Below are 56,629 nucleotides of genomic sequence, written 5' to 3'. Positions count from 1 at the left end.
CCGACGTCACAGCCGACACTGCGGACTCCGGAAGCTCCTCGGAGCGATCGAGCACCCAGTTCGCGAGAACGCCGGTGTTCTCGACGCGCGATCGAGCGTACAGGAAGTACCAGAGTGCGGCGAAGCCGACGAACGCGACCGAGAGACCGATGACGAGAGGCTCGATATACGCGATCAGCGCGAACGACGTTACGGCGCCGATGATGGGGACGAACGGATAGAACGGGACCTCGAACTCCGGATCGTACCCGTCCGGTTCCGCTTCCCGCATTACGATCAGTGCAACGTTCAGCAGTCCGTAGACGATGAGGTGAAGTACCGAGCCCGCCGTCGCCAGCAGCTCGAGGTTGCCAACCAGCAAGAAGAGGACGATGAGAGCGCCGGTGATGGCGATCGATTTGTACGGCGTTCCAAACCGGGGGTGAATCTCGTTGAGCGACGGCGTGACGATCTTCTCGCGTCCCATCGCGAAGTTGATTCGGGACGACGAGAGGATCGAAGCGTTCGCGCTCGAGGCCGTCGCCAGCAGTCCGCCGAACAGCAACAGCGCCCAGCCGACGGCACCCATCTCGATCCCGAAGAGGCTGTACTGACCGAACAGCAGCTGGGCCGCGTCGACGACGGCGGTGTCGTTGCCGGCGACGAGTTCCGTCGGAACCGCCGCGAGCAACACGACGAGAAACAGCGCGTACACGGCCGTGACGATCAGAACCGAGCCGATGACCGCACGCGGAAGATTCTTGCCCGGATTCTTGATCTCCTCGGCGACAGACGTGATCTGGACGAACCCGAGGTAGGAGACGAAGATGATAGCGGTCACCGGCAGGATCTCCCCCGTCGTCCCCGACGGCGCAATCGGGGTGAGTGTCCCGAAGTCGGCGTTCAGCAAGCCGATGACGGTAAAGATCGTAAGGATGCCCATCAGCAGGAGTACGATGACGATCTGCAGCCCGCCGGTTTCCTTGGCGCCGAAGTAGTTGACGCCGATGAACAGTAGCGCACCTCCCAACCCGATGAGTTGGGCGGCTTCCAGCGTGAGCGGACCGAGCGCGATCGCGGACATACCGATAAACGTGTTGACGTACTCGCCGAGTCCGTACATGTAGAACGCGGAGGCGAACGCGAGTCCCATCCAGTTGGCCCACCCGCTGATCGAGCCGAACAACGGCCCGAGCGCGTGGTTGATATAGAAGTACGCGCCACCGGATTTCGGCATCGCCGTCCCGAGTTCCGACGCCGAAAGCGCGGTGAACAGCGCGATGACGCCGCCGAGAACGAACGTAAGCGCCGCGAGCGGTCCCGCTCGCATCACCGCAGTTCCGGGGAGCACGAAGATTCCTGCGCCGACCATCGTGCCGATTCCGATCGTCAGGGCGGCGAGCGGTCCGAGGTCTTTTGCGAGTTCTTCGTTATCGCTCATGGCCGCTCACCGCTCGTTGAGTGTTTCGTATCATTTTAAGGGGGCGTATCGTCGCGAAAGCTCTCGAATATAACTGAGAGGGTTCGTAGTTACGGATCACATCGACGTAGCCGAGACGGCGCCGTGCGTATGGACGTTGCGTTCGTACTCTCTCGTCGGGAGGGATAAGTGCAGTTGATTCGGAATACGTTCGAGGACGGCTTCCACCGAGCGATTCGGCTCGGGAGGCGTCGTGAGCGACCGGTCGAATTGGGGAAACAGGGCGACGGCGTGAACGCCACAGCTCGAGCCAGGAGAACCAAAGATGGGGTTCGGAGTGGAGAACGGGCGGTGACTCGAGGAACGGTGACCGGACGGCAATCGGTACGCGAACGACGGTCTACAGCATCTCGAGGACCCGATCGAGAACCGTCGCGTCGACGAAGAGGACGACGTGATCCCCGGGTTCGACGACGGTCGTTCCTCGGGGCGTGATCAGGTCGCCCCGTCTGGAGATCGCGCCGATCACGACGCCGTCGGGGAACTCGGCGGCCGCCTCGGCGATCGGGCGTCCGGTAAGTGCGCTGTCTTCACTGACTTCGATCTCGATGACTTCGGCGCGGTCGTGCTCGACCATCGCGATCTTCTCGGTGTGAGCCGTGTGTGTGAATCGAATGATCTCCTCGGCGGTCTCCTCGCGGGGGTTGATCGCGACGTCGACGCCGACCTGCTCGAACAGTTCGGCGTACTGGAGGTTCTCGATGACCGCGATCGTTCGATCGACCCCCAGACGTTTGGCCAACAGCGAGACGAGCAGGTTCTTCTCGTCGCCGTCGAGCGCGGCGATAACGATGTCGGCCTCGTCGACGTGCTCCCGGACAAGAAAGTCCGTGTCGGTCGCGTCGCTTTCCATCACCATCGTGTTCGGCAAGGCTTCGGCGACCTCTCGAGCGCGATCGTGGTCTTGCTCGATCAGACGGGGTTCGTAGCCGTGGTCCTCGAACTCGCGGGCGGTCTGGAAGCCGATCTCGCTGGCGCCGATGATGACGATTTCCCTGTTCTCGCTGTGATCGGGCGTCGTGATATCCGAGGCGAATCCCTTCACCGAGTCCGGGCTTCCGATAACGACGACCCGATCGCCGGAGCGGATGACCGACTCCCCGCTCGCGACGGTCATCTCCCCTTCACGGAAGATCGCGGCAAACGTCATCGAGTCGTAACAGTCCGCCTCCTGGATGGAAAGGTCAGCGACGGGGCTGTCCGGACCGATCTCGAACTCCGCCATGCGGACGAGCCCGCCCGCGAACATGTTGACGTCCTGGGCCGCCGGCAGCCCGGAGATCCGGAAGATCGTCTGGGCCGCGAGCAGGTCCGTACAGACCATGAAGTCGACGCCGAACGCTCCCTGGGTTCCCTGCCAGGTCTCGAGTAGCGTCCGGCGTCGCACGCGGGCGATGGTGAACGCATCGCTTTCGGTCTTGGCGGCGCCACAGATCACGACGTTCGACTCGTCGTTGTCGGTGGAGGCGATCACGAGATCGGCCTCGTCGAGACCCGCCTCTCGAAGCGTCGAGATGTCGGTTCCGTTCCCCCGGATCGCGAGGACGTCCATCGAGTAGGTGAGGTCCTCGACGATCTCCTCGTCCCGGTCGACGACGACGACGTCGTGGGTTTCCTGAAGGTTTTCGGCGATCGACTGACCGACTTCGCCGGCCCCGACGATAATCACGTGCACGGCGACCACCTCGTACTCGTGCTGACGATCGAGTTCGGGAGATCGGGGATCTCGAGGCGAGACGACGATCGACAGGGCGGAGATCTGGCAGACGTCATGCGTAACAAGGTAAGGGATCGCCGCTCCGAAGCGGCGAACGGTCGGACCCGTAGACCGGAGCGATCCGATTCCGTCTGTACCGTGTCCTCTATTTTCGGCCGCGATAAATCCAGCGACTGAACGAATCGAACGGCTTTCGATCGCTCCCGTCGGTCAGAACTCGGCGACAGGTTCTATACCCGATAGCTCCTCTCCTCTCGTATGCCAGAGGAAGTGCTGTTCAAGTTCGAACGGTCGATGGAACGCAACGAGATCGCCGACTACCTTCGATCGGTCGCCGACTCGATCGACGGCGGCGACATCTCACTCGAGGCCGGCGGCGAGTCGGTCACGATGTCCCCGCCGGCTCGCCCGACCTTCGAGATCAAGGCCGAACGCGAGACCTCGAGTTCGGGCGGTCCCGCCGAACTCAGCGTCGAGTTCGAACTCGAATGGGACGAGGGAAGCGAGGGCGAGGACGGCTCGGGCGGCGAGCTCCGAATCGAATAATCAGACGGTCCGCTGTACCGGTTTGCTGGCGTAACCGCGAGACGGCTCGGGCTTGCGCCGAAACTGACTTCCAGTAGTCCGTATCAGAGATCGACGACCCAGACCCGAAACTCCTCGGGGAGCCCGTAGACGCGGGCGAAGACGGCGTCGACGAACTGTCCGATCCGGTTCGGATCGGCCTTCGCGCTGATTCGAACGTTGACGCCCTCGACCTCCTCGGAGCGGTGGATCTCGTCGATCTTGAACACCGGAAACTCCGAGAGCAGGCCCTTGAGCGACTCGAGTTCCTCGTCGGTGCAGTCGACGTTGATCGTCCCGTCGGCGAACTGGACCCACGGCGTTCCCAGTTCGGGGTCGAGGTCCTCGGCCGCCGAGACGGAGTCGGCATCGACCTCGAACGTGACGAACCCGTCCCCTCGCTCGCGGTGTGCCTGGATTCCGTCGGCGTACAGCTTCCGTCGCTCGGCCGGCTCGCTGGCGTCGAATCGAGTCATACCCGTACCGACGTGCCCGATTCTTTAAGCCTTTATGTGACGGTGCTGAACGAGGGAACATGGCACAGCCACACATCCTGATCCTGGGCGCACCCGGGGCGGGAAAAGGGACACAGAGCGCAAACATCGCCGAAGAGTTCGACGTCGAACACGTCACGACCGGCGACGCGCTCCGCTCGAACAAGGAGATGGACATCTCCGACATGGACACGGAGTACGATACGCCGGCGGAGTACATGGACCAGGGCGAGCTCGTCCCCGACGAGGTCGTCAACGCCATCGTCGACGAGGCGCTCTCCCAGGCCGACGGCTACGTGCTCGACGGCTACCCGCGGAACTTGGAGCAGGCCGAGGAGCTCGCGGAGATGACCGACCTCGACGTCGTGCTCTACCTCGACGTCGACGAGGAGGAGCTGGTTCACCGGCTGACGGGTCGTCGGATGGATCCCGAAACCGGCGAGATTTACCACGTCGAGTACAACCCGCCGGAGGACCCCGAGATCGAGGGGCGCCTCGAGCAGCGCGAGGACGACACCGAGGAAACCGTCAAGGAACGGCTGCGAGTCTACCGGGAGAACACGGAGCCGGTCGTCGAACACTACGAGGAGGAGGGCGTTCTCGAGCGCGTCGACGGCAACCAGGCGCCCGACGAGGTCTGGGGGGACGTGAAGGCGACGATCGAAGACGCGGCGTGAACCGCCTCGGCCTGCTTTTTTTGTAGAACGACGTCCCAAACGTGACGTCCGGTAAGATCGACTCCGAACACTCGAGGCTCCTCGAGGCGGTTCGAACCGCATCTACGGCCGGGGAGCGCCGTGAAGCGGTACGGGATCTCGCCCGGTACAACCGGGATCGGAACAGGGAGACGGACGACCAGCTCGAACGAGAGTACCGTCTCGAGTGCAGTGTTTCCGCTCTGTTGGCCGTGTTCCACCGGAGTAGTTCGAAAGGGCGACGATCGAGGACGCCGCCTGGGCCAACCGACCGAGACTCGAGTCCGGTCGGGGCTCGGGCACGCGAAGAAAAACACTTGTATATCGGACGTACCCTAGCCTCTGGCAGATGACGCGTACAGCCGAGAAGATCAACGCCCTCGTCCGCGAGGATTCCTCGATAACGGAGGCCCTGGAGGCGGTCCGCGAGGAAGCCGACAGGAACGGCGGCGAGGTTCAGTGGGGAGACGTCAACGACGATCTGACCAGCGGACAGTGGGGCCGACTGATCGAGAAAGGGGTGCTGGTCGACGGCGACGAGGGGTTCGAAATCGCCGACCGCGAGGCCTACGACGAGGCCCTCGACGGCGACGGCGACGTCGGCGGCGGGGTGCCGGACGTCGACATCGACGAGGATGCCGCGAGCTGGTCGCAGTGGGACAAGCTGGCCGCCGTCGGCTCCGTCCTGTTGATGATCGGTTACTGGCTCGACTCCGTCCGGAACACCGTCGGCGGCACGATCGATCTCGTGTTCGGCCCGCTCGACGCGGCGCTGCCGTTCTACGCGGTGATCCTCTCGGTCGCGCTGCTGACGGGACTGTACTCGACGCTCCTGCAGGCGAACCTGATGAACCCCGAACGGATCGGCAAGTACCAGGAACGGATGAAGGCGATGCAGGAGAAACAGAAGGACGTCCGCGAGCGCAAGAAGGAAGCCGAGGAACGGGACGCGAGCGAAGCCGAGATCGAGCGCCTCGAGAACGAGATGGAGGATGTTCGTGAGGAACAGATGGAGGCGATGGCCGACAACCTCGGGATGTTCAAAGAGCAGTTCCGGCCGATGGTCTGGATCATGCTGTTTACCATCCCGCTGTTCCTCTGGATGTACTGGAAGATCCTCGGCGGCCACATCACCGAGGCTGACCGAATGATGATCATGCCGATCGTCGGCGAGGTCGCCCTCGACGAGGGGCTGCTCGGTCCGATGTGGGCCTGGATCGTCTGGTACTTCCTGTGCTCGATGGGGTTCACCCAGCTGCTTCGCAAGGCGTTGAACATCGACATGACGCCCTCGAGCACGTAAAGCGCGGACACACTCTCCGCGCGACCGAGTTCGAGGCGTCGGCCGATTCAAAACCCATTTTACCCGCCCCGCCGCAGTTCGAATATGTTACTTACCGTCTCCGGCCCGCCGGGAAGCGGGAAGAGTACGACCGCTGAGTTACTCGCCGACGCCTTCGATCTCGACCACGTCAGCGGCGGGGATATCTTCCGCGAACTGGCCGACGAGCGGGGGTATACACCGCTCGAGTTCAACAAGCTGGCCGAGGAAAACGACGAGATCGATCGGGATCTCGACCGTCGGCTCCGCGAGATCGCCACCGAGGATGACGATCTGGTTCTCGAGTCCAGGCTGGCGGGCTGGCTCGCCGGCGACCACGCCGACTTTCGGTTCTGGCTCGACGCGCCAGCGTCGGTCCGCGGCGAGCGAATCGCCGAACGCGAGGAGAAGGATCCACGGCGGGCGACCGAAGAGACCGAGGCACGGGAGGCGAGCGAGGCCCAGCGTTACCAGGAGTACTACGGGATCGACATCCGGGATCTGACGATCTACGACCTCTCGGTGAACACCGCTCGCTGGGATCCGGACGCCGTCCTCGACATGCTCGTCACCGCCGTCGACGAGTATGAGGCCCACGGCGACGAGGGGAAAGCACCCGTCACCGCAGACTACGAGTTCTGATGGCGTTGCGTGGCCCACCCGAGGAACGCTCGCCCGCCGAACTGCTGCAGTTTGGCGTCGTCAACCTCGACAAACCGCCCGGCCCCTCCTCCCACCAGGTCAGCGGCTGGCTCCGCGACGAAGTCGCCGACGCTCTCACCGAACGCGACGCGGAACCGATCGACCAGGCGGCCCACGCCGGCACACTCGATCCGAAGGTAACGGGCTGTCTGCCGGTTATGCTCGGCGAGGCGACCCGACTCGCCCAGACGTTTCTCGAGGGCGAAAAGGAGTACGTCGCCGTCCTCGAGTGTCACGGCTCGGTGCCGGGAGACGCCGAATCGATCGCCAGCGAGTTCGAGGGGCCGATCTACCAGAAACCACCCCGGAAGAGCGCCGTCTCGCGTCGGCTCCGGGTACGCGAGATCTACGACCTCGACGTCCTCGAGGTCGAGGACCGACGACTGCTCGTACGGATCGGCTGCGAGAGCGGGACCTACGTTCGCAAGCTCTGTCACGATCTGGGGCTCGCACTCGGCACCGGCGGCCACATGGGTCACCTCCGCCGGACGGCGACGACGCCGTTCGACGACTCGACGCTGCATACGGCACAGGCGTTCTACGACGCGCTCGCGTTCTGGCTCGAGGACGACGACCCCGAGCCTCTGTACGACGTGGTCGAGCCCGCCGAGCGGATCCTCGAGCACATTCCTCGAGTGGTGATCGCCGACAGTGCGGCCGAGCAGGTCGCGACCGGCGCGCCCGTCTACGCGCCCGGCGTGCTCGAGGCCGACGACGCCGAGCGGGGATCGCTGGTGGCCTGTTTCACGTCCGACGGCGCCGCCGTCTGTCTGGGCACACTGGTCGGGGATTCCGACGCGGAGTCGGGAACCGTCGTCGACCTCGAGCGAGTGCTGGTCTGAGTTCGGACGGCAGTCTCGAGGCGAAACGACACGCTTAAACGGCAGACGGCCATCGGTCAAGGTACGGGACCGTGGGGTAGTGGTATCCTCTGCGGATGGGGTCCGTAGGACCCGAGTTCAATTCTCGGCGGTCCCACTTTTCGCGACGCAACGAGCGAGGGAGCAGAGCGACCGTTGTGACGTGAGGAGTGGAAATGGGAGCAGGGAGCAGCTTTGCTGCGACCGAGGTCCCACTGTTTTCGGAGAAAACGGAGGACTAAGGAACAGCTTCGCTGGACCGTCTCGAAATTTATTACGTCTTCCAGGTAGCAAAGCGAATAGTGTTTTGACCGTTGAGCGCCGAGAGTCGGGTAATGTCACGCGGAATCGGCGAGTTTGACCCGATTCAGGGAACGATTCCCGAATGGATGGCCGTCGTCGTCGCCCTGCTCACCCAGTTCGGCGACATCTGGTTTCTGGCGCTCGTCCTCGCGACGTTCTACTGGATCGGCTCGCCGAACCGGGACGACGTCGCGACCGTCGCCGGCGTCTGGCTCGCCGGAATGGGGCTGTACAAGGGTCTGAAGGAAATATTTGAGTTTCCCAGGCCGGACGAACCGCTGCTCGAGCCGGAGCTGCTCCCGATCGTCGTCCAGCAACTGTACGAGGCGACGGCCTTCGCGACCGGCTACGGGTTCCCGAGCGGGCACGCGGTCAACACGACGATCGTCTACCTCGGATTGGCCCACGTTCTCACCGTGAGCACGCGCCGACGGCGGTTCGGGGTCGCGGCGGGATTGATCGCGACCGTCAGCGTCTCTCGGGTCGCGCTGGGGGTTCACTATTTGGTCGACGTCGTCGTCGGCGTCGGGGTCGGACTCGCTCTGCTGGCGGCCGTCAAGGCGATTCTGGACCGGAAACTGACCGATCAGGCGACGATCACGTTTGCCGTCGCGATCGGATTCGGCGGGTTCTTCGTCGGCACGAGCGACGCGGCTACTGAGGCGGTGCTGATCCTTGCGGCGTCGCTCGGCGCGTTCGCCGGGTGGCAGCTGATCGTTCTCGGACGGCGACTCGTGGCCGTCGAATTGCCTTCACAAGCGGTCCGACCGGTCGCGATCAGGGGCGGGCTCGCCGCGCTCGCGCTCGCGCCGCTGGTCGGCGCCCTCGAGTTCTTCCCGATACTGTCGGTGTACGCCGCTGCCGGCCTCGCCGGTCTCGGAACCGCGACGGTCGTGACGGTCCCGGTTCTGCGCCACTCCCGGCGTGCTCGCCGCGTTAGCGTCACGGTCGCGTTCTGGCTCCGGGCAGCGGGGACCGGAGTTCGGTACCTGCTCTCACCCCATCCCTGGCGTCGAGGACTCGGCGCCGTTCGCGATTACACGAATCGGCTGCAGGATCGAAACCGGTAGCGCGTTCGGGTCGCGGGACCGCTGGCTCTACCCGAATCGGTTCGGCGAGCGACCGCTCCCGTGACGAAAGTCGGGACAATTCCGATAAACGATCGGTAACTCGAGCGGACGATCACCCGGTTCAATACGCTCGTCGCGAGCAACGAACGATGCCGGGAAGCGTTACCGGTGACACACCACCACCACCCGCCGACCACCACCACCCGGCGTTTCGACGATGACGACGCAAAACCGAGAGAAGCGAGCCGCCGTCTGTGAGAACTGCGGCGAGGTCTGTGCCGTCTGGCGCCGCCCCGACGGCGAGATTCGTCCGATCAGTTCGACGAGTGGCTGTGACTGCGAGAAGCGAGCGCTTCGCGTCGTCGATGCGCTCGGATCGACCGACGAGAGCAGTAGCAGCCGCTAACCGTCAGTCCGGGTCGGACTGCGCGGCGGCCGGAGACTGCTGTGCGAATCGTTTTAGTCGGTAGATCCTCCGTCAGGAAATCGAAATTCGGTTCCGTCGCACCTCGGACACACGTCCTGGCGTTTCGGAACGGGATCGGAGCCGCCCCCCGCCAGCAGGACGAACTCGCAGTCGCTGCACTCGACGAACTCGCGCACTGCCAAACGGTTGGAACTCGACGGTTGAGTAGTCTTCACCAAGGTGTGTAGGTGTGGCTCCGGTCCGACACGAACGGGGAGCGGACGATGCTCGCTCGAGTCGATCGTTGCCGGCCGCGGACCCCGCGATCGGCGGCTTTATCGGCGTTCGTTGCGGAGGAGTCGGCTATGACGGTCGTTCTCGCCGGCGTTGGCGCCGACAGCACGAACCTCGGAGCGCTCGGGCCGCTGTACGACGACGGACGGTTCGAGTACGTCCCGATTCCGGAGAAAACCTGCGAGACGGCGGAGACGGAAACGCTCGGCTCCTGGGCGCTGCGCGGCGACGACGGCGTCGCGGCTGATATCACGACCCGGATCGAGCCCCAGCCGGTCCGTGGCGGCCGTGACCCCATCTCCGGGGACGACCTCGAGTCCTGGCCGCTGCACCGCGATCCCAACTTCGAAGCGCTGACCTACGGCGAACACCGCACCAGCGGCTACGTCTCCCGGCTGCGCGCCCTCGAGCCCGGCGACGTCGTCGGTTTCTACGCCGGACTCCGGCGACCGGGCGGCGACCGCGCTCACCGCTACCTGATCGGCTACTTCACCGTCGACTCGGTCGCGGTCGTCACCCCCGAACAGTCGGACGAGGAGCGGCGATCGATCCTCGAGGCCCACCCCGAGAACGCCCACGCCAAGCGCGCGCGGGGCGACGAGCTCTACCTCGAGAAGCCGGTCGTAATCGTCGACGGCCGCGAGCCGGGCGGGCTGTTCGACCGGGACCCCATCCGGATCAGCGACTACTACGTCAGGGAGGGCAACGTCCAGGCCCAGTACTACCTGCGCGAGGAGGTCGAGTCCGCGTGGAACGTCCGGGAGGGCGGCGCGAACATGATGTTCAAACCCGCCTACCGGTGTGAACTCTCCGGAGAGCGCTTCCGCGAGAAAGTCGGGCTTCCCGGGGAGCGCTCGAGTTCGGACCCGCCCTCGAGACGGAGTGTACCCGAGTGAAGACCGCGAAACCGATCGGTTTCATGTGTCGACGACCCGAACGCTTCCCGTAGTGACCGACGAGACGCCCTCCCGCCACGACCGCGTGCGCAGCCATCGAACGCCCGGTGTCGCCAACTCCCTCGCCCACTGGACTCGAGCGCGCAGCCCGCTCCGGATCGCGATCAACTACGTCGTCGTCTGGCTCGTCCGGATCTCGCCGAGCCTGCGGCTCAAGCGCTGGCTGCTCCGACGGATCGGTGCCTCCGTCGGCACCGGCGTCTCCTGGGGACTCGAGGCCACGCCGGACGTGTTCTGGCCCGAGCTGATCACCGTCGAGGATCACGCGATCGTCGGCTACGATGCGACGCTGCTGTGTCACGAGTTCCTCCAGGAGGAGTACCGAACGGGCGAGGTCGTCGTCGGCGAGCGCGCGATGATCGGCGCGGGAGCGATCGTGTTGCCGGGCGTCGAGATCGGCGCGGGCGCGAGCGTCGCGGCGAACTCCCTGGTCACGCGGGACGTCGAACCGGGGGCGACCGTCGCGGGCGTGCCGGCCCGACCGATGGACGCGGAGTCGCTTGCGGAGTAGCTACAGCGAGGACCAGGCCTTTCGCGCGCGGTTCGCCGAGGAGACGTCGGTGATCCAGCGGGCGGCGATCGCCTTCTTCAGATTCTTCGCGGGGGCGCCGCCGAAGGTGTCGACGGGGAGTGCGAGACCGAACGCCGGCTTGACGCCGTGGGCGACGGCCTTGTCGCCGACGGAGACGACGGTTCCCTTGTCCTTGTGCTCCCAGGTCTTCAGCGGTCGGTTCTGGATGGCGCGGTTGATGTTCTCGGCGGCGACGTCCGCGGCCTGCCAGGCGGCCTGGGCCGTTGGCGGTGCGGGTCGGTCGCCCTGGTCGACGACCGCGGAGTCGCCGATCGCGAAGACGCGCTCGTTCGACGTCTGGAAGTTCGCGCCGGCGTTGACGCGGTTGTGCTCCTTCTCGAGGTCGGCCGTCTCGAGGGCGTCCCGTCCCGTGATCCCGCCGGTCCAGACGAGCACGTCGTGGCTCAGGGGCTCGCCCTCGTCGAAGTGGATCACGTCGTCGTCCGCTTCGGTGATCGGATCGTCCGTGTGGATCTGGACGCCGGCGTCCTGGAGCAGGTCCCGAAGCGCCTGCTGGATCTCCGGATCGTTGCCGGGGAAGATCTCCTCGAGCGCTTCGACGAGGTGGATCTCGAGGGGCGCGCGGTGGTTGTCGCGGAACTCGGCGATCTCGCCGGCGGTCTGGATGCCCGAGAGGCCGGCGCCGCCGATGACGATCTGGGCGGGGTCGCCGCGGGTCGCTTCGCGGCTCGCCTCCACGACGGCCTCGTGGATCTCGAGGGCGTCGTCCAGGCTCTTGAGGGTCAGCGAGTGGTCCTCGAGGCCGGGGATGCCGTAGTAGGCGGTCTGGCTCCCCAGCGCGACGAGGACGTAATCGTAGTCGACGTCCTCGCCGTCGGCGAGTTCGACGACCCGTTCGTCGGTGTCGAGACCGGTGACCTCGTCCTCGACGAACCGGGTCGAGGGCGCCGCTATCTCCTCGACCGGGATCGTGATATCCTCCTGGATGTCGGGATCACGGATCACGCGGTGGGACTCGTGAAGGACGAGGTGGTAGTCGACGTCGGCGATCCAGGTCAGGCGCGCGCTGTCATCGAGCTCCGATTGAAGCGTTTTGACCGCACCGGCCCCGGCGTAGCCGGCGCCGAGTACGACGACGTTCTCGGTCATACGTGTCACTCTGAAACACTCCGATACAAAGGTGTTGAAACAGGAACGGCCGAGAGTGAGATTCACACGCTCGGAGTCCGCCCGAGCGAGCGCGGTTCAGAGGATTCGCTTGCCGAAGGCGCTCGCCGTGAGGTCGGCCGCGAGCGTCGCCGTCTCGTTGCGCTCGTCGAGGATCGGGTTCACCTCGACGACGTCCATCGACCGAAGGACGCCCTCGCGCCGGTTTCGCGTCGAGACCCGCTCGAGCGCGGAGTGGGCCTCCCGATAGGTGACGCCGCCACGAACCGGGGTCCCGACGCCGGGTGCCGCCTTCGGATCGAGCCAGTCGAGGTCGAGGCTGACGTGAATGCCGTCGGTGCCGTCGGTTGCGATATCGAGAGCGTCCTCGACGACGTTCGTGATCCCTCGCTCGTCGATATCGGCCATGGTGAACGCGGTCATCTCGCTGTCGCGGATCCACTCGCGTTCGCGCTCGTCGATGCTGCGGAGGCCGACGTACGCGATCGACTCCTCGCGGAGGTTCGGGGCGCTGGCCCACTCCATCTCGTCGAACGCCCCCCGGCCGAGCACCGCGGCGAGTGGCATGCCGTGGACGTTCCCGCTCGGCGAGGATTCGGGCGTGTTGAGGTCGGCGTGGGCGTCGAACCAGATCGCACCCAGCTCCGCGGTTCGGGAGGCGCCGGTCATCGAGCCGATCGCGACCGAGTGATCGCCGCCCAACACCAGCGGGAACTCCCCGTCGGCGAGCGTCTCGGCAACTTCCTCCGAGAGCCGCGAGCAGATGTCGCCAACCTCGCGAAGGAACTTCGCGTTCCCCTCGCGGGGCTGGGTGGCGTCCGGATCGCGCTCCTCGGCCCGCGGAATGTGTAGATCGCCGGCGTCGACCGGTTCGACGCCCGCCCCCACGAGTTCGTCGGCCAGGCCGGCGTACCTGATCGCCGACGGACCCATGTCGACGCCGCGACGGTTCGCCCCGTAGTCCATCGGCGCGCCGATGATTCGCACTGTCTGAGCCATACGATGCCTTTCGGGAGCAGCGTTTTGTTCGTGCCGGTTCACGTCGAATCTCGGCGTCGATAGGTTTAGGGTTAGACGGCTCGAAAACCGATCGAAATGATGCTGAGCGACGTGATGGAAGACTACCTCAAGGCGATCTACCAGCTTCAGCAGGGGACCGACGACCGGATCAAGACGTCGGCGATCGCCGAGGAGCTGGACGTTACGTCGCCGACCGTCACCAGCATGCTCGAGAAACTCGAGGAACGCGGGCTCGTCGACCGCGAGAAGTACCGCGGCGTCACCCTCTCCGAAGAGGGTGAGACGGTCGCGCTCGAGGTCGTTCGCCACCACCGGCTGCTCGAATCCTACCTCACCGAACATCTGGACTACGACTGGTCGGAGGTCCACGAGGAGGCCGACCGGCTCGAACACCACATCAGCGAGGACTTCGAGGCTCGCGTCGCGGCCGCGCTCGACGAGCCGACGGTCGACCCCCACGGCTCGCCGATCCCCAGCGCGGACCTCGAGCCGCCCGAGCGCCGAGCGGGCGAGTCTATCGCCGGATTCGAGGAGGGCGACGTCGTCGTCGTCGAGGAGGTCGCCGACCGCGATCCGGAGATCCTCTCGTACCTGGCCGACCACGGCATCGAACCGGGGGTCGAACTCGAGATCCTCGAGGTCGCGCCCTTCGGCATGGTGACGGCCCGTTCGAGTGTACACGACGAGCCGGTGTCGATCCCCGAGACGGTCGCCCATCACGTCCGCGTCGCCCCGCCGGTCGAGGCCGAAGGCTAAGTTCCGGTTCCGAACCGTACTCATTCTGTCGCCGACATTTGATTAGTCTCAGTCGAAAAGTAAGTGAGAAAGGCATATGATTAGACGCATCTAAAGGGTACGTAATGAATCAGCGACGCGTCCGGATCGAGGTGTGGCAGTATGGGTAACGAGTTGCCGATACACGAACGAGTCCCCCACTGGGTTCTCGCTATCGCTCCGCTCGTCGTGCTGGCGGCCGTGCTCGCCCTGCTGGTCGTTACCTCGCCGTTCGGTGATCTCGGATCGATGGCGGACGCGAGCACCGTCGATATCCTCTGGATGCTCACGATCATCGGCTTCCTGGCCGGGATCGTTCCGGTGGCGATCGGGATGCTCTGGTTTCCGTTCATTCGCGCACTGGACTATCGGTTCATCCACGCGTTTCTCGCGCTCTCGGCCGGCGTCCTCGCCTTTATCGCCTTCGAGATGACCGAGGAGGTGATCGACTACGGTGGCGAACTCGAGAGTACGTCGCTCGCGGTAGTCGCCGCAGTCGGAGGTGTAGCCGCGACGTTCGGAATCATGTACGCGCTCAGCAGGTGGCGCCAGCGAACGGCGGCGACGGGCGCCGAAAAGAGCGGCCTCCACGTCGCGTACCTGGTCGCCGTCGCCCTCGGCCTCCACAGCATCGGCGAGGGGCTGGCCATCGGGACCGCGTTCGTTCTCGGCCAGGGCGAACTCGTGATGCTCCTGGTGATCGGATTCGTCATGCACAACATCATGGAGGGCCCGACCGTCGTCGCCGCGGTCGCCCGTGATACGGCGAGCCCGCCGCTTCACCACTTCGCCATCATGGGCGTACTGGCCGGGGGTCCGGTGATCCTGGGCGGCTGGATCGGCAGTCTCGCGGACTCGGCGCTGCTCGCCGTGATCTTCTACGCGATCGCGATCGGCGCGATCCTGCAGGTGCTGGTCGAACTCGCCGAACTCATCCGCTTCGACGCCGACACGATCGTGACGCGTCTCAACGCCGTGACGTTCGTCGCCGGCGTCGCGCTCATGTTCGTCCTCGAGGACGTCATCGTGGAGGGATGGATCCTTCCCGGCTGAGCGCGCCGGGTCGCAAATCCCGGGGACGGCGGAATGAAAACTGATTACTGCGTCGGGGCGTCACCTCCTAATCGAGCGAACTGCCCGACCCACCCGTCGGGTTTAAGGAAATCAATCACGAAGATTACAGCATGTCATCAATCGAACTCACCCCTAGCCAGAAGAAAATTCTCCGCGCGTTGACGAACCTCCACAAGGAATCGGAGGACGCGATCAAGGGCGAGGATATCGCCGAACAGGTAGACCGCAACCCTGGCACCATCCGCAACCAGATGCAGAGCCTGAAGGCACTGCAGCTGGTCGAGGGCGTCCCCGGTCCGAAAGGCGGCTACAAGCCGACCGCAGCGGCGTTCGAGGCCCTCGAGATCCAGCAGATGGACGACCCCGCCTCCGTCCCCGTCGAACACGAGGGCGAACCCCTCGAGGGCATCATCGTCGAGGAGATCGACCTCTCGAGCGTCCACCACCCCGAACTCTGCCGGGCCGAGATCCACATGCAGGGCACCTCGGACGGGATCGAGGAAGGTGACTCCGTCACGGTCGGCCCGACGCCGCTGTCGAAGCTCGTCATCGAGGGGACCCTCGACGGGCGAGACGATACGAACAACATCCTCATCCTCCGCATCGACGATATGGTCGCGCCGGCCGAGGAGCCGAACCACTAGCTGACTGGGATCGTTCTCTCGATTCTCCGCTCTGTCGTCCGTTCTTTCCTCCTGGAAAACCAAGCTGCGGCGCCGTCAGTTCGCGTCGGCGCGCTCGTTCTCGTCGGCCACCGAGGCCGCCGGCAGGACGTCGACGCTCGCGACGGCGTCGCCGTCGTCGACGTCCATGACGATCACACCCATCGTGTTCCGGCCGACGGTCGACACCTCGTCGACCCGCGTCCGGACGATCTGGCCGCGCTCGCTCATCATGACGAGGTGGTCGTCGGCGTCGACGGCCTTGACGGTCGTTACGTGTCCGTTCCGCCCGTCGGTCTTGATATCGATCAGACCCTTGCCGTAGCGGGACTGAGTTCGGTACTCCGAGAGCGGCGTCCGCTTGCCGTACCCGTTCCGGGTGACGGTCAGTAGCGCGCGCTCGTCGGCCTCGTCGGTCGCGACCAGTCCGGCGACGGCGTCGCCGTCGGTGAGCTTGATCCCGTTGACTCCGCGGGCGTTTCGTCCCATCGCCCGGACCTCGCCCTCGTCGAAGCGGATCGTCATCCCACCTTCGGTGGCGATCACCAGGTCCTGGGAGCCGTCGGTGACCTCGACGTCGACCAGTTCGTCGCCCTCCTCGAGATCGGCGGCGATGATTCCCGTCGAGCGGATGTTGTCGAACTCCTCGCCGGCAGTCCGCTTGACGTAGCCGTTTCTGGTGACCATCGTCACGTACTCGTCGTCACCGAACGCGTCGGTGTCGACGATCGCCGTGATATCCTCGCCCGCGTCCAGATCGAGGATGTTGACCGCGGACTTTCCGCGGGCCGTCCGGCCCATCTCGGGGATCTCGTAGGTCTTCAGCTGGTAGACCTTCCCCTGGTTGGTAAAGCAAAGCAGGAAGTCGTGGGTGTTCGCCCGGAACACCGTCGAGACGCGGTCGTCGTCTTTCACGTCCGCGCCGATGATCCCTTTTCCACCTCGGCCCTGGGGGTCGAAGTCGTCGATCGGCATCCGCTTGACGTAGTCGTCCTCGGTCATCACGACGACGACCTCCTCCTCCGGAATGAGGTCCTCGTGGGTGACCGTCCCCTGGTCCTCGATTATCGAGGTTCGGCGCTCGTCGCCGTACTCCGCTTTGATCTCGCGGAGTTCGTCTTTGATGACCTCCAGCAGTTCGGACTCGCTCTCTAAGATCTCGGTCAGGCGCTCGATCTCGGCCTGGACCTCCTCGTACTCCTCGTCGATCTCGGCGGCCTCCATCGAGGTGAGGCTCCCGAGTTGCATCCGGACGATGTGTTCGGCCTGCTCCTCGGAGAACTCGTAGGCCTCCTGCAGGTTCGTCTTGGCCGCCGAACGATCCTCGCTGTCGCGGATCAGCTCGACGACGTCCTCGGCGTTCTCGACGGCCTTCAGTCGCCCCTCGAGGATATGCGCTCGGTCCTCGGCCTCCGCGAGATCGTACTCGCTGCGCCGGCGGACGACCTCGCGGCGGTGGTCGACGTACTCCTGCAGAGTCTCTCTGAGCGAGAGCACCTGTGGCTGGCCGTCGACCAGCGCGAGGTTGATGATACCGAACGTCTTCTCGAGGTGGCTCTCGAGGAGCTTGTTCTTGACGACGTCGACGTTCGCGCCGCGCTTGAGCTCGATAACGATACGGACGCCGTCGCGGTCGGACTCGTCGCGCAGGTCGGTGATCCCCTCGAGGTCGCCGTCCGTGACGTCCTCGGCGATGCGCTCGACGAGGCGAGCCTTGTTCTCCTGGAAGGGGAGTTCGGTGACGACGATCCGCTCGCGGCCGGACTGCCACTCCTCGACCTCGAACTCGGCGCGGACTCGAACCCGTCCGCGGCCGGTCTTGTACGCCGAGTAGACGGCGTCGCGACCGACGATGTTCGCGCCGGTCGGGAAGTCGGGACCCTTGACGTGGTCCATCAGCTCCTCGACGGTGGCGTCGGGGTCGTCGATCAGTTCGATCGTCGCGTCGATCACCTCGCCTAAGTTGTGCGGCGGGATGTTCGTCGACATCCCGACCGCGATTCCCGAAGAGCCGTTGACCAGCAGGTTCGGGAACGCCGCGGGCAGAACGTCGGGCTCCTGCAGGCGGTCGTCGTAGTTCGCCGAGAAGTCGACCGTATCCTTCCCGATGTCCTCGAGGAGTTCCTCGGCGACGGGGGCCATCCGAGCCTCCGTGTACCGGGGTGCGGCGGCCGGATCGCCGTCCATCGAGCCGAAGTTCCCCTGGCCGTCCACCAGCGGATAGCGCATCGAGAAGTCCTGGGCCATCCGGACCAGGGTGTCGTAGATCGCGCTGTCGCCGTGAGGGTGGTAGTCACCCATCGTCTCCCCGACGATCGAGGAGGATTTGCGGTGACTGCTGCCCGAGGAGACGCCCAGTTCGTGCATCGCGTACAGGATGCGCCGGTGAACGGGCTTGAGGCCGTCCCGGACGTCGGGAAGCGCTCGCCCCGCGATGACGCTCATCGCGTAGTCGATGTAGCTCTGCTCCATCTCGTCTTCGATCCGGACGGACTCGATCGAGGCCGCCTCGATATCGGTGGGATCGGGTACTTCCGAACTCATGCGTGGGTACTCACTGCGTCTCGGTCTCGTCTTCGTGTAGTCTCGTGCATTCGATTACCTCAGATGTCGATCCACTCCGCCTCGGGAGCGTGGTCCTTGATGAACTGCTTGCGCGGTTCGACGGCGTCGCCCATCAGCACGGAGAACATCTTGTCCGCCGCGGCCGCGTCCTCGACCGTGATCTGCTTGAGGATGCGGTTCTCGGGGTTCATCGTCGTCTCCCAGAGCTGTTCGGGGTTCATCTCGCCGAGTCCCTTGAATCGCTGGACCTGGGTCGGATTGCCGTCACATTTCTCTTCGACGATCCGATCGCGCTCGGCGTCGGTCATCGCGTCGTAGGTCTCGCCGCGATACCGGATGCGGTACAGCGGCGGCTGGGTCGCGTAGACGAAGCCGCCCTCGAGCAGCGGGCGCATGTGCCGGTAGAAAAAGGTCAGCATGAGGGTACGGATGTGCGCCCCGTCGACGTCGGCGTCGGTCGCCATGATGATCTTCTTGTACCGGACGTCGTCGATGTCGAACTCGTCGCCGATCCCCGCGCCGATCGCGGTGATCATGTTGCGGATCTCGTCGTTCTCGAGGATCCGATCCAGACGGTGTTTCTCGACGTTGAGAATCTTCCCCTTGATCGGGAGGACGGCCTGGAACTCGGGGTTGCGGGCCTGCTTTGCGCTGCCGCCCGCGGAGTCACCCTCCGCGATAAACAATTCGGCCTCCTCGGGGTCTTTCGTCTGACAGTCCGCGAGCTTGCCGGGGAGGGAGGTCGACTCGAGGGCGGACTTCCGGCGAGTGAGCTCCTCGGCCTTCTGGGCGGCCTTGCGGGCCTTCGCGGCCTCGACGGCCTTGAGGACGATCGCCTGGGCGGTGTCGGGGTGTTCCTCGAAGTAGGTGCCCAGCTGCTCGTGCATCGCGCCCTCGACGATTCCCCGAACCTCGCTGTTGCCGAGTTTCGTCTTCGTCTGGCCCTCGAACTGCGGGTCGGGGTGTTTGACCGAGATTACCGCGGTCAGTCCCTCGCGGATGTCCTCGCCCGTGAGGTTGCCGTCGATGTCGCCGAGCAGATCGTTCTCGTTGCCGTAGTCGTTGACGACCCGGGTCAGCGCAGTCTTGAATCCGGTGAGGTGGGTCCCGCCCTCGCGGGTGTTGATGTTGTTCGCGAAGGCGTGGATCGAGCCCTGCAGGTCCTCGGTCGCCTGCATCGCGACCTCGACCTGGATGTTCTGGTCCTCGTCCTCGAAGTAGATGACGTCGTCGTGCATCACCGAGCGCGTCTCGTTGAGATACTCGACGAACTCGCGGATACCGCCCTCGTACTCGTAGGTCTCCTCGATGACCTCGCCGTCCTCGGTCTCCTGGCGCTCGTCGCGGAGGGTGATGCGAACGCCGGAGTTGAGGAAGGCGAGCTCCCGAAGGCGGTTCGACAGCGTCGAGAACGCAAAGTCCCTGGTCTCGAAGACGTCCGTGTCGGGCCAAAACGTGACCTCCGTTCCGGTCTCCTCGTCGTCGTCCATGTCGCGAGCGCGCTCCATGTCGCCGACGGGCTCGCCCGCCTCGAACGCGTGGCGAAAGACCGCACCGTCGCGTTTGACTTCCGCCTCGAGCCGTTCGGAGAGGGCATTGACGACGCTGACGCCGACGCCGTGGAGCCCGCCCGACACCTGGTAGGATTTGTTGTCGAACTTCCCGCCCGCGTGGAGGACCGTCAGGATGACCTCGAGTGCGGGGCGCTCGTACTCGTCGTGGGTGTCGACGGGAATCCCGCGACCGTCGTCGGAGACGGTCACCGAGTCGTCGGCGTTGATGGTGACGGTGATGTCGTCGCAGTGACCGGCGAGGGCCTCGTCGATCGAGTTGTCCACCACCTCGTAGACGAGGTGGTGAAGCCCCCGCGCGTCGGTAGAGCCGATATACATCGCTGGTCGCTTTCGCACAGCCTCCAGACCCTCGAGGACCTGGATCTGTCCGGCGCCGTACTCGCTTTCCTGGGACATGAGAAACCTGTTTTCGGGTAGCGCCCGACTGGGTATAAAACTTCGCGTACGCGCGCGAGCGCGACGAGAAATGCAGGTGTAACGGGTGTGTGATGGCTATCGCCGGACCGTAAATGAGAGGCCGTCCCGATCGGCAGTCGTCGAATGGTTGCACTTCTTTACTATCTTTCCGAACATACGCCATCTCAGGCTGTCTTCTCAAACGAATCACGCCCGACGGTTCGGGTATGGTGATTCGGAATCCGATCCACGGCGAGCAGTTGTCGGAGAGTCGGCACCGAACGACGCCGACTCTCCAGCGCGATTCAGGGTGAGATTCGATCCATGAGCCAAACCAGTTCTGTCGTCGACGTGCCGTTCGAGCGGGCGAAGGAAACGGTTCACCAGTACGGGCTCGGCCTCCTGTTCGCAGCGAACATCTTCGGCGCTGGCTCCGTCTACATCCTGACCGAGGCGGGACTCCTGTTCGGATACGGCCTCCTGTGGGTGTTACCCCTCGGGCTCGGCGTCGGGCTCGCGATGCACGAGATGTCCGCGCGCCTGGCTGCCGAGGACCGTCCGCTAATGACCTACATCAGGGACGTTCTCGGGGAGCGGACGGCGAAACCGTTCGCGTTCGGGATCTCGTTTATCATGCAGTTCTGGAGCGTGGCCAACTACGCCCTCGCGGGGGCTGCACTCGTCTACCTCACGCCGCTGTCGAACCTGTACGTCGCGGTCATCGTCTCGGCAGCGCTGGGAATCGCACTGGTCGAACTCCGGGTCTACAGCCGGATTGAAGGCGTGATCGCGGCGCTCGTGTTCGCGATATTCGCCTCCTATCTCGTCATCGTGGCGAACCTCCAGCCGCCAGCGACGGGTATCGCCAGCGGGTTCGTCCCCGGGATCGTCGGGGACATCGAGTACATGACGATGATCATCGCCCTGCTCGGGACGACCGTCTACTACCCGAACTTCTTCATCCAGACGAGCATGCAACACGAGAAAAACTGGGACGTCTCGCGCTACCGGCGCGATCACACGGTCGGACTGGCGGCCGTCATCGCGCTCAGTGCGACCGTGATCGTCGCGGCCGCGATCTCGATGCCCGACGCCGATCTGGCGTTTACCACGCCCGCCGAACCCCTGGTCGAGATGATCGGCGAGTGGGTCCTCGGCCTCTTCATCCTCGCGGTCGGCGCCGCCTCCTTCAGCAGCGCCACGGGGACGCTGTTCGCCGCCGGGTTCATGGTTCCCCAGTCGTCGGGGATCTCGACCCAGTTCGGCGATCTCCACTTCCGGCGCACCGTCCACTTCCTGATCGGACTCTCGGTCGCCCTGGCGATTCCGATCCTCGCCTTCACCGACTTCACGCCGGTCGATCTGGCGCTGTTGATGCCCGCGGTCAACGGCGTCATCGGACTTCCGCTGACTGCGCTGGCGCTGTTCGCGGCCGTCCGCCGGTACTTCGAGCCGTCGCAGTTCGAGCAGGCGATCTTCCTGGCGGCCGTCGTCGTGTTGTTCCTCACGTCGCTCGTGACGGGCGAGGACCTCGCTCGCTCGGTCATCGAACTGCTGTAGCGGGTCGCTCTCGGCGTAGGTTCCGCGATCGCATCGTCCGTCGCCGAAAGTCCGCATCCCGGCGACACCGACGGTACAACCGGAAGAATCACGTCGCCCGAGCTAATCGACCCGACAACGCCCCAGATGCTCGAGTTACCCTTCGGCTTCGCGCTCGCGTTGTTGCTCGTCTGTATCGCCTTTTTCTCCGGGATCGGCATCACTACCATCGGTCCGGGCGGCATCTTCGTGACGATCGCGCTCTACTCGCTGACGCCGCTGCCCTCGAGCCAGGTCGCCGGCACCGCCCACGCGACGTTCATCGTCACCGGGCTGGTCGGCAGCGTCGCCTACCTCTACTCCGGCGAGATGAAGACCGGCGAGAGCCGGGCGATCGCGATCGTCCTCAGCCTCTCGAGCGTCCTCGGCGCCCTGCTCGGTTCCCAGATCAACCCCCTCGTCTCGCGGTCGCTGTTCGGGATCCTGCTCGGCGGCGTCGCGATGACCGTCGGTGGAGTCATCCTCTACCGCGAGCGCCGGGGGTTCACGCCGATCGTCGACGTCGATCCGCTGACTCGGGAGGGACAGGTTGCGCTCGGCGGCCTGGGGCTCGTCCTCGGGGTCGCCAGCGGCCTGCTGGGGATCGGCGGCCCCGTCCTCGCGGTGCCGGCGCTCGTGCTGGTCGGCGTCCCAATGTTGCTGGCCGTCGCGGTCGCGCAGGTCCAGTCGATCTTCATCGCCGTATTCGCGACCGCCGGCTACGCCGTCCAGGGCGACGTCCTCCTCCCGCTGGCGGTCGTTATCGGGACGCCGCTGTTGCTCGGCGTCGTCGTCGGCTGGAAGGTCGCCCACGTCGTCGATCCCGCGCGGCTGAAGGTTGCCCTGGGCGTCGTCCTGCTCGGCGTCGGCCCATACCTCGCGCTGTGACCGCTCGAACCCTGAGGGTTCGGGTCGGCGATCGCCCCTGCAACCTGTCGATCAAGTAGCAGACTCAAGAGGATCCCGGCCTAGCCTCCCGATAGCATGCCACCCCGGATCCTTGTTCCGTTCGACGGCTCCGAACCCGCTCGAGCGGCCCTCAAGTACGCAATCGAGCTGTTTCCGGACGGTGAGTTCCTCGCGTTGACCGTCGTCGACACCGACTCGCAGCCGGTGATCCCGAACGCGGCCGACGAGGCCGACGAGGAGTTCCAGGAGATCCGCGAGGAGGCCGACGAGCAACTGAGCGGTGCAGAGCGGATCGCGAGCGAGTACGGCGTTTCCCTCGAGCGGCGAAGTCGAATCGGCCCGCCGGCCCAGGAGATCATCGACTGCGCCGAGGAGGGGGCGTTCGACCACGTCGTGATGGGGAGTCGCGGTCGATCGGGCGTGACGCGACTCCTGTTGGGCAGCGTCGCGGAGGTCGTCGTCAGACACTCGTCGGTTCCGGTGACCATCGTCCCGTGACCGAGAGCGTGCGCCAGTCGGTCCGACGGTGGCCATTGCCGGCCCAACCGACTTCCACCTCGCTCCGAAATCACCGGCAGAATGCTTCCATACGTCGTCTTAGGCGTCGCGGTACTCGTGGCAGCGGTCGGTCTCGAGCGACTCTCCTATCGGGCGCTCGAGCGAAACCCCTCCGTCGCGACAGAGGAGTTCCCCGGAATCGATCGCGAGCTGTTGGGCAAGTTCAGCAGCTTCGACGCCGAACTGGGCTGGGTCCCCCAGCCCGACCGGGAGAAACAGAAGGACACCGGCGACCACCTCCCCGGCGAGGAGGTCCGCAGCGTCGTCACCTACTCGACCGACGAGTACGGCAGCCGCGTCTGTCGGGCGAACGACCGGGACGAGGACGCCGACGTCACGGTGTCGACCTACGGCGACTCCTACTGTTTCTGCCGAGAGGTCGACGACGACGAGACGTTCCAGCACTACCTGTCCCAGGAACTGGACACCCACGTCGCCAACTACGGCGGCGGGAACTACGGGCTCGACCAGGCGTTGATGCGGATGAAGCGCCAGTATCCCGAGGAGGAGACCGACTACGTCTTCGTGGTCGTCACCGCCTCCTCGATCGCCCGCATCCTCTCGGTGTGGAAACACTACCAGGAGTTCGGCAACATCTTAGCGGTCAAACCCCGGTACACCCTCGAGGACGGCGCCCTGAAGCGCATCGATAGTCCGATCGAGGAGAAGGAGGACCTGCTCGATCTGGAGTCGAAGGCCGACTTCCTGCGGGAACACGACTTCCACTACGACCACTGGTTCAAACCGCACCACGCTTCACGGCCCTACACCGCCGACCTGCTCGACGACCCGGAGAACGTCCGCCACGCCCTCTGCGAGGGGGGAATCGATCTCGAGAAGCGAACCGGACGAGCGATCCCGGGGATCGACTTCGACGACGCCAAAACTCGCACCGAACTCCGGATGGAACGGCCCCGAGTTCGCTACCACGAGCGGCTGTTCGACACCCACGAGGACCTGTTCGATGCCCTGATCGGAGAGTTCGTCGACTACGCCGACGAGCAGGAGTTCACGCCGGTGTTCGTGATGGTCCAGCAGCTCCGGTACGCGAAGTACGAGGCCGAGCACGGCCCGATCTACGGCGACCTGATGGAGCGTCTCGACACCGAGTACGACGACCTCGAGACGGTCGACATGGCGACTCACCTCTCGGGCGGCGGCGACGTCGAGTCGCTGTACGTCGAGCGCGGCGAGGGCGGTCATTACAGCCCCCAGACCAACAGGAAGATTGCCCAGGTACTGGCCGACGTCGTCGAGGACGACCGGTAGCGAGGCCGTCGTTTTCGGACCGAGTATCGTTCGGCGGGGATCGAGTTAGTTCGCCCCGAGACCGCTCTCCTCGAGGATCCGTCGCCCCGAGCGGACGAGCCGATCCTGCTGGTTTCGGCCGGGCTCGTTGTACAGCTTCCCGTCGCGTTTGACGACTTCGCCGTCGACGAGCACCGTGTCGACGTTCGCGACGCCGGACTGGAAGACGACCGTCTCGATCGGGTCGTGAACTGGCATCGTGTTGAGATCGTCCGTCCGAATCATCGTGATGTCGGCACGCTTCCCCGGGGTCAGCGAGCCGATCTCGTCCTCGAGCCCGAGCGCACGAGCGCCCTCGATCGTCGCGAACTCGAGGGCCCGACGTGCAGAGATCGAGAGCTCGTCGACCTGCTCGCCGGCCTCGACGGTCGGCTGGTTGTCGAGTGCGCGCTGAGTCTGGAGTCCGACCCGGGTCTGGGTGAACATGTCGCCGCTGACGTTCGAGACGATGTCGACGCCGATCGAGGGGATCGCCCCCTCGGCGTCGAGCGTCTGTCGGATCGGCGGCATTCCCATTCCCATCTGCATCTCGACCTCTGGAGTCGTCGTCACCGAGCCCCCGCTCTCGCCGATTAGCTCGAACTCCTCGTCGGTGAGACGGTTGCCGTGGACGTAGTTGAGATCGTCCCCGAGCAGGCCGAGCTCCTCGAGGGTCTCCACGCCGCCCGGTCCGAGCGAGCCGATGTGCATCGACGCGAGAACGTCGAGTTCGCGGGCGAGCTCGATCTCCCCTTCGACAACCTCGTCGGTGGCGTAGTCGGGGCCGCGGATCCCCATCGCCAGCGTCAGCAGATCGTCGTCGTCGTCGAACCGCTCCTCGGCGAGCCGTCGGACGTCGTCGGGGTGGGGTTCGGTGCTCTCCTCCCACCACGTCTCGTTGTCGTCGCCGGGCTGGCCGTGGGCGAAAACGGCGCGGATTCCCGCGTCCTCGAGCCCGTCGATCGCCCGATCGGAGTGGGCGGGGGTGTTCGCGATGTGGAACCAGTCCATGATCGTCGTCGTCCCGGCGTTCAACTGCTCGAGCGAGCCGAAGAGGTTGCCCAGGTAGGCGTCCTCGGGCGTGTAGTGGCTGCTGATCTCGCCGAGCATCGTCTCGAGGTACTCCATGAACGACCAGTCGCCGGCGACGCCCCGGACCCCCGCCTGCCAGGTGTGGTGGTGTGCGTTGACGAAGCCGGGCATGACGATCGAGTCGCTCGCGTCGATCGTCTTCGTCCCGGCGGCGTCGATGTCGCGGTCGATCCGCTCGATCCGACCATCCTCGACGAGGACGTCCGTCTCGTCGCAGACTCCAAGATCCGGATCGACGGTGACGACCGTCCCGTTTCGGATCAGCGTGCGGTCGCCACCCTCGTCGTCCTCGCCCGCCGAGCTGTCGGCCGCCCCGCCCGCGGACGCGAACGTAAGCGCGGCTAGCGCGGAGCCGCCGACTCCCAGGTAGTTCCGTCGCGATACGCCCGATCCGTCGTCGTTGTTCGATCGCATACGGATCGAGGTAGCCGACAGCGACGGGAGTGCGTTCGCTTGGAATATACCAATCGGTCAGTCGTCGCTCGTGATCGGAATCGTCGCACCGGCCGTTGTCGGCCGTCCGTCCGACAGGAGCGTCTTGGCGAGCGACGCCTCGGCCCGGGTCAGCCGATACTGGAGCGTCGAGGTCGGAACGTCCTCCGCCTCGGCGATCTCCTGGATCGAGGCGCCTCGAGGGGTGTCGTAGTAGCCGTGTGCGACCGCGAGCTCGAGCGCTTCGCGCTGCTCGTAGGACAGCTCGGGTCCGCTCGCGAATCCCGGCCCAGACTCGAGAGGACGACTGATCCGTTCGAACGAAAGCTCGAGTCCGTCCCGAAGCTCGGCCTCGAGTTCCTCGTAGATCGCGCTCATCGACGCCTCGTCCTCGGCGAGGATTCGCCACCGGTACTCGGGACCGCGCTGTTCGGCCCGGCAGAGCACGCCGTCAGCGAGGTGTTTCGCCGCGAGGTAGGGGATCGACCGACAGCCGTCGCCCTCCGACTGGCGGGAGTAGATCAGCCGGCGTGTCGGCTCGCTCTCGAGGACCTCGTAGCGCCAGTCGATCGAACAGCCCCCCATCCCGCGAACGCTCGAGCAGCGGTCGATTCCCTCGAGTTGCTCGTCGTAGACCTCGAGGGCCTCGCGGGAACCGGTCACCTCGTCGAGGCGCCACATCGTATCGGTCGTCGCGTGACAGGATAGCGTCCGCGCGTACAGCTCGGGGTGCTCGATGAAGACGTCCATCAGGTGGTCTGCTCCCCGCTCGTAGACGACCGTGAACGCGAACTCGCGCATGCTCCCTTCTGGGTTTGCGAAGGGATGAACGTGCCGTCGGACGTCGCCGGCCTGCCGCCGGCCGTGCAGTGACCAGGGTGTCGTTGACGGGGCTCGAGATCGTATCCTCGAGAAATGCAACCGCTGTACCTCGCGCTCGGGATCGTCGTGTTGATCGCGGTCATCGTGGATATTATCTGGACGACGCTGTGGGTCGACGGCGGCTCGGGTCCGCTCTCGGGTCGGCTGACGACGGCCGTCTGGCGCGGGCTTCGAATGCTGACCGGCGATCACTCGAAGGCGCTCAGCATCGCCGGCCCGCTGATCCTCACGCTGACGCTCGCGATGTGGATCGCGCTGCTGTGGTTCGGCTGGACGTTCCTCTTTGCCGGGGGTGACACCGCGCTCATCAGTCCCCAGACCGGCGAACCTGCCGACTGGACGGGGCACTTCTACTACGTCGCCTACACCATGTTCACCAACGGAAACGGCGACTACTCGCCGACCTCGGGCACCTGGGAGATCGCGAGTTCCTTTACGACCGCGACGGGGATGGCTTTCGTTACGCTCGGCGTTTCCTACATCCTGACCGTTCTCGGCGCGGTCTCCGAAAAGCGGGCGTTCGCCAACAGCGTCACCGGGCTCGGCGAGCGAAGCGAGGAGTTCGTCCGCGCGGGCTGGAGCGACGAGAAGTTCGGCGGGCTGGACCTCCCCGTCGAGTCGCTGGCCTCGGATCTCTCCGAACTCGCGGACAAACACAAAGCGTACCCAATCCTTCACTACTACCACAGCGAGAAGGGGGAACGTGCCTCGGCGATGGCCGTCCCGATCTTCGACGAGGCCATGACGCTGTTTCGCTACGGCGTCGACGACGACACCCAGCTCAACCCGGCCCTGGTCGAGAACGCCCGCTCGAGCACGGACAGCTACCTCGACACGCTCGAGACGGCGTTCATCGAGCCGGCCGACGAGGTCCCCCCGCAGCCGGACCTCGAGCGACTCCGCGAGGACGAGATTCCGACGGTCGACGACGGGGAGTTCGAGGAGGCCGTCGCGGAGCTGACCGAGCGCCGGCGGAACCTGCTGGGCGTCGTCCAGGCCGACGCGTGGCACTGGCCGCCGATCGGCGACGACTCGGTGCCCCGTCCCGACGACGCCGCCGAGGAGAGCGGCTCGCGATAGTTCACTTTCACCGCGGTAGCGTACGCCTTTTACCCTCGCCGTTTGTAGGGGGAGACGATGACGTCGTTCCAGTCGACACTCGGCGAGGAGTCGGGGATCGCCGAGGAGCTGGCCGAGAGCCAGCAAGCGATCTCCATCGCCGAGTTCTTCGAGAAGAACAAGCACATGCTCGGCTTCGACAGCGGTGCTCGAGGCCTCGTCACGGCCGTCAAGGAAGCCGTCGACAACGCTCTGGACGCCGCCGAGGAGGCCGGTATTCTGCCGGATATCTACGTCGAGATCCAGGAGTCGGGCGACTACTACAAACTGATCGTCGAGGACAACGGCCCCGGGCTGACGAAGGAGTCGCTCCCGAAGGTCTTCGGGAAGCTGCTCTACGGCTCTCGTTTCCACGCCCGCGAACAGTCCCGCGGTCAGCAGGGGATCGGTATCTCGGCTGCGGTGCTGTACTCCCAGCTAACCAGCGGGAAACCCGCGAAGATCACCAGCCGGACCCAGGGCTCGAGCGAGGCCGAGTACTTCGAGCTCATCGTCGATACCGATGAGAACGAACCCGAGATCAGCGTCGAGGAGACCACGAGCTGGGATCGCCCCCACGGCACCCGCATCGAACTCGAGATGGAGGGGAACATGCGCGCTCGCCAGCAGCTCCACGACTACGTCAAGCACACGGCGGTCGTCAACCCCCACGCCAGGCTCGAACTCAAGGAACCGAACGCTCACTTCAAATTCGAACGCGGAACCGACCAGCTCCCCGAGGAGACCGAGGAGATCCGACCCCACCCCCACGGGGTCGAGCTCGGCACCGTGATCAAGATGCTCTCGGCGACGGACTCCCAGACGATTTCCGGCTTTCTCCAGGAGGAGTTCACCCGCGTCGGGAAGAAGACCGCCGACTCGGTGATCGACGCGTTCCGCGACCGCCACTACGGCCGCGAGATGCGCTGGAGTTCCCCCGACGACACCGAAGACGTCGACATCGGAGCAGCGGTTTCCGACGCGACCGCGAACAAGGGCGCCGAGGCCACGGCCGCCTTCGCCGACGCCATCGCCGACGCCGTCGCGGACCACGAGCGGGTCGCCCACTACGAACTGCTCGACCTCGTCGCCGAGGCGGCCGACGCCGTCGAGGACGAACACGGCACCGCCTTCGGCGAGACGGTTCAGGAGAACGCCGCCGACGCGGTCTGGAACGCGCTGATCGACGCCCCCGAGGAGACCGCCGATCCCGACGAGGACGCCGTCGCGGAGTCCCGTCTCGTCACCGACTGCTACGAGATCGCCGACGGGGCGACGAGCACCCGCAAGGACGACGACGTGATCCACGGCTTCGCGAGCCGGCTCGCGGCGAAGTTCGAGGACGAGGACGACGACCGTCACCGCCTCACCCGCGCACAGCTCCGCGAGCACGTCGACCGCGCGGCCGCCCTCACGGAGGAGTACGACGAGGTTTCCTTCGGGGACACCGCTCGAGAGAACGTGACGGAGGCGGTCTGGGACCTGATGGTGACCGTCCCCGACGACCCGCCGCTGGTCCGGGAGCTCTCGGGCGACCGCGACGCGACGAGCGAGCTCGTCGACGCGATGCGCGCGACCGACATCATGGCGCCGCCGACGCGGTGTCTCTCGCCGATCACCGACGACCTCATCGAGGCCGGCCTCGAGAAGGAGTTCGACGCCGACTTTTATGCCGCAGCGACGCGCGACGCCGAGGTCCACTCCGGCGATCCGTTCGTCGTCGAGGCCGGTATCGCCTACGGCGGCGAGATTCCGGCGGAGGGTAGCGCCGACGTGCTCCGCTTCGCCAACCGCGTCCCGCTGGTCTACCAGCGGGGCGCGTGTGCGACGACCGACGTCGTCAAGTCGATCGGCTGGCGCAACTACGGGCTCGATCAGCCCGGCGGCTCGGGGCTGCCCAACGGCCCCGCCGTCATCATGGTCCACGTCGCTTCGACGAACGTTCCCTTTACGAGCGAGTCGAAAGACGCCGTCGCGAACGTGCCGGCGATCGAGGACGAGATCGAACTCGCGATCCGCGAGGCCGCCCGCGAGCTGAAGAGCTTCCTGAATAAGCGCCGCTCGATGGAGAAACGTCGGAAGAAACAGAACGTTCTCGGGAAGATCCTTCCGGAGATGGCCGAGAAGGTCGCGGAAGTGACCGACCGCGAGGAGCCCGACATCGACGACGCCATCGCCCGCATCATGAACAACGTGCTCGTCGAGCGCCACTGCGAGGCCAACGGCGACGGCCAGGCCGTCTCCGTGGTCGTCGAGAACCACTCGAGTACGAACGAGTCCCTCGAGGTCACCGACATCGTCTCGGCCGAACCCCGCGACCTCTCGGACGGCGCGACCGCAGTCGAGATGGACGGCGAGTGGTTCGTCAAGTGGGAACCCGAGGTATCGAGCGAGGACGAGGCCGTCCTCGAGTACGAGGTCGACGACGACGCCGCGTTCGACCTCGACGTAAAGGGCGTCGAAAGCGCGAAACTCACCGTCACAGATCAATGAGTGCAGACACCGACCAGCAGGCCCGAGAACAGCTGCTCGATCTCGCCGCGCAGTTCTACGACCAGTTCGAACTGGGCGAGATCCCCCACATGTCCGTGCCGACGCGGACCAAGAGCAACATCGAGTACGACGAGGAGAAGGACGTCTGGGTGTACGGCGACCGCGAGTCGACCCGATCGGCGAACTCCGTGCGCGGCGCCCGCAAACTGCTCAAGGCCGTCTACACGATCGAGTTCCTCGCGAACCAGCTCGAGCAGGATCGCTCCTCGACGCTGCGTGAACTGTACTACCTCTCCGAGAGCTGGGACAACAAGGAAGCCCAGTTCAACGACCAGGACGAGTCCAACGGGCTGATCGAAGACTTGGAGATCGTCTCGGGGGTCACCCGCGAGGACTTCCACATGCGCCCCGAGGAGTCGGGCGCGACGATCATGGGACCGCTGCACCTCCGCGAGCAGACCCGCCGCGGCGAGCGCGAGATTCACTGTCAGGAGGACGTCGGGGAGGGCGGCTACCAGATCCCGAACAACCCGGACACGATCGAGTTCCTCGACGCCGACGCCGACTTCATCCTCGCCGTCGAGACCGGTGGGATGCGCGACCGGCTCGTCGAGAACGGGTTCGACGAGGAGTACAACGCCCTGATCGTCCACCTCAAGGGCCAGCCCGCGCGAGCGACCCGCCGGATCACGAAGCGACTCCACGACGAGCTCGACCTTCCCGTCACCGTCTTCGCGGACGGCGACCCGTGGTCCTACCGGATCTACGGCTCCGTTGCGTACGGTTCGATCAAGTCCGCCCACCTCTCGGAGTACCTCGCGACGCCAGAGGCCCAGTACATCGGCATCCAGCCCGCCGATATCGTCGAGTACGACCTGCCGACGGACCCGCTCTCGGACTCGGACATCAACGCCCTCGAGAGCGAACTCGATGACCCGCGCTTCCAGACCGACTACTGGGAGGAACAGATCGAGCTCCAGCTCGAGATCGGCAAGAAGTCCGAACAGCAGTCCCTGGCCGCCCGCGGACTGGACTTCGTGACGGAGACGTATCTCCCCGAGCGTCTCGGCGAGATGGACGTCATCTAGACGGCCATCGAGCCGAGGCTGGGGGAGCTGTGATCGAGCGTCTCAGCGAGGTGAACGTCGTCTGAGGGAGCCTCGAGCGTTCAGCGCCGGAGTTCCGTTTCTCGCTCCGTCGAACTCGAGTCCTCGATCGGGATCGTGATCTCCGTCGTCGTCGAGCCGTCGGCTTCCGCGTTCGCACACCGCCTGCAGTAGGCGTTTCGACCTTCAGACAGCGTCACCGGAACGCCAAGGACGTAGAACCCCTTTCGGTAGACGCGCTCGAGGCCGCGACCGACGGGGTCGGCACAGGCCGCACACGGGCGGTCGTAGTCGATGATCGACCGCTCGTCGACCGTTCTGGCCGAACCGTTCGTCGACGGGGAGCGTCGGAGCCCGAATCGGCGCCGAACGCCCGGAAACAGCCCCAGCCCGACGGTCGCGAGCCCGACTGCGATTGCGACGAGAACCGGCGCGACCGTCGACCCCGCGAGGAAGACGGCCGAGCCGACGAGCGCGAGCGCGGCCGCGAGACAGCCGGCGCCGGCGACTCGGCCCGCGGTCGCCCAGCTCGAGTCGGTCTCCGCTTCGTCGCTGGCCTGCTCGGCCCGCAACACCATTCGTTCGGCGTCGCCGACGTACCGATAGGCGCCGTAGAGGGCGTTACCCAGGCCCATCGTCCACCAGACGGTCAGCGCCGCGACGACGAGGTGGGCGTCGACGCTGCCGAAGGATCGCCGAACCATGACGACGTGGTCGCCGAAATCGTGCTCGAGCTCCCAACCGTCTCTTATCGCGGCCGCGACGCGTCGCTCGAGGGCTGGCCGAGCGTTCGGATCCGAGGACCTGTCGTCACTGGTGGGACGACCACAGTCCGGACAGAAGTTCATCGACGCCTCGAGTGCCGTCCCGCAGTGAGCGCAGTACAGCCCACCGGTCGCGACCCGACTCCCTCCTCGCCGACGATGACCGCTCATACTCGAGGGGAAGGCGAGGACGACACTAACTCTTTGGAGCTATCAGTCGACGGAAACGCTCGAGGGAACGACGAAAGCCGAAGACCGCAGGTCGTGCTCAGTCGTCCGCCGCCGCGGTCTCCTGTTCGGCGATGTAGTCGACGATCTCTCCGGTCTCTTCGATGACCTCGATCCAGCTCGGTACCTGTCCCAGCTGTTCTTCCATTTCCGTTTCTGCCTGCGTGGATACCATGTCCGGCGCCTCCGTGAGCTGCTACGAGCCGCGGGAATAGGTAGCTATCTTCCGGTAGGACGTCGGCTACCGGTTCGGTAACAGGAAGCGAGTCGTTGCCACCGACTGCAAGCGCGGGAACCCGTTCGGAGCGAGTCCTTCGGCGGGTTCACTCGTCGAGTACGACCGGAACCTGACGGTGGGCGACGTCGACGACGAACGCGTCCGGATCCGTCTCGAGCGCCTCGAACGTGTTGTAGTGGATCGGGAGAACGAGCCCCGGATGCATCCGACCGGCGAGTTCGGCCGCGTCGCGGCGATCCATCGTAAAGGAACCCCCGATCGGCGGCAGGAAGACGCCGACGGCCAACTCCTCGTGGACCGGGAGGACGTCGGTGTCGCCGGGCCAGAAGGCGGTGACGCCGTCGATCGTCACGCCGAAGCCACAGCCCTCGCCCTCGCGGTGGTAGGGCTCACCCTCGTCATCGGTATAGGGTCCGCCGGGCTCGTTGTACGCCTGGGTCGTATAGAGGTCGAGCGGCCCGAGCACGAACGACTCGTCGCCACGAACCTGTTCGATTTCGTAGGGAAGCTCCTCGAGGGACTCGTCGACCCGATCGATCTCGTCGGCGTCGATCGCCTCGTGGGCGACGACGATAGCGTCCTCGTGGGCCACCCGTCGAATCCCCTCGGGATCGTAGTGGTCGTCGTGGCTCACCAGGATCAGGTCGCCGTCGCGGGCGTCGTAGTCGTCGAGCACTCCGTACCGGCCGGGGTCGATGTAGACGACGGTCCCCATCTCGCCCTCGAGGCGAACCGTCGCGTAGCCGAGCCAGTCGACGTCGACGGCGCCGTATCGTACGGTCATGGACGGGGATTGGCGAGGGGAGGCGAAAAGCGTTGGCGGTGTACGTTCAGGGACGGCGAATCGAGTGCTCGAGCGTACCGACGCCCTCGACTTCGATCTCGACCTCGTCGCCGTCCTCGAGCGGGCCGACGCCCTCGGGAGTCCCGGTCGCGATCACGTCGCCTGGCTCGAGGGTCATGTAGGTCGTGATCTCGGCGATCAGTTCGGGGATCGAGAAGATGAGCAGGTCGAGCGAGCCGTCCTGTTTCGTCTCGCCGTTCACGCGAGTCTGAACGGTTGCGTCGTCGGGCACCTCGTCGGGCGTCGCGAGCACCGGTCCCATCGGTGCCGCGCCGTCGAACGCCTTCCCGCGGATCCAGTTCTGCTCCTCGCGCTGGTCGTCGCGGTTCGAGATGTCGTCGACGCAGGTGTAGCCCTCGACGACATCCATCGCTTCGCTCTCGGGGACGTGGCGACACTGTTCGCCGATGACGACGCCGAGTTCGGCCTCGTGGTCGATGCGTTCCTTGCCCGCGGGGGCGGTGACGGTGTCGCCGTGGGCCGCCAGCGCGTTCGGCGGCTTCAGAAAGAGCAGCGGCCGATCCGGAACGTCGTTGCCCATCTCGTCGGCGTGGGCCGCGTAGTTGCGACCGATACAGACCACCTTCGAGGGCTCGCAGGGCGGGAGGACGTCGATCTCGTCGTCCTCGAGCGCGTAGCTCTCGTTTGCGAAGTGGACGTGACCGCTCTCGAGTTCGCCCCGGCGGACGGCTCCCGCCGGGTCGCGGAATCGGACGTATTTCATGCGTAATCGCTCGCAGTCCGGCTGTAAAAGGATTGAGGTGACGGCCGGACTCGCGGCGGCGTGGCGCACGGCAGGTGGTGTCACGACGGCCGCGGAACGGAACGTTTTTTACTAGGCCTCGGCAATCAGAGGATGCGTTGGCTCCGTTGGTGTAGTCCGGCCAATCATTTCGGCCTTTCGAGCCGATGACCTGGGTTCAAATCCCAGACGGAGCATTTTGCTGCGAACAACTCGTGAGAAGCAAATGCTGTATGCTGGGTTTGAAGCAGACCAGTCGCGCGCAGCGTAGCGAGCACGTCTGGGCGTGGTTCAAATCCCAGACGGAGCACTATGGTTCGAGAGAGCTTCGCTCTCTCGTCATCACGAAAATCTTCGATTTTCGAGCGACAGCGACCGAGTTTTACGAGGGAGCGAAGCGCGCACGGATGGAATTTGAATCAGACCGGTCGCGCACAGCGTAGCGAGCACGTCTGGGCGTGGTTCAAATCCCGGACGGAGCGCGTCTGAGGGCCAGATTCCAGCCGGAGACCCGACTCACCGGAAAGACAGTCACTGACTCGAGCGATTCCGAGACCCGTTACTGGCTCGAGCGAGGACGGCGGCGAAAAAACGGGGATGACGAGTTCAGTAGTAGTAGAACTCGAGTTCGTGGCCGCAGTTGTGGCACTCGGTTTCCGTGCCGCGAAGACGGTTAGGGGTTGGGCTTCCGAGACCGGACCCGGGCGGGAGGGATGCGTTTACGGTTCCGCTACACTGGGGGCAACCGACACGCACGTCCGGGTTGTTGGATTGTGACATACGTCGACGTACTCGGGACTCCGAAATAGTTATCCGAGTCGTAAGCTCCGGCACGTCGCGGCCACGGTGATGTTTCGCGACGTTTCACGGTCAGGCGTCCGATCGGTCGGACGGTTTTCGATCGGACTCTCGAACGCCCCGGAGAGAGTGACGAGGCGAGTCGTTGCGACCCGAAGCGGAGTTCGACGAACGGATTAGGGAGATGTTAGACAGTGACAATCAACGAATGTGGCGGGAGAGCGCGACCGAAACGGGCGGAGATGTTCGGGCAGGAAACCGGCGAGCGGGATCGAACCCATCGATATGTGGGTTTTCACGGGTGAACCAACGAGCATTTGACGCCCCGCTCCTACGACTCGAGTATGAAGCGACGCGCGTATCTGGGAACGCTGGGGGTTGCCGGAATGGGGGGACTGGCAGGGTGTCTGGGCGATCTCCCGGTCGTCGGCGACAGCGAGACGGCGCTGGGCGAACCCGAGCAGTCTCGTGGTAACCCGTCGCACCCGATCCACGGCGACGAGTTTCCGGCGTTTACGCTTCCGGACCCGCACGCGGGACAGGAGGTCTCGCTCGAGGAGTTCGAGGGCGAGCGCGCGTACCTGTTGACGTTCATCTACACGTCCTGTACCGACGAGTGTGGCGTCCTGACGAACCTACTCGGACTCGTCCAGGAGGACGCCGCCGAGGAAGGGTACGAGGACGACGTCGCCCTGCTGGCGATGACGTTCGATCCCGAAACCGACAGCCCGGAGGCGCTAGCGGAGTACGGCGAGCAGTACGGCGTCGACTACGAGGGCGAGAACTGGTACTTCCTCCGACCGGAGACCGAGGAGGAGGCGATGGAGCTACTCAACGAGGAGATCGGGGTCCCGGCACAGATCGGTAACGGGGACGATCACGACGAGGAAGCAGACGAGGATCACGACGACCACGACGACGAATCGCACGACGACGGCCACGCTGATCACGACGAAGACGCAGAGCACGACGACAACCACGGAGACGACGAGGACGACGGCCACGACGATCACGACCAGGAGATCCACTACTACATCGTCTTCCTCGTCAACGAGCAGGGGATCGTCGAGCGTTCGTACCCGAACGTAACCGACGACCGCGAGGAGAACCGTCCGCAAGCGATCATCGACGACGTCCGGACGGTGGTCGAGTAACGATGCGGCGTCGGGACGTCCTCGCCGGAGTCGCGAGCGCGGGAACGCTTGCTGGCGCCGGAGCGCTTGCGGTGTACGGTATGCCGGGCGACGAGGACGACGAGGAGCCCCGACACGATCCCGTGACGATCGATACCGTCGAGGCGGCCGGCAGCAGCGACGGCACGCAGCAGATCCCCGCCGAGGGTTCGGTTACGTTCGTCGACCTGTTCGCGACGACCTGCGGGACGTGCAAGGAGCAGATGCCCGCGCTGGGCGAGGCCTACGACCGGGTCGGCGACGACGTCACGTTCGTCTCGGTTACCAACGAGAACGAGGAGCAGGTGCCCGACACGGAGATCGCCGACTGGTGGGACGAGTACGACGGCCACTGGCCGGTCGGCCGGGACGCGACCTCAGACCTGATCGTCCACTACGGCTCGGGGACGCCGATCGGCGTTCTCTTCGATTCGGACGGGGTCGTCCGGTGGGAGGAGTCCGGACGAAAGGAAAGCGACGAGATCGTCTCTCGCATCGAGGACGTTCTCGAGTCCGAGAGCGAATGATCGACGCGGCGCTGTTGTCGACGCTCGCGTTCGCGCTGACGGCCGGCGTCTTTACGTTCTTCTCCCCGTGTGCGTACCCCCTGCTGCCCGGCTACGTCGGCTTCTACGTGAGCCAGACCGACGCCGAGGAGTCATCGCTCTCGAGGGCGATCGGGCGCGGTCTAGTTGCCGGGGCCGGCGTTCTCGCCACGTTCGGTCTCCTGCTCGGCGTCGCGTTCTGGATCGGCCATTCGGTGCTTGCGGATATCACGATCTTCGAGGCGCTTGTCGGGATCGCCCTGATCGGCTTCGGGGTGCTCGTGCTCTTCGATCGCGCGCCCTCGCTGTCGGTCGCGCTGCCGAAGCGCCGATCCGGGACTCTCGGCTTCGGCCTCTTCGGCGCCGGCTACGCGCTGGCCGCAGCGGGCTGTGTCGCACCCGTGTTTCTCGGCGTCGTCGCCAGCGCGGCCGCGCTGCCGGCGGCGTCGGGGGCGCTGGTGATCGGAACCTACGTCGGGATCGTCGTCCTCCTCATGGTTTCGCTGACGGTCGCGACCGGGATGGGGCTCGCCGCAGGTGCGGGCCGACTGTCGGCCTACGGCGACACGCTCCGACGAGTCGCCGGAGTGGTGATGATCCTCGCCGGTATCGGGCAGCTGTACGTCGCCTTTTTCCTCGACGTCCTCTGATCCCGGGTTCCGTCCCCGTCTCCGTTTCTCGAGCCAGCGAACGCCCTGGCAACTGCAGGTATGAAACGTATTCGACAGTGTGCCGAATACCGAGACGAAAATGTACCAGGAACTCTTGCTCGCGACCGACGGCAGCGACGGCGCTCAGCGGGCGGCCGATCACGCGATCGAGCTCGCTCGCCAGATGGATGCGGACCTGCACGTCGTTTCGGTCTCCGAGGACGGCCCCCACGCCGAGACGAAGCGCGACCAGATGCGGACCGACCTCGAGGACCAGGCCGCCGAGGCGATCGAACAGGTCGAAGAGAAGGCCGCCGGCCACGGGATCGAGGTCAGAGAGACGATCCGCCACGGCGTTCCACAGGAGGAGATCGTCGACGTCGCCGAACAACACGGTTCCGACCTGATCGTCGTCGGCACCGTCGGCCGGTCGGGGCTGGACCAGTTGATCGTCGGCAGCGTCGCCGAGGAGGTCGTCCGGAACGCGCCGGTACCGGTCGTCACGGTCCGGGACGAGGGCTAACGACTACGAAGCGGTCGCTTGGGATGTAATGGATCGCTACCGACGACTACGGAAGCGATAATTAACTCCGCCGGAGCACGAGGGAAGCCAACCGTGGCCTCCCGCCAGGCAGACGATTCGCGGGCGATCGTTCGTTCGTTCTCCCGACGCTCGAGTCCCCGGAGAGCCGCCGATGCGGAGGAAACCCGATGAGCGGAGTCGACTCGACGCTCGAGCCGCTGTGCCGGGTGCTCGTCGTCGGCGCCTCCGAACCGATCGTCTCGGTCGCGGAGACGGTGACGGCGGGCTTCGACTCCGTCTCGCTGGTCCGGGAGCGAACCGTCTCGAGCGCCGTCGCCCGCCTCGGAACGGTCGACGTCCACTGCGTCGTCTGCGAGTTTGAGCCAGATGGAGAGCTCTCTCCCCTCGAGCGACTCCGCCGAGAGACCGACTCCGCCGAGACCGTGCCGATCGTCGCGGTCACGGACGCTCCCGTCGACGCGCTCGAGGCCGGTGCGGCCGACGTCGTCGACCCCGCCGATCCCGACCGGGTCGTACTCGCCCGACTCGAACGCATCGTCGAGGGCGAGCGAAGCCGGCAGACGAACGGCTCGAACTCGAGAGACCGGTCGATACTCGAGGGAACCACCGCCGTCGTCTGGGTGATCGAGCCGAGCGGCGAGATCGCGTACGCGAACCCGGCAACCGACGCCGAACTCGACGTCCCTCCGGACGAGCTCGAGGGACGGATGCTGACCCGAGCGATCCATCCGGACGATCGGGACGACGTTCGCGAGGCGCTCGCGGCGACCCTCGAGGGGGCGTTCGGCACCTCGACGCGCGTGACGGTCAGAATCGGTCGGCCCGGTCGGACGTGGCGGTCGGCGGAGCTTCGGACGGTAAATCGGCTCGAGGATTCCCGTCTCGAGGGGGTCGTGGTAACCGTTTACCCAACGAGCGACATCGAGTCGTCGGATCAAGATGCGTCGATCCTCGATCGGATCACCGATCCGGTCTTCGAGGTCGGTTACGGCTGGGAGCTGCGGTACGCTAACGCCGCAGCGAGAGACCTGTTCGAGGGCGATCCGAGTTCGGGGACCCCACTCGGGGGGTTGCTTCCCGAGGCAATTCGCGAGCCGTTGCTCGAGGCCGTTCGAGCGGTTCGGACGGACGAGAGGTCGACGTTCCTCGAGATCGAGCCCTCGAATCGACAAGGGGTAGTCCCGGTCGGCCTCTTCCCGACGGCGTCGGGAACCGTCGTCCAGCTTCGCGACCCGGAAATCACGGCGGAGACGGTCGAGCGCGCGGCTCGCCTGACCGAATCGGTTGTCGACGCGCTTCCGGACGGGGTCACCGTTCTCGAGGACGGGGTCGTCACGCTGGCGAACGCGCGGCTGGCGGAGCTGGCCGATACCGACGTCATCGGCCGAGAGCTCGAGGAACTGTTCGATCGGGAGCTGGCGGAGACGGTTCGCGAACGCGGTCGATCGGCGCCGTTCAGGTGGACCGAGCCCGTTTCCGGAACCCTCGCGCTCGGGGATCGCCGCCCCGTCGAGGTCGCCGTGGTCCCGCTTCCCGACGGCGAGCGAACGCTCTGTCTGGTCCGGGATCGACGACGGTCGCCGACCGGAGCGTTGCGGACGCTCGAGGTTGCCGTCGGATCAGTTCACGGGGCTGAAACCGTCTCCGACGTCGGGCGATCAGTCGCCGAGGCCGCGGTCGATCTCACCGGTGGCGACATCGTCGCCCTGTATCGGCTCGAGGAGCGGACGCTCCGACCGTTCGGCGTCGCGGGCCGGGACTCGAAAACGTCCAGCCTTCCCGTCGTCGATCGCGCTGTGATCCCGGATGACGTCGTTCGCGACGGGGCTGGTGCGACGACTCGAGACGCTCGAGCGCTCGAGTCGTTCCTCGAGGCGGCCGATCTCCGGGCCGAGCAGGTGCTTACGGTTCCGGTCGGGACGGCGGTGCTGGTCGCGACCACGACGGAGCCGATGGGGTTCGATCCGATCGATCTCGGCCCGCTCGAGACTCTCGCCGAGATCGGCGCCCTCGCGCTCGAGGAGCGGGACGCGACCGCCCAGCTGCGCGGGTGTCGCTCGGACCGGACGGCTCTCGAGGCGACCCTCGATCGGCTCGAACGGCTCGGGGCGATCGAGCGGGACCTGCTCGAGGCGAGCGACCGGGAGGCGGTGTACCGTCGGCTCTGTCGAGGCGTGACGTCTTTCGAGTTCGTCGAGGGATCGAGCGAGTTCGCCTGGATCGGTGCGTTCGAAAACGACCGCGAACCCGCCGACGTCCGGGCGGTCGCCGGAGACGCCGACGTTCGACCCGATTCGATCGCGATCCCGCGACCGCCGTCAACCGAGCGGGCCTCGGCTCCGGAGACGGTCCGTATCGACGACCTGACCGAGGCACCGGACGAGCCCTGGCGCGAACGGGCGCTCGAGCAAGGGATCCGATCCGTGCTGAGCGTCCCGCTTCGATCCGGATCGTTCCGGTACGGAACGCTGACCGTCTACTCGACCGAGCCAGGGGCATTCGACGAACCGACCCGTTGCGGGATCGAACGACTGGGGGATGTCGGCGGCTCCGTCGTCGACGCGATCGAGACCAGACGAGCCCTGCGCGGCGAGGCGGTCACCGAACTCGAGTTCGTCCTCCGCGAACCCGACCCTCTGGCGACGATCGCTCACCGGATCGGTCACCCGCTGACGGTTCGGTCCGTCGTTCCGCGCTCCGCCGGGGACGAAACCGCGTTCGTTACCGTCCCCGACGACTCGTTCCCGAGCGTCGACTCGTTCGCCGAGCTCGAGGGGATCGAATCGGTGCGAACGGTCGGGACGATCGGCGGGGAACGGCTACTCGAGCTCGTCGTCGACGAGCCGTCGATCGCGGTAACCGTCGCCGAGCACGGCGGCGTCATCCGGTCGCTGACGCCGACCGACGACCGAACCCGACTCGTCCTCGAACTCTCGGGATCGGCCGACGTCCGCGCGTTCGTCGACGCGCTCGAGCGCGGGTGGGACCTCGAGTTGCTAGCCCGCCGCCAGCGCGAGCAGTCCCCCGAGAACGCGCTCGCGCTCGATTCGGTCCTCCGCGAGCGACTCTCCGAGCGACAGCGACAGACGCTCGAGGCGGCCTACTACGCCGGCTTCTTCGAGTGGCCCCGGGAGAGCACCGGGGAGGCGGTCGCGGACGCGTTGGGGGTCTCCCAGCCGACGTTCAGCCGTCACGTCAGGGCCGCACAGGCGACGCTGCTCTCGGTGCTGTTCGAGGAGTTTGACGGCCTCGAGTAGCTCGAGACGGCGGTAGACTTGTATTACCACGAGTAGCATCTGGCTACGCGTACGGTCGAGTTCTCGCCGACGACAGTCGGCTTCGGCGACCGATGAATCAGTATAGCCCCGCTTCGGGGGGTCGTGTCGATAGCTAGCCCCCACGGCCATCCGTTCGCGCTCGAATCAGCCATTCGATGACTACGGACCCGGTAACGAGATCTTATCGCTGCCGTCTCCCCGGACGGCGGATGAACCGATGAGCCTCGACCTCGCTGCGGATCCCGACGGCGTTGCCGTTCGAACGCAGGCCAACGGCGGCGTGCTGGCTCAACTCACCCTCTCGCACCCGGAGCTGGTGTTGCGACCGACGCTGCGACGCGCACCCGAGATCTCCCTCGAGCCCGAGTACTGGACCGACGCGGGCGGCGACCGAACCCTCCTGTTCGTCACCGCGTTGGGCACCGAGTTCGGGGCGTTCGAAACCGCCCTCGGGACCGATCCGACCGTTGTCGATCCCGTCCTCGTGGATCGCGCTCCCGAGTGCCGGAGCTATCGACTCGAGCTTACCGATCGAGCGATCACCCTCGTCGAGGCGACCGCCGCCGTCGGCGGACGGCTCCGCGGCTGCTCGAGCTGTCGGGAGGGATGGCAGTTCCGGCTGCGCTTTCCCGACCGGAACGCCCTCGTCGCGTTCAACGACCGGTGTCGGGAGCGGGACGTCTCGGTGACCGTCGACCACCTCCGACCGGCTAACGCCGACGGCGGTGGGCCGGTTTCGCTCACGGAGAAACAGCGGGAACTACTGACCGTCGCCTACGAGGAGGGGTACTTCGACGTCCCTCGACGGATCTCTCAGGACGAACTCGCCGATCGACTCGAGGTCTCGAAGTCGGCGATCTCCCAGCGACTCCGGCGAGCGATCGCACAGCTCTGTGGGTCGGCGTTCGCCTGAAAACGCGGCTTCGAAGCTGACCGGGTCGTTACTCGTCGTCTTTGTCCTTCATCGACCCGAGCTGGGAGACCAGCTGATCGGTCGAGACGTCGGACTCGAACTCGAGCTGTCCGTCGTGGTCGTGTTCGTGGATGTTGACGGCCTCGACGTCTTCCTCGTCGTCCCGCGGTTGTTGCTGTTCGGACTCGTCGTAGCTACCAAAACCCATGACGAAATCGAGGAACGGCCGCGGGAAAGATGTGGTGGTTCGGTGCCACCGTGGATCGCGATCCCACGCCGATGACGCGCTACTTCAGCCGGAGGTACTGTCGGTCGTACTCCGGCTCACCCTGGCGCGGGTGGACCATGATGAACGACTCCGGCGGCATATCCGCGAGACGAGCCGGCAGATCTCCGAGCTCGTTGTGCCAGCCGACGTCGCCTCGGCGCGGCGAGATCGCGACGATGAGGTCGTCGTCCTCGGTTCGCTCCTCGAGCGTCGGGAGCAGCTTCCCCCAGTCGTCGATCGACTCGAACTCGGCGGTGACGTCCTCCTCGACGAGGCCGAACAGCTGCTCGAACTGGTGGGGCGCCCCCTCGACGACGATGACGTTCAGCTCGGCCCCGAGGTTCGCCGCGATTCGCTTGACGAGGTGGACCGCCTCGTAGAACCCCTCGTGGTGGTCGGCGCCGATCGGGACGACGACGAAGATCCGCCGAGTCGTGTTGATCGGGTGGCCGAGCCGCGAGATGAGCACCGGCAGCTTCGTCCGCTCGAGCACCTGGTCGATGATGCTGCCGAAGATGCGGTGGCTGAAGCTCTGGGTGGCGTCCCACCCCATGACGATCTGGTTGGCCTGGACCTCGACGGCGCCCTGAACGATCCCGGAGGCGACGTTGTGATTGACCCGTGCTTCCGTCTCGATCGGGACCTCCGCGGCGCTGCCTTCGGCTGCGAGTTCGTTGAGTTCGGACTGAACCGTGCTGATCTGTTCTTCCGCCGACTGGCTCGTATCGGGCTGGACGACGGTCATCACGTGAACCGGGTTGGTTCCACCCTCGCCCTTGACGACGAACGAGAGTTCCAGCAGCCGCCGCTGGAGTTCGGCGTTGTGCGACAGCGGGAGCAGGATGTTCGGGTCCCGTCCGTCGTCGGAGTCGTCCTCGACCTCGCGCTCGAGGGCGAGGCGGTTGGCCGCACGTTCGGTCATCCACGGGCTGACGAGCGCGGTAATCAGCAACAGGAGGACGACCGCGTTGAGGATCGCCTCGCTGAAGAGCCCGGCGTCGAACCCGACGAGCGTGATCGCGAGCGCCGCGGCGGCCTGTCCCGTCGAGAGGCCGAAGATGACGTCGCGTTCGTGTTTCGTGTAGTCCTGGATCTCGGCGACCGACCAGGCGGCTGCGCCCTTCGTGACGAGCATGATCGTCGTGATGAGCGCTGCGATCTGGAGGGTCTCGGGTCCGGCGAAGATGACCCCGAGGTCGACGAGCATCCCGACGTGGAGCAGGAAGAAGGGGATGAAGAACGCGTTGCCGACGAACTCGATGCGGTTCATCAGCGTCCCGCCCTGCGGAATGAGCTGGTTCAGCGCCAGCCCGGCGACGAAGGCGCCGAGGATCGGATCCAGGTCGAGGATCTCCGCGAGGCTGGCGGCGGTGAAGATCCCGACCATCACGAACAGGAACTCGAAGTAGCTCTCCTCGCTGAAGTTCTGGAAGAACCACCGGGACGCCGGCGGAACGAGGAACCAGACGCCGGCGAACAGGAGGCCGAGCGAGAGCGCGATATCGCCGAACAGCAACACCGAGAGCCCGTCCTGAACCGCGCCGGTGACGATCGCGAGCACGACCAGCGCGAGGGTGTCGGTAAAGAGGATACCGCCGAAGACGGCCGAGACGGCGCGGTTTTTCGTGACGCCGAATCGGTTGACGATAGGGTAGGCGAGCAGGGTGTGGGAGGCGAACACCGCCGAGAGCAACAGTGCCGCCCAGATATCGAGTCCGAGGAAGGCCGTCGTGGCGAGCGTCCCGACCGTAAACGGTAGGAAGAAACTGAGCAGGCCGAACAGGGCGGCGTTCTCGGGCGCCTCCTTGAATCCGCGGAGGTCGACCTCGAGACCCACAGTGAACAGCAGGTAGATCAGTCCGACCTCGCCGAGCAACTCGATCGCGTCCGAGTGTTCGACGATACCGGTCGCACCGGGGCCGATGATCGCCCCGAAGACGACGATGCCGACGATCCCGGGCTGACCGAGTTTCTTGACGAACAGCGGCCCGACGAGAAAGATCAGCATCGCGAGCGCGAAGATCAGCACCGGCTGGTCGAGCGGTAACCCGAACCCGTCGACGACGAAGAGTACGGTCCAGTTCATCGTGTCTGGGCTGTACTCGAGGGGGCGTATAGTAGTCCTATCATCGGATGGAACGCGTTTCGTCGCGGCGTGGTTCGAGAGGAGACAATCGTGCGATGGTGATGGTTTGGCCGGATAATAAAACGCGTGATTCCGGTTTTGGTGCCCAGCAGCCGGCGAAGTCGATGAGAATAATCGAACTAAGCACCCATTCTGGATTATTCTCCACGTTCGGTCGGTTATCTATCGCCGACGTCTTTGTAGCCGACTCCTTCTCGAGACTCGTCTCTCTGAACTACCCTCCCACCACGGTCGTCGGAACGTGTACGACGTCGCTACTACTCGGAACGCGTCCCGACCGATCGGTCGGTCCGAATGCCGAGCGTCGAGACGGGCGCTCAGCGGCTTCGATCCCGCTCGAGTCAGCCGGTTCCGCTACGGGAGATCGGCCATCGCTCGTCGGAGTTGTGGGTCGAGTATCCGTTTGCTACGGACGCCGGTAGCCCGTCTATAGTAATGGGTTCCGGAGCTCTTAGGCTGCCTCATGTTCACGTACCGGTTGTTCTCTCGAACAGCTTCTCAGGTCGATCAGTCTCAAACGGCATGGACGCGTCGCCCTCAGCTGAGGCGCGGCCGCAGAGACCGAACTCGCGGCGCGGCGGGAGCGCTCTCGAGCGGCGTCGACGACGGGGGACGGTGAGCTGTCGATGTGTGGAATCATCGGCCGTGTCGGGGACGGCAACGCGCTGGAGACGCTGCTGACGGGCCTCGAGAATCTCGAGTATCGCGGCTACGACTCGGCGGGGGTCGCCGTCCAGAACGGCTCGGGAATCGCCGTCGAGAAGCGATCCGGGAAGGTCGAGGCGCTGGTCGACTCGGTCGCGGACGATCCACTCGAGGGGCGGGTCGGAATCGGTCACACCCGATGGAGCACCCACGGGCCGCCGACCGACGAGAACGCCCACCCCCACACCGACGCCACCGAGGACGTCGCGGTCGTCCACAACGGGATCATCGAGAACTACGCCGAGCTCCGCGCGGAGTTGCGCGCGGTCGGCTACGAGTTCACGAGCGACACCGACACTGAGGTCGTCCCCCACCTCATCCAGTACTACCTCGACGGCGGGGACGACAACGAGACCGCCTTCCGAAGGGCGATCGGCGACCTCGAGGGAAGTTACGCGATTACGGCGATGTTCTCGGGCGAGCACGTCCTCTACGCGGCCCGTCAGGGGTCGCCGCTGGTCGTCGGGGTCGAGGACGGCGAGTACTTCCTCGCGAGCGACGTCCCCGCCTTCCTCGAGTACACCGACAGCGTCGTCTACCTGCGGGACGGCGACGTCGTCGTCGTCGACGGCGACGGCGTCGAGTTCACCGACCTCGAGGGGAACCCCGTCGAACGAGAGCCCGAGACGGTCGAGTGGGATCCCGAAGAGGCCGGGAAGGGCGAGTACGACCACTTCATGCTCAAGGAGATCGACGAGCAGCCGACCTCGCTCGCCCAGGCGATCGAGGGGCGGATCGATCCCGAGAACGGACGGATCGCGCTGGCCGACTTCGGCCCGGGGACGTTTACCGACGTCTCGAACGTCCAGCTCGTCGCCTGCGGGACGTCCTATCACGCCGCGCTGTACGGCTCGCTCGCGCTCAACCAGGCCGGAATCAGGGCCACCGCCCTGCTGGCCAACGAGTACAGCGCCGCCGCACCCCCCATCGACGACGAGACGCTCGTGATCGCCGTCACCCAGAGCGGGGAGACCGCCGACACCCTGAACGCCCTGCGACGGGCCAACGCCGACGGCGCCGAGACCGTCACGGTCACGAACGTCGTCGGCTCGACCGCCGCCAGAGAGGCCGACGAGACGCTCTTCATCCGCGCTGGACCCGAGATCGGCGTCGCCGCGACCAAGACGTTCTCCTCGCAGGCCGTGATGCTCACGCTGCTCGCCCAGCGGATCGCCGCCGACCGTCGAGGCGAGCCGCCGGCCGATCTCGAGTCGCTGCTGCCGGCGCTTGCCAGGATGCCCGAAGAGATCGAACGCGTGCTCGGAACGTCCGACGCCGCGGCTGTCGCGAACCGCTACCGGGGGAGTCGGTCGTACTTCTTCATCGGTCGCGGGCTGGGCTATCCGGTCGCGCTCGAAGGGGCGCTGAAGTTCAAGGAGATCACCTACGAACACGCCGAGGGGTTCGCCTCCGGAGAGCTCAAGCACGGACCGCTGGCGCTCGTCACCCCGGAGACGCCGGTGTTCGCGGTCTTCACCGGACAGGAGGACGCGAAGACGCTGAACAACGCCGAGGAGGCCCAGACCCGCGGGGCCCCACTGGTCGCCGTCTGTCCGGACGGGCATCCCGCCCTCGAGGTTGCCGACGCCCACCTCGAGATTCCCGACACCGAACCGGCGCTGGCGGGGCTGCTCGCGAACGTCCAGCTGCAGCTCGTCTCCTACTACGCGGCCGACCTACTGGGACGACCGATCGACAAGCCTAGAAATCTCGCGAAAAGCGTCACCGTCGAGTAGAATCGCCGAGTCGTTGCGTTCGCGGCTCCTCCCGTTATCGGTCCCGTTCGACGACCTCGCCGGGGGACGTCGTCGCCTCCGTGTCGAGTTTGAGCCCCGGCGTCAGACTCGTGTTGATGCCGGTCTTCGCGTCGTCGCCGACGACCACGCCGAACTTCCGGCGGTTCGTCGACACCCGGTCCCCCTTCACGGTAAACTTCACGCTCCCGCCGTCGTGACGGAGGTTCGCGACGGTCGTTCCCGCTCCGAAGTTGACGTCGCGCCCGAGGACGCTGTCGCCGACGTACGAGAGGTGGCCGACCGTCGCGTCCCGCGAGAGGACGCTGTTTTTCACCTCGACGGCGTTGCCGACCTTCGCCCCCTCGTCGATCAGCGTCGCGCCGCGGACGTAGGCGTTCGGCCCGACCGTCGCCCCCGATCGGATCAGGGCCGGCCCCTCGATCACGACGCCGGGTTTGACCGTCGCGCCCTCCTCGACGACGACCTCCCCCTCGAGGTGGGCGTCCTCGCTGACCTCGCCCGCAACGTCGCCCTCGAGTTCGCCGAGCTTCCACTCGTTTGCCTCGAGCAGCTCCCATGGGCGGCCGACGTCCATCCAGCGCTCGAGGGTAACTGGCGAGACGGCGAACTGATCGATGACCTGTGCGACCACGTCGGTGATCTCGTGTTCGCCCCGCTCGCTCGCGGGGACGTCGAGCCACTCGATGGCCTCCTCGGGGAACGCGTAGGCGCCCGCGTTCGCCAGGTTCGTCGGCGGATCGTCCGGCTTCTCGACGATGTCGGTGACGGTGCCGTCCGTCGTGCTGAGCACGCCGTAGTTACGCGGGTCTTCGACCTCGATCGCACAGATCGCCGGACACTCGTCGAACAGTTCGTCGATCGCGTTCTGATCGTAGAGGTTGTCGCCGTTCAGCACGGCGAAGGGACCCTCGAGGTGGTCGCTGGCGGCGTTGACGGCGTGGGCCGTGCCAGCCTGTTCCTCCTGGATCGCATACGAGATCGGCACGCCGCGGTACTCCTCGCCGAAGTACTCCCTGACGGTTTCGGCTTCGTAGCCGATGACGAGGATCACTTCGTCGGCGCCCGCGTCGACGGCGGCGTCGACGGTGTGGGCGGCGAGCGGTCGGTCGGCGACGGGCAACATCGGTTTCGGCACTGACGAGGAGAGCGGTCGGATCCGCGTCCCTTGTCCTGCGGCAAGCACGACAGCTTTCATTACGATCGCATAGTTCGATTTCGGGGATTAATATACGGCCGATAATCGCTCGCCGGTTCGTCCGGCCGATTCGACCCGTCGAACGGGACCGCTGGCCGAGGCGGACGGCCCCTCTCCCGATACACTCCGAGAGCGCCCCGAAACCTCGAGCGTCGGTCCCGTCCGTTCGATCGAGAACGGTTTTATCCCTCGTTAATCGGCCCATTACTGTTCAGAAATATGTAATTTCTGCGGGTTCAACCCGCGACGCCGTCGATATCGAGAGAGGGGTTGGCACCCACTCTCAAGGGACCGTTCGGAACGGAAAGATCGGACTAAATTTCATCGCAAACGTTATGCTGCCTATATTAAATACCGCTCTGTGATTAGCCGCTGGTGATGTCGACGGAACCAACCGACGCGAAGTGGACGCCGATCTCGTCCGGGCAGCAAACGACCTCGCCACGGTGTGTCAACTGCGACAACCAGGTGACCCGGCAGTTCGCCCGCGTGTTCGGTGACAACCGGGACGTCGTCCACGCCTGTCCCGAGTGTGCGACCTATCGGGAGATGAAGACCTCCGACTTCATCCCGGAGGAGCGACGATAGCCGCCGTTTTCTCGTCCCGTAGTCCCGCGCTGACGCTTCCCTCTAGCGCTCCTCGAGCACGTTCGCCGCCTCGGTCGCTCGTTCGACGATTCCCGTCGCGGTCGCGAAGATCGAGTCCGCGTCGGCTTCCGCGCGCGCTTCGGCGGTCACCCTGACGACCGGCTCGGTTCCGCTCGCCCGGATCAGGAACCAGCCGTCGTCGGTCTCGACTCGAACGCCGTCGAGGGCGTCGACGTCGTCGTACTCCTCCTCGATCGTCGTCTCGACCGCCTCCATTACGGCCTCCTTCGCCTCGACCTCGATCGACGTCCGTCGGATCGGGTACTGGTCGATGTCGGCGGCGAGCTTCGAGAGCGGTCCCTCCCGCGAGACCAGTTCGGCGAGCTTGCAGGCCGCGAGCGGGGCGTCCGGGCAGCGGGTCTCGGTCGGCCAGATCCAGGCGCCGCTTGGCTCGCCGCCAAAGACGACGTCGTCCTCGGTGGTTCGCTCGGCGACGTAGACGTCCCCGACCTGTGTTCGAGTCAGCGACGCGCCGACCGCTGCCAGCGCGTCGTCGACCGCCAGACTCGTGTCGACGGGGGCCGCGACGCGGTCACCGTCGCCGGCCGCGTTCCGAGCAAACAGCGCAAGCAAGGCGTCCTTCGGCACGAAATCGCCAGTTTCGTCGACGGCCATCATTCGATCGGCGTCGCCGTCGTGGGCGATCCCGAGTTCGGCGTCGGTCTCGGCCACGACGGTCATCAGCGTGCCCAGCGTCTCCCGGTTCGGTTCGCTCGGCCGTCCCGGGAACGAGCCGTCGGGTTGGCCGTTTAGCGTCCGGACCCGACAGCCCAGGTTCGCGAGCACCGTCGCCGTGACGGCCCCGGCTCCGTTGCCGACGTCGACGACGACGTCGAGCGGTTCGTCGAGAGCCACCGCGGCCTCGAGCCGACTCGCGTGGTGCTCGCGAACGCCGTCGCGTCGTTCCCGCCGACCCTGACCGTCCCAGTCGGCCAGCTCGTAATCGTCTTCACGAACTCGGCGAGAGATCGATTCGCGCTTCTCGGGACCGAACGCCTTCCCGGAGGGGGTCCAGAGCTTGATTCCGTTGTCGGTCTTCGGGTTGTGCGAGGCCGTGACGACGATCCCCGCGTCCGCCTCGAGGTGGTCGATCGCCCGGGCGACGGTCGGCGTCGCCTCCACGCCGACCTCGAGGACGTCGGCGCCACATTCCTGGAGCCCCGCGGCGATCGCGTCGACGAGCGTGCGGCCGCTGTCGCGGACGTCCCGGCCGAGGACGACGCGGTCGTAGCCGTCGGAGGCGACCGCACGGCCGACCGAGAGCGCGAGGGCGGCCGTTACGTCCGTTCCGACGGTTCCACGGATACCACTGGTCCCGAACATACGAATCGTGACGGCGGCCCCGGTGTTAATATGTGTCGACTTCCGGGTCCCGACCCGCCGCTGTCGGCTTCCGACGGCGGCGTTCGCGGTCACGTCCCCGTCGAGCGAGACGGTAGCCATTCCCTATCGAATTGAACCGTCGGTATCGTATATACGTCCCCGCGGTGGCCGTCCGGACGGCATGATCACACACGTTCGAGAGCGAAAGCGTCCCGTTCGTACCGCACCGACGACCGCGTTCGAATTCGAGCGAGCCGGCGAGTCCGGCCGTCGCGACCGCCGATGAGTGCGACCGAGCGCGACGCCGGGAAGCCCGTCGTCTCCGAGCTCCCGCCGAGTTCGAAGCTCGTCTACAAGGTCCTCGAGTACGAGGGCGCGATGACCCAGGAGGAGATCGCACTCGAGTCGCGGCTCTGTCCCCGGACGGTCAGGTACGCGCTGGGAACGCTCATGGATCACGACGTCGTCGACAGCCGGGTCAGCCTCGCTGACGCCAGACAGTCGAAGTACTGGATCGAGGAGTAGTTCGTTTCGCGTTCGAAACAGTTGTTTCGGACCGCCTACCGCAGTTTTCTGTAGCGATCGATCAGCAGATCGAGCCCGAACGAGCCAGCCGTGATCGTGTAGTTGGTCTCGAGCCGGGGGTTGAACTTCGCTTTGTAACGGTTGATGCTCGGGACCCCGGCTCCCACGAGGTCGTAGCGCTCGAGTCCCCCGCGGAGTCCGTCGCGCATGACGTGCCAGTCGAGCAGGTCGTTGATCGGGAGGTCGATATCGGTGTCCGGCTTCACCCCGCCCTGCCAGCGGTACCGGGTCGTCCGCGATTCGACGACCAGGATCCCCCCGACGAACTCGCCGTCGACCCGACAGACGTAGGGACGGATCGCCCCCTCGGGAAGCTCGCGGTGGACGGCCCGGGCGAAGCCGGGGTTCAGCTGAAACGATCGACCCTGGCTCTCGTAGCGGGCGGCGACCTGATCGACGATCCGCTCGACGTCGTCGTTGTTGCCCTCCTCGACGACGTAGCCGTCGGGGTCGGCGTTGCGGACGTTGTTCCGGGCGTCGCTGCTGAAGCGATCGAGCAGGTCGTCCTCGCTGCCCTCGAGGTCGACAACGTAGGTGTACCCCGGCTCGACGGCGTACTCGTTCCAGACGAACGGTCGGACGTCCTCGAACTCCGCGACGACGAACTTGGAGTACTGCGGGGAGAGTTCGCGGTCGATCCACTTGAAACAGCCCTCGAGAAACCGCTGGATGCGCCTGTCAGCCTTGCGCTGTTTGAGCTTCTCGACGTTCAGCACGGAGGGGCCGAGGTAGCACGACCACGCCCGAGGCGCCGGCGAGAACGCGCCCGTGATCGGGCCCTTGGTGTACTCGAAGACCGGGAAGATCCCGACCGCCTCCTGGCCCTTGAAGCCGGCGAGCAGATGGGCCGTCGTGTCGGTGTCCTCGGCCTGCAGGCGGATCGCCTCTGCCCGGCTGAAGGGGTTCGTCCCGTCGGAGCGCTCGACGTATCGGTTCCACTCGTCGGCGTCGGCCGTCGGATCGAGGGCGGTGATCTCGACGCTCATAGGTACCCGAGGTCCGAGAGCCTGTCTTCGACGGCCCCGTCGTCGGTGACGGCGATCGTCGCCGGCTCGTAGGCCGGATAGTCGGCGACGGTCCCCTCGTCGACGATCGGGAGCGCGGTGCCGTCCATGTCGGCGTCGACCGGGACGTCGAACAGCGAACAGATCGTCGGCGCGACGTCGAAGATCGTCGCCCCCTCGAGGTCGGCCGACTCGTCGAACGCCGACCCGGCCGCGGCCACGACGCCCGTCCGCTTGTGATTCCACGACTCGCGGGGCCGGCCGAACTCCGCGCCGTCGAGGTCGGCGACGATCGCGTTGTCGAACCCCTTGGGAACCGTGACGACGTCCGGGCCGTTGTCGAGGTACGGGCCGCTGAAGTACCGCTCCCGCGGTTCGACGGCCTCGAACAGTGGCTCTCCGTCAGGGGTTCGCATCGTCGACAGCCGTTCGACGAGCGCCGAGCGGATCGACTCGTACTCCGAGGGGGGAACCGTCCCGTTCGGTTCGCGCCCCTCGAGGTTGATCCGGATCCCGAGTTCGCTCTTCGAGCGGACGTAGGCCCGTGACTCGGGGAAGTCGACCTGGGTGCTGGCCGCTCGGATCACGTCGTTGGGCACACGCCTGCCGATCGGTTCCTTCAGGCCGACCAGATCGAGCGCGTCGGCGACCCGCTGGGTCGTGATCCCGACCGTCGCGGCGACGTTCATCGCCCGCTCGAGCGGGCCGGCCTCGTGGTCGTCGGCGTCGTTGCCGGCGAGCAGGTCGTTCTCCCACGCCCGCGACCAGTCGGGCATCCCCTCGCCGCCCTTCCGAGCGGCGAGCAGGCCCTCGTTTCTGAGGAACTCGTTGACGCGGAACTCGTGGCCCGTCACCCGCCCCATCCCGTGGTCGCTGACGATCAGGACGTTCTCCGGCTCGTGGCGCTCGATGGTCGCCTCGATCTGGCGGTCGACCTCGCGGTAGACCGCCTCGACCGCGCGCTTTTCCCCGTCGCGCTCGTGGAAGACCGAGTCGGTCTGCTGGAACTGCAGAAAGCCGAAGTCGGGCTCGAAGCGCCGACAGAGGTAGCGAAACGCCTTCCCTCGGAGCTCCGTCACCCGCTCGTAGGCCTCGATCGACTCGGCGGGTTCGGCCCCGTTCTGTGGGTAGATTCGGTACTCGCCGCAGGCCTTCTCGACGTCCTCGAGGATCCCCTCCGGGTGACAGTCGGGCTCCTCGGGCGCGGTCATTCCTGGGATCAGGGCCCCGTCGAACTCCCGCGCGGGGTGGGTTACGGGAAGGTTGACAACGACGCTCGAGAGCCCGTGCTCGCTCAGCAGCTCCCAGACGGGCCGTTCGCGGACGTGCGTCGAGTTGACGACGGTCCAGTCGTAGCCGTCGAAGGAGAGAAAGTCGAAGACGCCGTGCTTGCCGGGGTTCTTCCCGGTGTACAGCGACGGCCAGGCGCTGGCCGTCCACGGCGGAATCTGGGACTCGAGGGGGCCGCTGGTCCCCGCCTCGAACAGCCGCCGCAACGTCGGCGTCTCCCCCGCCTCGAACAGCGGCTCGAGGATCGGCCGACAGCCGGCGTCGAGCCCGATGACGAGTAGTCGAAGACCGTCTCCGTCGTTCGAACCATCCATAGGCGTCTGCTGTGCCCGTCCGGGCTTTGTTATGCAACCACTGGGCGAAGTGTAGGCGGTCGCTGTAGCCCGCCGTCAGCGCGCGTTCGAGCGCCGTCTTCCGGCTGTAGGACCCGCCTGCGACCTGAAGTGCCGGCGTATCGCCGACACGGGTATCCGGGTGTGTTCGGGCATCCCGTTCGGAAGGCTCGAGCCGTAGTACTACCGGTTTCGTCGAGATCGCAGTTTGTCCCCGATCCAGTCGACACCGCGCTCGCTCAGTCGGCTCGCGTCGGGGACTCGCCAGCCGTCGATCGGAGCCCGTCCTCGAGCCCGTACGCTCCGTCGGCGGTTCGCTCGAGCACCGATCGGGTCCGCAGCTCCGAGACGAGACTCTGGACCGCGATCGTCGACCGACCGACCCGTGCCGCCAGCGCCTCGGTCTCGAGTGGCCCCTCCCGGACGAGCGTCTCGAGGATCTCCTCGCCGGCCTCGAGCGAGCACAGCGATCGATCGCAGGCTCGCTCGAGTCGATCGGCGACCCGTTCCTCGTCGAACAGCGCCTCAATATCGACATCGTCTGGGTCGCGGCTCGCTGCGCTCTCCTCGCTCGCTTCGTCGCCGAACTCGGTGTAACTGATCTCCCGGCCCGTCTCCGGTCCCTCGAGTTCCGCGACGCGCTCGCGCAGCCGGTCGGCCTCCTCGCGCAGTCGATCCCGTTCGTCGGTCCGGTCGGCGAGTTTCTCCCCGAGGCGTTCGATTCGCTCCTCGCAGTCCTCGAGTTCGGCCTCGAGGTCGACGACCTCCTCGTGGAGCCGCCGTCGCTCCTCGTCGTTTCCGGGTAGCTGAGACTGGGTCGTCTCGACCCCGGCGACGGCGTCGGCGAGCTGCTGGGCCGCCGTCGAGATGTCCCGGGCCGACTCGAGTTCGCTCTCGAGGGTCGCGATGCGCTGGTCGCGCTTCTCGAGTTCGGCCTCGAGTTCGTTGACCCGGTCGGCCTCCCGCCGTTCGCGCTCGGAGATCTCCTGGAGGTCGCCGACGAGGGTGTCGGAGACCGACTTGAGGTCGGGTCGCTCGAACTCCTCGAGCCCGGGAGTCGCGCCGGCGTCGAAGGTCCGCTTGCGCCGGAACTGGACCTTCCGGACGTCGGTCTCGGTCCAGTCGGTTTGGACGAACGCCTGGCCGTCATCGAGATCGGAGACGCGCTCTTTGTACTCGGTGTCGATGATACGGCCGACAACCTTCGTGTCGTTGTCCCAGGTCAGGCGGTGCCAGACCAGCCAGTTGGCCTGCGTGATGAAGTCCTTCTTGACGTCCGCGGGTCGCTGGCTGATTCCCAGAATGCCCAGTCCGTGCTTGCGCCCGCGCTTGCCGATCTTGATGAGCAGGTTCCCCGTCTCGCCGACGCCCCCGCCCTCGGGGATGTACTCGTGGACCTCCTCGACCACGAGCAGGAACGGCTTCTTCAGCTTCTTCTCCTTGACGAACAGCTGGCGGGCGACCTCCCGCAACAGCTCGTTGGCCGCGTCCTCCTCGAGGTAGCCCGAGACGTCGAGGATGATCGGGACGTTCTCCTCCAGAGCGAGGGTCGCCATCTGCTCGGCGTGTTCGGGGCCGATCTGGACGTCGCACTCCTCGTCGGCGCCGGCGTGGAGCATCTCGTACTCCTCTTTCAACCCGTAGTACTCGCCGTCGGTGTCGACGATCAGCAGGGGGAAACCGGCCTCGAGCAGCTCCTCGGCGATCACCGAGGCGGTGTTGGACTTCCCCGAACCGCTCTTGCCGGTCGCGAACCCGCGACCCGTCAGCAGTTCGATCACCGGCAGCGTCAGCTCCGTGCCGTCGGCGGTCTCGCCGACGAGGACCTCCCGCTGGTCGCTCACCGACCGACCACCCGCGGACGCGACTCGCTCATAATCACTGTGTTCGAACACGAGACCTTGAATACTTTCTTCACGTCTGCGGGAAACGCGACAGGAATCAGGAGTCGGTAATACGGTTTCGTTGTCCCGATCTAACGTGTAGGTTCGAATTGGTGAACTGTTACAGAGAGGGTGCGAACGCACCGGTGCACACTCTGTCACATACTTAATAAACAGTACAATGGGTGTGAAAATGTCGCTCTTGGACGTACCTCCCAGTTGTAGGTTGAAACATGGCAGAAAAGCACCTCGACGCCTGTCTCCGAATCGTCTCGGATAGACACCGTCGAAGAGTCATCTCCCGATTGTGCGAAGAGTCCAATGGCAAGACGACGATCGAAACCCTCATCGATCAACTGCAGAGCAGTGACTCACCGTCCACCGTTGCCCGTCTGGACCGAGACCAACTTGCCATCCAACTGGCCCACAAGCACTTGCTGAAGCTGGCCGACCACGGCATCGTCGAAGTCGACCCCGAAACGGATATCGTTCGGTACCAGCCTGACGAGCAGATCGAGGCGGTATGGGACTCGCTCCTGGAGCGAGTAGCGTAGACGAATTCCTGAATAGCGATTCCCCCTCCTCCCCGACCTGCCGGTGTGCTGTCGTTTCCGTTAATCCGAATCAATGGTATCGAGTCGCCACGTGAAAATTGCCTTTAGGACCACGACGAGACTGTTCGCCTCACCCTCGCCCCAGATAGCGGTTTCCGAGCGCGGATCGGAGACGCTCGCGTT

At 65.7% G+C, this 56,629-nt stretch carries 49 protein-coding genes, 2 tRNA genes and 1 pseudogene (1 of these 52 cut by a window edge); 31 read left to right on the top strand and 21 right to left on the bottom strand.

What is annotated here, in order from left to right:
- Together ACFEMD_RS14280 and trkA are read right to left on the bottom strand one after the other, a co-directional pair.
- A protein-coding gene (locus ACFEMD_RS14280) for an amino acid permease (protein WP_394741722.1) crosses the window boundary here: on the bottom strand, positions 1-1,420 show its 5' portion. Its footprint begins 902 nt before the window's first position; the window shows 1,420 of its 2,322 coding nt (coding positions 1-1,420); its start codon is at positions 1,418-1,420; its stop codon lies beyond the left edge, outside the window.
- Between the two features lie 379 nt (positions 1,421-1,799).
- On the bottom strand, positions 1,800-3,134 hold the full coding sequence (gene trkA, locus ACFEMD_RS14275; RefSeq protein ID WP_394741721.1) for a Trk system potassium transporter TrkA: 1,335 nt from the start codon (positions 3,132-3,134) through the stop codon (positions 1,800-1,802).
- A gap of 300 nt (positions 3,135-3,434) precedes the next feature.
- Here trkA and ACFEMD_RS14270 point away from each other — a divergent pair, with 300 nt between their 5' ends.
- Positions 3,435-3,722, top strand: a complete 288-nt coding sequence (locus tag ACFEMD_RS14270) for an amphi-Trp domain-containing protein (RefSeq protein ID WP_394741720.1) — start codon at positions 3,435-3,437, stop codon at positions 3,720-3,722.
- Between the two features lie 83 nt (positions 3,723-3,805).
- On the opposite strand, the gene ACFEMD_RS14265 is transcribed toward ACFEMD_RS14270, so the two are convergent.
- The gene (locus ACFEMD_RS14265) at positions 3,806-4,216 is read right to left on the bottom strand and encodes a hypothetical protein (RefSeq protein WP_394741717.1); all 411 of its coding nucleotides are present in this window, start codon (positions 4,214-4,216) and stop codon (positions 3,806-3,808) included.
- Between the two features lie 59 nt (positions 4,217-4,275).
- Here ACFEMD_RS14265 and ACFEMD_RS14260 point away from each other — a divergent pair, with 59 nt between their 5' ends.
- The 9 genes from ACFEMD_RS14260 to ACFEMD_RS14220 all read left to right on the top strand — a co-directional run bounded on the left by ACFEMD_RS14260 (position 4,276) and on the right by ACFEMD_RS14220 (position 11,352).
- Positions 4,276-4,911 carry an adenylate kinase gene (locus ACFEMD_RS14260; RefSeq protein WP_394741716.1) on the top strand — a complete coding sequence of 212 codons (636 nt, stop codon included), beginning with the start codon at positions 4,276-4,278 and terminating at the stop codon, positions 4,909-4,911.
- Positions 4,912-5,278: 367 nt separating this feature from the next.
- Positions 5,279-6,232, top strand: a complete 954-nt coding sequence (locus tag ACFEMD_RS14255; protein ID WP_005559199.1) for a DUF106 domain-containing protein — start codon at positions 5,279-5,281, stop codon at positions 6,230-6,232.
- Between the two features lie 84 nt (positions 6,233-6,316).
- Positions 6,317-6,892, top strand: a complete 576-nt coding sequence (cmk, locus tag ACFEMD_RS14250; protein ID WP_394741715.1) for a (d)CMP kinase — start codon at positions 6,317-6,319, stop codon at positions 6,890-6,892.
- Positions 6,892-7,794: an RNA-guided pseudouridylation complex pseudouridine synthase subunit Cbf5 gene (locus tag ACFEMD_RS14245; RefSeq protein ID WP_394741714.1), complete on the top strand. Its 903-nt coding sequence runs from the start codon at positions 6,892-6,894 to the stop codon at positions 7,792-7,794. The genes cmk and ACFEMD_RS14245 overlap by 1 nt, the downstream gene beginning before the upstream one ends.
- Before the next feature lie 65 nt (positions 7,795-7,859).
- Positions 7,860-7,930, top strand: a tRNA-Pro gene (locus ACFEMD_RS14240).
- Between the two features lie 217 nt (positions 7,931-8,147).
- Positions 8,148-9,185, top strand: coding sequence for a phosphatase PAP2 family protein (locus ACFEMD_RS14235; RefSeq protein WP_394741713.1), 1,038 nt, complete (start codon positions 8,148-8,150; stop codon positions 9,183-9,185).
- A 217-nt stretch (positions 9,186-9,402) separates the two neighbouring features.
- The gene (locus tag ACFEMD_RS14230) at positions 9,403-9,591 is read left to right on the top strand and encodes a hypothetical protein (protein ID WP_394741712.1); all 189 of its coding nucleotides are present in this window, start codon (positions 9,403-9,405) and stop codon (positions 9,589-9,591) included.
- A gap of 365 nt (positions 9,592-9,956) precedes the next feature.
- Positions 9,957-10,781 carry an Nmad3 family putative nucleotide modification protein gene (locus tag ACFEMD_RS14225; RefSeq protein WP_394741711.1) on the top strand — a complete coding sequence of 275 codons (825 nt, stop codon included), beginning with the start codon at positions 9,957-9,959 and terminating at the stop codon, positions 10,779-10,781.
- A gap of 52 nt (positions 10,782-10,833) precedes the next feature.
- Positions 10,834-11,352: an acyltransferase gene (locus tag ACFEMD_RS14220; protein WP_394741710.1), complete on the top strand. Its 519-nt coding sequence runs from the start codon at positions 10,834-10,836 to the stop codon at positions 11,350-11,352.
- On the opposite strand, the gene ACFEMD_RS14215 is transcribed toward ACFEMD_RS14220, so the two are convergent.
- Both ACFEMD_RS14215 and rocF read right to left on the bottom strand, forming a co-directional pair.
- Complete coding sequence (locus ACFEMD_RS14215) at positions 11,353-12,522, bottom strand: NAD(P)/FAD-dependent oxidoreductase (protein WP_394741709.1); 1,170 nt, start codon at positions 12,520-12,522, stop codon at positions 11,353-11,355.
- A gap of 96 nt (positions 12,523-12,618) precedes the next feature.
- A complete protein-coding gene (gene rocF / locus ACFEMD_RS14210; RefSeq protein ID WP_394741708.1) occupies positions 12,619-13,539 on the bottom strand; it encodes an arginase in 921 nt (306 codons plus the stop codon).
- Between the two features lie 96 nt (positions 13,540-13,635).
- On the opposite strand from rocF, the gene ACFEMD_RS14205 reads away from it, so the two are divergent.
- The 3 genes from ACFEMD_RS14205 (at position 13,636) to ACFEMD_RS14195 (ending at position 16,052) form a co-directional block, all read left to right on the top strand.
- Positions 13,636-14,316 carry a metal-dependent transcriptional regulator gene (locus tag ACFEMD_RS14205; protein ID WP_394741706.1) on the top strand — a complete coding sequence of 227 codons (681 nt, stop codon included), beginning with the start codon at positions 13,636-13,638 and terminating at the stop codon, positions 14,314-14,316.
- A 141-nt stretch (positions 14,317-14,457) separates the two neighbouring features.
- Complete coding sequence (locus ACFEMD_RS14200; RefSeq protein WP_394741704.1) at positions 14,458-15,387, top strand: ZIP family metal transporter; 930 nt, start codon at positions 14,458-14,460, stop codon at positions 15,385-15,387.
- A 131-nt stretch (positions 15,388-15,518) separates the two neighbouring features.
- Positions 15,519-16,052, top strand: coding sequence for an Rrf2 family transcriptional regulator (locus tag ACFEMD_RS14195; RefSeq protein WP_394741702.1), 534 nt, complete (start codon positions 15,519-15,521; stop codon positions 16,050-16,052).
- A 75-nt stretch (positions 16,053-16,127) separates the two neighbouring features.
- On the opposite strand, the gene gyrA is transcribed toward ACFEMD_RS14195, so the two are convergent.
- Positions 16,128-18,614 (bottom strand): DNA gyrase subunit A, encoded by a 2,487-nt coding sequence (gyrA, locus tag ACFEMD_RS14190; protein ID WP_394741700.1) that lies wholly within the window; start codon positions 18,612-18,614, stop codon positions 16,128-16,130.
- 59 nt (positions 18,615-18,673) lie between these two features.
- Positions 18,674-20,605: a DNA topoisomerase (ATP-hydrolyzing) subunit B gene (gyrB, locus tag ACFEMD_RS14185; RefSeq protein WP_394741697.1), complete on the bottom strand. Its 1,932-nt coding sequence runs from the start codon at positions 20,603-20,605 to the stop codon at positions 18,674-18,676.
- A gap of 324 nt (positions 20,606-20,929) precedes the next feature.
- Here gyrB and ACFEMD_RS14180 point away from each other — a divergent pair, with 324 nt between their 5' ends.
- The 4 genes from ACFEMD_RS14180 (at position 20,930) to ACFEMD_RS14165 (ending at position 24,919) form a co-directional block, all read left to right on the top strand.
- Complete coding sequence (locus ACFEMD_RS14180; RefSeq protein WP_394741696.1) at positions 20,930-22,165, top strand: NRAMP family divalent metal transporter; 1,236 nt, start codon at positions 20,930-20,932, stop codon at positions 22,163-22,165.
- Positions 22,166-22,291: 126 nt separating this feature from the next.
- On the top strand, positions 22,292-23,071 hold the full coding sequence (locus ACFEMD_RS14175) for a sulfite exporter TauE/SafE family protein (protein ID WP_394741695.1): 780 nt from the start codon (positions 22,292-22,294) through the stop codon (positions 23,069-23,071).
- Between the two features lie 96 nt (positions 23,072-23,167).
- Positions 23,168-23,590, top strand: a complete 423-nt coding sequence (locus ACFEMD_RS14170) for a universal stress protein (protein WP_394741693.1) — start codon at positions 23,168-23,170, stop codon at positions 23,588-23,590.
- A gap of 81 nt (positions 23,591-23,671) precedes the next feature.
- Complete coding sequence (locus ACFEMD_RS14165; RefSeq protein WP_394741692.1) at positions 23,672-24,919, top strand: hypothetical protein; 1,248 nt, start codon at positions 23,672-23,674, stop codon at positions 24,917-24,919.
- 45 nt (positions 24,920-24,964) lie between these two features.
- Here ACFEMD_RS14165 and ACFEMD_RS14160 read toward each other — a convergent pair whose 3' ends face one another.
- Positions 24,965-26,443 carry an amidohydrolase family protein gene (locus ACFEMD_RS14160; RefSeq protein ID WP_394741691.1) on the bottom strand — a complete coding sequence of 493 codons (1,479 nt, stop codon included), beginning with the start codon at positions 26,441-26,443 and terminating at the stop codon, positions 24,965-24,967.
- Positions 26,444-26,500: 57 nt separating this feature from the next.
- The gene (locus ACFEMD_RS14155; RefSeq protein ID WP_394741690.1) at positions 26,501-27,262 is read right to left on the bottom strand and encodes a helix-turn-helix domain-containing protein; all 762 of its coding nucleotides are present in this window, start codon (positions 27,260-27,262) and stop codon (positions 26,501-26,503) included.
- 114 nt (positions 27,263-27,376) lie between these two features.
- Between ACFEMD_RS14155 and ACFEMD_RS14150 the strand changes: the two genes are divergently transcribed.
- Genes ACFEMD_RS14150 through ACFEMD_RS14140 form a run of 3 tightly spaced genes read left to right on the top strand, consistent with a single transcriptional unit; the run spans position 27,377 to position 32,022 of the window.
- A complete protein-coding gene (locus ACFEMD_RS14150) occupies positions 27,377-28,423 on the top strand; it encodes an ion channel (RefSeq protein ID WP_394741689.1) in 1,047 nt (348 codons plus the stop codon).
- Positions 28,424-28,480: 57 nt separating this feature from the next.
- On the top strand, positions 28,481-30,934 hold the full coding sequence (locus ACFEMD_RS14145) for a DNA topoisomerase VI subunit B (protein ID WP_394741688.1): 2,454 nt from the start codon (positions 28,481-28,483) through the stop codon (positions 30,932-30,934).
- Entirely contained in the window at positions 30,931-32,022 is a 1,092-nt protein-coding gene (locus ACFEMD_RS14140) for a DNA topoisomerase IV subunit A (protein WP_394741686.1), read from the top strand. Before ACFEMD_RS14145 ends, ACFEMD_RS14140 begins: the two co-directional genes overlap by 4 nt.
- Positions 32,023-32,102: 80 nt before the next feature.
- On the opposite strand, the gene ACFEMD_RS14135 is transcribed toward ACFEMD_RS14140, so the two are convergent.
- From ACFEMD_RS14135 to ACFEMD_RS14120, 4 genes are all read right to left on the bottom strand, one after another.
- Positions 32,103-32,975 (bottom strand): zinc-ribbon domain-containing protein, encoded by an 873-nt coding sequence (locus tag ACFEMD_RS14135; protein WP_394741684.1) that lies wholly within the window; start codon positions 32,973-32,975, stop codon positions 32,103-32,105.
- Between the two features lie 97 nt (positions 32,976-33,072).
- Positions 33,073-33,207 carry a hypothetical protein gene (locus ACFEMD_RS14130; protein WP_394741682.1) on the bottom strand — a complete coding sequence of 45 codons (135 nt, stop codon included), beginning with the start codon at positions 33,205-33,207 and terminating at the stop codon, positions 33,073-33,075.
- 148 nt (positions 33,208-33,355) lie between these two features.
- On the bottom strand, positions 33,356-34,054 hold the full coding sequence (locus tag ACFEMD_RS14125) for an MBL fold metallo-hydrolase (protein WP_394741681.1): 699 nt from the start codon (positions 34,052-34,054) through the stop codon (positions 33,356-33,358).
- 46 nt (positions 34,055-34,100) lie between these two features.
- Entirely contained in the window at positions 34,101-34,838 is a 738-nt protein-coding gene (locus tag ACFEMD_RS14120; RefSeq protein WP_394741680.1) for a fumarylacetoacetate hydrolase family protein, read from the bottom strand.
- A 140-nt stretch (positions 34,839-34,978) separates the two neighbouring features.
- On the opposite strand from ACFEMD_RS14120, the gene ACFEMD_RS14115 reads away from it, so the two are divergent.
- From ACFEMD_RS14115 to ACFEMD_RS14085, 7 genes are all read left to right on the top strand, one after another.
- Positions 34,979-35,053, top strand: a tRNA-Glu gene (locus ACFEMD_RS14115).
- Between the two features lie 945 nt (positions 35,054-35,998).
- The gene (locus ACFEMD_RS14110) at positions 35,999-36,808 is read left to right on the top strand and encodes an SCO family protein (protein WP_394741679.1); all 810 of its coding nucleotides are present in this window, start codon (positions 35,999-36,001) and stop codon (positions 36,806-36,808) included.
- A gap of 2 nt (positions 36,809-36,810) precedes the next feature.
- Positions 36,811-37,353: a TlpA family protein disulfide reductase gene (locus ACFEMD_RS14105; protein ID WP_394741678.1), complete on the top strand. Its 543-nt coding sequence runs from the start codon at positions 36,811-36,813 to the stop codon at positions 37,351-37,353.
- Positions 37,350-38,021 carry a cytochrome c biogenesis protein CcdA gene (locus ACFEMD_RS14100; RefSeq protein ID WP_394741677.1) on the top strand — a complete coding sequence of 224 codons (672 nt, stop codon included), beginning with the start codon at positions 37,350-37,352 and terminating at the stop codon, positions 38,019-38,021. The genes ACFEMD_RS14105 and ACFEMD_RS14100 overlap by 4 nt, the downstream gene beginning before the upstream one ends.
- Positions 38,022-38,121: 100 nt before the next feature.
- Positions 38,122-38,544, top strand: a complete 423-nt coding sequence (locus ACFEMD_RS14095) for a universal stress protein (RefSeq protein WP_394741676.1) — start codon at positions 38,122-38,124, stop codon at positions 38,542-38,544.
- 188 nt (positions 38,545-38,732) lie between these two features.
- Complete coding sequence (locus tag ACFEMD_RS14090) at positions 38,733-41,822, top strand: bacterio-opsin activator domain-containing protein (protein ID WP_394741673.1); 3,090 nt, start codon at positions 38,733-38,735, stop codon at positions 41,820-41,822.
- A gap of 238 nt (positions 41,823-42,060) precedes the next feature.
- On the top strand, positions 42,061-42,756 hold the full coding sequence (locus ACFEMD_RS14085; RefSeq protein ID WP_394741671.1) for a helix-turn-helix domain-containing protein: 696 nt from the start codon (positions 42,061-42,063) through the stop codon (positions 42,754-42,756).
- Between the two features lie 28 nt (positions 42,757-42,784).
- Here the strand turns inward: ACFEMD_RS14085 and ACFEMD_RS14080 are convergent, their stop codons facing one another.
- Positions 42,785-42,964 (bottom strand): DUF5786 family protein, encoded by a 180-nt coding sequence (locus ACFEMD_RS14080; protein WP_394741669.1) that lies wholly within the window; start codon positions 42,962-42,964, stop codon positions 42,785-42,787.
- Between the two features lie 79 nt (positions 42,965-43,043).
- Positions 43,044-45,110, bottom strand: a complete 2,067-nt coding sequence (locus ACFEMD_RS14075) for a cation:proton antiporter domain-containing protein (RefSeq protein WP_394741668.1) — start codon at positions 45,108-45,110, stop codon at positions 43,044-43,046.
- A gap of 686 nt (positions 45,111-45,796) precedes the next feature.
- On the opposite strand from ACFEMD_RS14075, the gene glmS reads away from it, so the two are divergent.
- Positions 45,797-47,611 (top strand): glutamine--fructose-6-phosphate transaminase (isomerizing), encoded by a 1,815-nt coding sequence (gene glmS, locus ACFEMD_RS14070; protein ID WP_394741667.1) that lies wholly within the window; start codon positions 45,797-45,799, stop codon positions 47,609-47,611.
- 34 nt (positions 47,612-47,645) lie between these two features.
- Here glmS and glmU read toward each other — a convergent pair whose 3' ends face one another.
- The gene (gene glmU / locus ACFEMD_RS14065) at positions 47,646-48,827 is read right to left on the bottom strand and encodes a bifunctional sugar-1-phosphate nucleotidylyltransferase/acetyltransferase (protein ID WP_394741666.1); all 1,182 of its coding nucleotides are present in this window, start codon (positions 48,825-48,827) and stop codon (positions 47,646-47,648) included.
- A 378-nt stretch (positions 48,828-49,205) separates the two neighbouring features.
- Between glmU and ACFEMD_RS14060 the strand changes: the two genes are divergently transcribed.
- Positions 49,206-49,415 carry a DUF7563 family protein gene (locus ACFEMD_RS14060; RefSeq protein WP_278303231.1) on the top strand — a complete coding sequence of 70 codons (210 nt, stop codon included), beginning with the start codon at positions 49,206-49,208 and terminating at the stop codon, positions 49,413-49,415.
- A gap of 42 nt (positions 49,416-49,457) precedes the next feature.
- Here ACFEMD_RS14060 and glmM read toward each other — a convergent pair whose 3' ends face one another.
- The gene (gene glmM, locus ACFEMD_RS14055) at positions 49,458-50,798 is read right to left on the bottom strand and encodes a phosphoglucosamine mutase (RefSeq protein ID WP_394742250.1); all 1,341 of its coding nucleotides are present in this window, start codon (positions 50,796-50,798) and stop codon (positions 49,458-49,460) included.
- A gap of 282 nt (positions 50,799-51,080) precedes the next feature.
- On the opposite strand from glmM, the gene ACFEMD_RS14050 reads away from it, so the two are divergent.
- On the top strand, positions 51,081-51,323 hold the full coding sequence (locus ACFEMD_RS14050; protein ID WP_005559122.1) for a hypothetical protein: 243 nt from the start codon (positions 51,081-51,083) through the stop codon (positions 51,321-51,323).
- Between the two features lie 35 nt (positions 51,324-51,358).
- On the opposite strand, the gene ACFEMD_RS14045 is transcribed toward ACFEMD_RS14050, so the two are convergent.
- The 3 genes from ACFEMD_RS14045 to ACFEMD_RS14035 all read right to left on the bottom strand — a co-directional run bounded on the left by ACFEMD_RS14045 (position 51,359) and on the right by ACFEMD_RS14035 (position 55,853).
- A complete protein-coding gene (locus ACFEMD_RS14045) occupies positions 51,359-52,369 on the bottom strand; it encodes a lipid II:glycine glycyltransferase FemX (RefSeq protein ID WP_394741664.1) in 1,011 nt (336 codons plus the stop codon).
- Complete coding sequence (locus tag ACFEMD_RS14040) at positions 52,366-53,991, bottom strand: alkaline phosphatase family protein (RefSeq protein WP_394741661.1); 1,626 nt, start codon at positions 53,989-53,991, stop codon at positions 52,366-52,368. Before ACFEMD_RS14040 ends, ACFEMD_RS14045 begins: the two co-directional genes overlap by 4 nt.
- Before the next feature lie 257 nt (positions 53,992-54,248).
- Entirely contained in the window at positions 54,249-55,853 is a 1,605-nt protein-coding gene (locus tag ACFEMD_RS14035) for a helicase HerA domain-containing protein (RefSeq protein WP_394741660.1), read from the bottom strand.
- Between the two features lie 272 nt (positions 55,854-56,125).
- Here ACFEMD_RS14035 and ACFEMD_RS14030 point away from each other — a divergent pair, with 272 nt between their 5' ends.
- On the top strand, positions 56,126-56,446 hold the full coding sequence (locus ACFEMD_RS14030) for a DUF7344 domain-containing protein (RefSeq protein ID WP_394741658.1): 321 nt from the start codon (positions 56,126-56,128) through the stop codon (positions 56,444-56,446).
- 60 nt (positions 56,447-56,506) lie between these two features.
- Here ACFEMD_RS14030 and ACFEMD_RS14025 read toward each other — a convergent pair.
- A pseudogene (locus tag ACFEMD_RS14025) lies at positions 56,507-56,629 on the bottom strand (TrmB family transcriptional regulator); the annotation flags it as partial.

It is taken from the genome of Natronococcus roseus (assembly GCF_043677095.1).
GTDB classification, from domain to species: Archaea; Halobacteriota; Halobacteria; order Halobacteriales; family Natrialbaceae; genus Natronococcus; species Natronococcus roseus.
Note: the sequence above shows the minus strand (reverse complement) of the source record. Positions and strands in the feature narration are given on the sequence as shown.

Excerpts from the sequence above, each read along its gene's own strand:
- ACFEMD_RS14270 (WP_394741720.1), top strand. The coding sequence starts at position 3,435 with ATGCCAGAGGAAGTGCTGTTCAAGTTCGAACGGTCGATGGAACGCAAC.
- ACFEMD_RS14265 (WP_394741717.1), bottom strand. The coding sequence starts at position 4,216 with ATGACTCGATTCGACGCCAGCGAGCCGGCCGAGCGACGGAAGCTGTAC.
- ACFEMD_RS14260 (WP_394741716.1), top strand. The coding sequence starts at position 4,276 with ATGGCACAGCCACACATCCTGATCCTGGGCGCACCCGGGGCGGGAAAA.
- ACFEMD_RS14255 (WP_005559199.1), top strand. The coding sequence starts at position 5,279 with ATGACGCGTACAGCCGAGAAGATCAACGCCCTCGTCCGCGAGGATTCC.
- cmk (WP_394741715.1), top strand. The coding sequence starts at position 6,317 with ATGTTACTTACCGTCTCCGGCCCGCCGGGAAGCGGGAAGAGTACGACC.
- ACFEMD_RS14245 (WP_394741714.1), top strand. The coding sequence starts at position 6,892 with ATGGCGTTGCGTGGCCCACCCGAGGAACGCTCGCCCGCCGAACTGCTG.
- ACFEMD_RS14235 (WP_394741713.1), top strand. The coding sequence starts at position 8,148 with ATGTCACGCGGAATCGGCGAGTTTGACCCGATTCAGGGAACGATTCCC.
- ACFEMD_RS14230 (WP_394741712.1), top strand. The coding sequence starts at position 9,403 with ATGACGACGCAAAACCGAGAGAAGCGAGCCGCCGTCTGTGAGAACTGC.
- ACFEMD_RS14225 (WP_394741711.1), top strand. The coding sequence starts at position 9,957 with ATGACGGTCGTTCTCGCCGGCGTTGGCGCCGACAGCACGAACCTCGGA.
- ACFEMD_RS14215 (WP_394741709.1), bottom strand. The coding sequence starts at position 12,522 with ATGACCGAGAACGTCGTCGTACTCGGCGCCGGCTACGCCGGGGCCGGT.
- rocF (WP_394741708.1), bottom strand. The coding sequence starts at position 13,539 with ATGGCTCAGACAGTGCGAATCATCGGCGCGCCGATGGACTACGGGGCG.
- ACFEMD_RS14205 (WP_394741706.1), top strand. The coding sequence starts at position 13,636 with ATGATGCTGAGCGACGTGATGGAAGACTACCTCAAGGCGATCTACCAG.
- ACFEMD_RS14200 (WP_394741704.1), top strand. The coding sequence starts at position 14,458 with ATGGGTAACGAGTTGCCGATACACGAACGAGTCCCCCACTGGGTTCTC.
- ACFEMD_RS14195 (WP_394741702.1), top strand. The coding sequence starts at position 15,519 with ATGTCATCAATCGAACTCACCCCTAGCCAGAAGAAAATTCTCCGCGCG.
- gyrA (WP_394741700.1), bottom strand. The coding sequence starts at position 18,614 with ATGAGTTCGGAAGTACCCGATCCCACCGATATCGAGGCGGCCTCGATC.
- gyrB (WP_394741697.1), bottom strand. The coding sequence starts at position 20,605 with ATGTCCCAGGAAAGCGAGTACGGCGCCGGACAGATCCAGGTCCTCGAG.
- ACFEMD_RS14180 (WP_394741696.1), top strand. The coding sequence starts at position 20,930 with ATGAGCCAAACCAGTTCTGTCGTCGACGTGCCGTTCGAGCGGGCGAAG.
- ACFEMD_RS14175 (WP_394741695.1), top strand. The coding sequence starts at position 22,292 with ATGCTCGAGTTACCCTTCGGCTTCGCGCTCGCGTTGTTGCTCGTCTGT.
- ACFEMD_RS14170 (WP_394741693.1), top strand. The coding sequence starts at position 23,168 with ATGCCACCCCGGATCCTTGTTCCGTTCGACGGCTCCGAACCCGCTCGA.
- ACFEMD_RS14165 (WP_394741692.1), top strand. The coding sequence starts at position 23,672 with ATGCTTCCATACGTCGTCTTAGGCGTCGCGGTACTCGTGGCAGCGGTC.
- ACFEMD_RS14160 (WP_394741691.1), bottom strand. The coding sequence starts at position 26,443 with ATGCGATCGAACAACGACGACGGATCGGGCGTATCGCGACGGAACTAC.
- ACFEMD_RS14155 (WP_394741690.1), bottom strand. The coding sequence starts at position 27,262 with ATGCGCGAGTTCGCGTTCACGGTCGTCTACGAGCGGGGAGCAGACCAC.
- ACFEMD_RS14150 (WP_394741689.1), top strand. The coding sequence starts at position 27,377 with ATGCAACCGCTGTACCTCGCGCTCGGGATCGTCGTGTTGATCGCGGTC.
- ACFEMD_RS14145 (WP_394741688.1), top strand. The coding sequence starts at position 28,481 with ATGACGTCGTTCCAGTCGACACTCGGCGAGGAGTCGGGGATCGCCGAG.
- ACFEMD_RS14140 (WP_394741686.1), top strand. The coding sequence starts at position 30,931 with ATGAGTGCAGACACCGACCAGCAGGCCCGAGAACAGCTGCTCGATCTC.
- ACFEMD_RS14135 (WP_394741684.1), bottom strand. The coding sequence starts at position 32,975 with ATGAGCGGTCATCGTCGGCGAGGAGGGAGTCGGGTCGCGACCGGTGGG.
- ACFEMD_RS14130 (WP_394741682.1), bottom strand. The coding sequence starts at position 33,207 with ATGGTATCCACGCAGGCAGAAACGGAAATGGAAGAACAGCTGGGACAG.
- ACFEMD_RS14125 (WP_394741681.1), bottom strand. The coding sequence starts at position 34,054 with ATGACCGTACGATACGGCGCCGTCGACGTCGACTGGCTCGGCTACGCG.
- ACFEMD_RS14120 (WP_394741680.1), bottom strand. The coding sequence starts at position 34,838 with ATGAAATACGTCCGATTCCGCGACCCGGCGGGAGCCGTCCGCCGGGGC.
- ACFEMD_RS14110 (WP_394741679.1), top strand. The coding sequence starts at position 35,999 with ATGAAGCGACGCGCGTATCTGGGAACGCTGGGGGTTGCCGGAATGGGG.
- ACFEMD_RS14105 (WP_394741678.1), top strand. The coding sequence starts at position 36,811 with ATGCGGCGTCGGGACGTCCTCGCCGGAGTCGCGAGCGCGGGAACGCTT.
- ACFEMD_RS14100 (WP_394741677.1), top strand. The coding sequence starts at position 37,350 with ATGATCGACGCGGCGCTGTTGTCGACGCTCGCGTTCGCGCTGACGGCC.
- ACFEMD_RS14095 (WP_394741676.1), top strand. The coding sequence starts at position 38,122 with ATGTACCAGGAACTCTTGCTCGCGACCGACGGCAGCGACGGCGCTCAG.
- ACFEMD_RS14090 (WP_394741673.1), top strand. The coding sequence starts at position 38,733 with ATGAGCGGAGTCGACTCGACGCTCGAGCCGCTGTGCCGGGTGCTCGTC.
- ACFEMD_RS14085 (WP_394741671.1), top strand. The coding sequence starts at position 42,061 with ATGAGCCTCGACCTCGCTGCGGATCCCGACGGCGTTGCCGTTCGAACG.
- ACFEMD_RS14080 (WP_394741669.1), bottom strand. The coding sequence starts at position 42,964 with ATGGGTTTTGGTAGCTACGACGAGTCCGAACAGCAACAACCGCGGGAC.
- ACFEMD_RS14075 (WP_394741668.1), bottom strand. The coding sequence starts at position 45,110 with ATGAACTGGACCGTACTCTTCGTCGTCGACGGGTTCGGGTTACCGCTC.
- glmS (WP_394741667.1), top strand. The coding sequence starts at position 45,797 with ATGTGTGGAATCATCGGCCGTGTCGGGGACGGCAACGCGCTGGAGACG.
- glmU (WP_394741666.1), bottom strand. The coding sequence starts at position 48,827 with ATGAAAGCTGTCGTGCTTGCCGCAGGACAAGGGACGCGGATCCGACCG.
- ACFEMD_RS14060 (WP_278303231.1), top strand. The coding sequence starts at position 49,206 with ATGTCGACGGAACCAACCGACGCGAAGTGGACGCCGATCTCGTCCGGG.
- glmM (WP_394742250.1), bottom strand. The coding sequence starts at position 50,798 with ATGTTCGGGACCAGTGGTATCCGTGGAACCGTCGGAACGGACGTAACG.
- ACFEMD_RS14050 (WP_005559122.1), top strand. The coding sequence starts at position 51,081 with ATGAGTGCGACCGAGCGCGACGCCGGGAAGCCCGTCGTCTCCGAGCTC.
- ACFEMD_RS14045 (WP_394741664.1), bottom strand. The coding sequence starts at position 52,369 with ATGAGCGTCGAGATCACCGCCCTCGATCCGACGGCCGACGCCGACGAG.
- ACFEMD_RS14040 (WP_394741661.1), bottom strand. The coding sequence starts at position 53,991 with ATGGATGGTTCGAACGACGGAGACGGTCTTCGACTACTCGTCATCGGG.
- ACFEMD_RS14030 (WP_394741658.1), top strand. The coding sequence starts at position 56,126 with ATGGCAGAAAAGCACCTCGACGCCTGTCTCCGAATCGTCTCGGATAGA.